The sequence below is a fragment of the Nonomuraea sp. NPDC050783 genome, from assembly GCF_040802095.1.
GTDB lineage: Bacteria > Actinomycetota > Actinomycetes > Streptosporangiales > Streptosporangiaceae > Nonomuraea.
In genome coordinates this window covers 1-55,789 of the sequence record NZ_JBFAHK010000013.1, presented here as the reverse complement: position 1 = coordinate 55,789, position 55,789 = coordinate 1, and the positions used below count along the sequence as shown (strand labels likewise).

The window sequence follows — 55,789 nt, the reverse complement described above, 5'->3', positions numbered from 1 at the left end:
GCCCCGCTCACCGATCCACTCGCCGGTCCGCTCGCCGCTCCGGCCTTCGTGCCGGCCGCCGCGGCGGTCTACCGCCGGCTGATCGGCGCGGGCAACCGGCTGGCCGTGACCGCCGGCACGGACGCGACGATCTGTCCGGCCGAGGCCGGCGACCGGTCGAACCCGCCCGGCTGGGCCCGCGTCTACGCCCGGGTCGAGGGCGAGCTGACCGCCAGGTCGTTCGCGGCGGCGGTGCGCGCGGGCCGGACGTTCGTCACCACGGGGCCGTGGCTGGAGCTGTCGGTGGACGGCCACGGCCCCGGCGAGGTCGTCGAGGCCCGCCGCGGCGACACGATCCGCGTCACCGCCGCCGCCCTCGGCCCCGAGGTCGCCGCGGTCCGCATCCGTACGGCGGACGGGGTGCGGGCGGGCGCCGAGCGGCTGCCGTTCGAGGGCGCGCGGGCGGGGGCGGGGGAGACGCTGGCCGTCACGGCCGAGCTGCGCGTGGACGGGCCGACGTACGTGCTGGCCGAGGTCCTGTGCGACCCGCATCCGCGCACCCTCGCCGCCACCGGGTACGCCATGACCAGCCCCGTTCACGTGGACGTGGACGGCCGCCGGGTGGCCAGGCCGGAGGACGTGCGCTGGTGCCTGGAGTGGCTGGACCTGCTGGAGGAGCTGATCAGGCAGCACGCCCGGCTGGCCGGCCCGTACCGGTTCGGCGAGCACATGTCGCTGCTGGAGCAGGCGCGCGGCATCTACCGGGCCCGGCTGGCGAGAGCCTAAGCTGCCTCGATGGACGTCAAGGCGTTGCTCGGCCGCCACCCCCGCTGGCTCGCGCATCTGGAGGCGCTGGCCCCCGCCGACCTCGACCTGCCCGCCCCCGGCGAGCTGCCGGTGGAGCTGCTGCGGCTGGCCGTCCCGCACGAGGACGTCAACGCCGTCGTCGCCGCCCGGCCCGAGCCGGGCAGCCCGCAGTGGTGGCTGGCCGAGCGGTGCGTCGCCTCGCTGGCGTCCACGATGGGCGATCTGGACGGCCCGCCGCCCTTCCGGCCGATGCCGGAGCTGGGTCCTTACTTCTACGTGTACGTCTTCCTCGCCGCGCTGCCGCACACCCGGCGCTACCACCGCGAACGCGGCATCCCCGAGGAGGTGTCCTGGGCGACGTTCACCGACCTCGGGCGCGTCATGGCCGCGCACCGCAGGCGTCACGGCGGGCCGGGCGTGCACGCGCCGCACTGGCTCATGCTGCACGCCCGCGGCATCCTGTACGACCTGGGCCGCCTCCAGTTCAACCGGGCCCGCCTGGACGGGCCGACGGGCGAGGCGATCCGGGCGGACGGCGGCCCGGCCGGGCCCGGGGACGCGCTGCTGGGCGTGCACGTGCCCGACTTCCGTGGCCCGCTGACTCCCGAGGCGTGTACGGAGTCGTTCGCCCGGGCCCGGCGGTTCTTCCCGCGCCACTTCCCCGAGGAGCGCCCCCGGGTGATGACGTGCGGGTCGTGGCTGCTGGACGAGCAGCTCGCCCGCTACCTGCCGCCCGGCTCCCGCATCCTCGACTTCCAGCGGCGTTTCCGCCCGCTGCACCGCTTCGACGACGCCGACCTGCTCGGCTTCGTCTTCGGCGCCTCCGGCACCGATCCCGCGCGCCTGCCCCGCCGTACCCGGTTGGAGCGGGCGATCGCCGACCACCTGGCCGCGGGCGGCACCTGGCACGGCCGCGTCGGCTGGCTGCCCTTCTGAGACCGGCTGCCCTTCTGGGACCGGCTGCCCTTCTGGGGCGGGCTGCCCTTCTGGGACCCGCGTTCCCGCCACGCCCTGGCCGCATGTGCTAGATTTTGGCCATGCGGTCAGAAAATGAGCCACCCGGCCAGAAACCCCGCTCCTTCATCGAGGACGCCCGCCGAGCCCAGATCGTGGCCGCCGCCATCGAGGTGATCGCCGAGGTCGGTTTCGTCCAGGCGTCGCTGGCGCGCATCGCCAAGCACGCCGGCATCAGCAAGGGCCTGATCTCCTACCACTTCGCCGGCAAGGACGAGCTGATGGTCGAGGTGGTCGAGCGCACCTACGGCGCCATCGTCGAGCACGTCCTCGCCAAGATGCAGAGCGCCGGATCGGCCACGGAGATGCTGCGCACCCACGTGCTGTCCGTCGCCGAGTACATGCGCGGGCACCGCGCCGAGCTGCGCGCGCTGGGAGAGATCTTCGCCAACCTGCGCGACGCCGACGGCAGGCCCCACTACGGCGTCAGGACCAACGAGGAGATCTACCGCGGGCTGGAGGATCTCTACCGCTTCGGCCGGCAGACGGGGGAGTTCCGCGACTTCGACGTCCGCGTCATGGCCGTCACCCACTCAGCGTCCGTGGACGAGATGTTCGCCTACTGGGTCGCGCATCCCGACCACGACCTGGACGCGCACGCGCGCGAGCTGGCCGACCTCCTCGAAAGGGCATGCGTCAGATGAAGACCGAGGCCACCGGAACCGCCGGAACCACCACCACCCCCAGCACCAGGATCGACGCGATCGACAACCTGCGCGTCATGCTCACCGTGCTGGTCGTCGCCCACCACGCCGCCATCACCTACTCCCACATCCCGATGTGGTACTACACCGAGCCCGCCCAGGACCTCACCGGCCTCCCGCTCGACATCTTCGTCGTGAGCAACCAGGCGTTCTTCATGGGGTTCTTCTTCCTCATCTCCGGCTTCTTCACCCCCGGCTCCTACGACCGCAAGGGCGCCCGCCCGTTCCTGCGCGACCGGCTGGTCCGGCTCGGCATCCCGCTGCTGGCCTACGTCCTGCTGCTGCGGCCGCTGGCCGACCTCGGCGGCTACCTCCGGCAGGACGCGCTGCCGTTCTGGCAGTACTACCTCCGCTCCTGGGACCCGGGGCCGATGTGGTTCGTCGAGGTGCTGATCGTCCTGGCGGCGGCGTACGCCGGATGGCGGGCGCTGCGCCCGCCGCTCGACGCGCGCCCGGCCCCGCCACGCCCGCGCTGGATCGTGCTGTTCGTCCTGGGTCTGGCGGTGGCCACGTTCGTGTGGCGCGTCCCGGTGCCGACCGGCAGCTACTGGCCGGTGGCCGGGCTGCCGACGCCCGACTACCTGCCGCAGTACGTGTCCATGTTCGTGCTCGGCTGCGTCGCCCACCGGCGCGGCTGGTTCGGGACGCTGCCGGCGCGGGCGGCCCTGGCCGGCTTCGGCGCGGCGGGGGTGGCCACGGCGGCGCTCATGCCGGTGGCGTACGGCGGCTCGGGGCCGCTGGCGCAGGCCGCGATCTGCCTCTGGCAGTCCGTCTTCGCGGTCGGCATGATCATCGGCTTCACCGTGTGGTTCCGGGAGCGGTGGAACCGGCAGGGGCCGCGCGGCCGGTTCCTGTCGCGGCACGCCTACACGGTCTACATCGTCCATCCGCTCGTGCTGGTCGGTCTCGGCTGGGCGCTGAGCCCGCTGGCCGCGCCCGCCGTGGTCAAGTTCGCGATCATGCTGGTGCTGGCGCTGCCCCTGTGCTGGGGGCTGGCCTTCCTCGTCCGCCGGTTGCCGGGGGCCGGCCGGGTGTTGTGAGCTCGCGGCCCCCGACCGGAGGCAGTGACCTCCGGCCGGGGACCGCGAGCCGTCAGCCGTCGTAGAAGCCGTCCAGCACCTCGCCGTGGCGCTCCTCGACGACCTTGCGGCGGATCTTGAGGCTGGCCGTCAGCTCGCCCGTCTCCACGGTGAAGTCCTCGGCCAGGATCGCGAACTTCTTGACCGTGGCGTAGCTGGCCTCGTCGGCGTTGACCTGGTCGATCGCCTTCTGGATCTCCTCGCGCATGCGCGGGTGCCCGGACAGGGCGGCGGGGTCGTCCGGCAGCGACTGGCTCCGCGCCCACGGGCCGGCCACCTCCATGTCGAGCGTGACCAGGGCGGTGACGTAGTTGCGCCGGTCGCCGTGCACGAACACGTGCGACACGTACGGGCAGGCCGCCTTGATCCGGCCCTCCAGGTGGGTCGGCGCGACGTACTTGCCGCCCGAGGTCTTGATCAGCTCCTTTTTGCGGTCGGTGATGCGCAGCCGCCCGGCCTCGTCCAGCTCGCCGATGTCGCCGGTGTGCAGCCAGCCGTCCTCCAGCGCCGCCGCCGTCTCCTCGGGCAGGCCGTGGTAGCCGCGCATGACGCCGCGCCCGCCGATGAGGATCTCGCCGTCGTCGGCGATGCGTACCTCGGTGCCGGGGAACGGCGGCCCGACGGTGCCGAAGCGCACCGACCCGGGACGGTTGAGGAAGCTGCCCGCCGACGACTCGGTCAGCCCGTAGCCTTCGAGGATGGTCAGGCCGGCCGCGTCGAAGAACTCGGCGATCTCGGTGTTCAGCGGGGCCGCGCCCGAGATGAAGTAGCGGATCCGGCCGCCGAAGCGCTGCCTGAGCTTGGCGAGGACCAGGCGGTCGGCCAGCGCGTACTCGGCGCGCGTGGTGACCGGCAGGCGCAGGCCGCGCCGGCGGGCCCGGGCGGCCCGGATGCCGGTCGCCCGCGCCCACTCGAAGAGGCGCAGCTTGACGCCGCCGTCGTTGCGGACGGTGGCGGCCACGGTGTTGTGGATCTTCTCGAAGATGCGCGGCGCGGCCGCCATGATGGTCGGCCGGACCGCGCCGAGGTTGTCGGCGATCCGGTCGAGCCGCCCGTCGATCACGGTCGGCACGCCGATGCCGATCATCACGACCTCCAGCAGCTTGCCGAACGAGTGCGACAGCGGCAGCCACAGGAAGTGCAGGTCGGCGGGGGAGAGGATGCCGGTGCCGCGGACCGCCTCGACGGTGTACAGCCAGTTGTCGTGGGTGAGCTCCACGCCCTTGGGCCGGCCGGTGGTGCCGGAGGTGTAGATGAGGGTGGCCAGGTCGTCCTGGGCGATGGCGTCCACCAGGGCGTCGTAGTCGCCCTCGGCGGAGGGGACCGAGTCGAACGGGATCACCCAGCCGTCGTCGCTGGGCGTGCCGTCGATGACGATCACCTGCGTGACGTCGGGCAGCTCCTTCTGCACCGACCGCAGCTTGGCCACCTGGTCGTCGTTCTCGGCCACGACGATCGTGCTGCCGGAGTCGGTGATGACGAACGCCGCCTCGGCCGCCGTGTTGGACGGGTAGATCGTGGTCGTGGCCGCGCCGGTCGCCAGCACCGCCAGGTCGGTGAGGATCCACTCCAGCCGGGTCGAGCACAGGATGGACACCCGCCGGCCCGGCCCCGCCCCCAGCCTGGCCAGGCCCAGGGCCAGCCCGCGCGCCCGCTCGCCCACCTCGCGCCAGGTCAGCGACTCCCAGCCGCCGTCGGTGGGCACGCGGTACGCCTCCGCGTCGGGGGTGGCCGCGATCCGATCGCGTAACAGAGCGGGGATGCTCGACATGCCTGGCCTCCTGAAAGGTGTTGTGCCGACTCTAGGGCGCGCGCCGCGCTCAGTCGACGGTCCGGCGGCGCGGCTGGACGGTGATCACCGTTCCCGGGGTGCGTACCTCCCATGCGCCGCAGGCGCAGCGCAAGTAGCAGATCAGGCCGCCGGAGGTCCGGTGGGAGGAGACGACGGTCAGGGCGAGGGGGTCGTGGAGGTGTCCTGAGCACATGATTCCAACCTGAGGTAATGACCTTGTTCACTTCAACCCTTACATCGGCCCTTGCCGTCGCCGTGCCGGCTTGCCGCCGGACGATCGATCGCATAACCTGGCACGGTCTTATCGCCGACCCACGGGGGCAGTTGACGTGAGGATCTGAGGTCGCGGGCACCGCGCCGTTCCGCCCTTCCACGGGCCCGACGCGCGCACACCTGGACCTCCGGCGATTCCTCTTTCCGCCTCCTGCCACGGGCTCGGCCCCGGCTTCCACGTGTCGCACGCGTTCTGCGGTGTTTCCCGCCATGTCACGAAATTTCTGACTTTGTGATGGGAGCCGCCTCATGCCTTTTACCATCGTCGCCGACCGCGTCAGCTTCGCCTGGCCGGACGGCACCCGGGTGCTCGACGAGCTCGACGCCGCCTTCCCCGCCGGCCGCACCGGCCTCATCGGGGTCAACGGAACGGGCAAGTCCACCCTGCTGAAGATCATCGCCGGTGAGCTGGCGCCGCGCTCCGGCTCGGTCACCGTCTCCGGCGAGGTGGGCTACCTGCCCCAGAACGTGCCGCTCGTCGCCACCCGTACCGTCTCCGACCTGCTGGAGATCAGCGGCAAGCGGGCCGCGCTGCACGCCATCGAGAGCGGCGACGTCGCCGAGGAGCACTTCGCCACGATCGGGGACGACTGGGACGTCGAGGAGCGCGCGCGGGCCGAGCTCGACCGGCTCGGCCTCGCCAGGGTCGGCCTCGACCGCACCGTGGGCACGCTGTCCGGCGGCGAGACCGTCATGGTCGCGCTCGCCGCCCAGCTCCTCAAGCGGCCCGAGGTGCTGCTGCTCGACGAGCCCACCAACAACCTCGACCTGGACGCCCGCGAGCGGCTCTGCGCCGCCGTGTCCGCCTGGCCGGGCGTGCTCGTCGTGGTCAGCCACGACCGGGCGCTGCTGGAGCTCGTCGACCAGATCGCCGAGCTGCGCGACGGCGGCGTGCGCTTCTACGGCGGCAACCTGACCGCCTACGAGGAGCAGGTCGCCGCCGAGCGGGAAGCCGCCCTGCGCACGGTCCGCACCGCCGAGGGCGAGGTGCGGCGGCAGCAGCGCGAGCTGGTCGAGGCCCGCGTCAGGATCGACAGGAACGTCCGGGCCGGCAAGAAGGCCGCCGCGAACAACCGGGCGCCGAAGATCGTCGCCAACGGGCTCAAGCGCAAGGCCCAGGTGACGGCGGGCAAGCAGCGTACCCTGCACCAGGAGAAGCTGGAGGAGGCGCGCGAGCGGCTCACCGAGGCCGAGCAGGCCGTGCGGGAGGAGGCGGAGATCCGCATCGAGCTGCCGGGCACCGAGGTCCCGGCCGGCCGCACGGTCCTCGCCCTCCCGCTCGACCCCCCGCCCGCCGCCCCTGCCGGCTCCGCCGCTGTCCCGGAGCCGGACGATCAGGACGCGCCGGAGGAGAGCGTGGTGCCGCTGGAGCGGCTGATCATCCGCGGCCCCGAGCGGATCGCGCTGCTCGGCCCGAACGGCTCCGGCAAGACCACCCTGCTCAAGCGCATCGTCGAGCACGGCGCCCATGTCCCGGTGCGCTACCTGCCGCAGCGGCTCGACCTGCTGGACGACACGCTCAGCATCGTGGACAACGTCCGGGCCGTCGCGCCCTCGGCGTCGGTCAACGAGGTGCGGGCCCGGCTGGCGCGCTTCCTGTTCCGGGGCGAGCGGGCCGGGCAGCTCGTCGGCACGCTGTCGGGCGGGGAGCGCTTCCGCGCCACGCTGGCCGCGCTGCTGTCGGCCGAGCCGCCGCCGCAGCTCCTCCTGCTCGACGAGCCGACCAACAACCTCGACCTGGCCAGCGTCCGCCGGCTCGCCGAGGCCCTGTCGGCCTACCGGGGGGCGCTGATCGTGGCCAGCCACGACCTGCCGTTCCTGGAGACGCTGGGCATCACCCGCTGGTTGCGGCAGGACCGCGAGAGGGGGCTGACGGAAGCATGACGGTGGACGCTTCAATTGACGGTTGGGGAACAACCGGGCGATAGTGTGGCAGGTGGCTTCACCCCGGTTGATCTCGTGTGTTCTCGCTCTGGCGACCCTCACCCTCAGCGCCTGCTCCTCCGCCGCGCCGACTCCCGAGGGCGGTGAGCCGACGGTCTCCGGCGTCGCCGGCGGCAAGGGCGGCATCGGTGGCGCCGGCACGGCCTCGACCGCTCCGGGCGCGAGCGCGCTCACCCCCGAGGCGTACAAGGCCGAGCTGGACGGCAGGCACGAGCCGATGGCCGACGCGATCGCCGCCCTGGCCGGCGCGCGCGGGGTCAAGGCGCTGGACCAGCGGGTCGCCAAGGCCGAGGACACCCTGAGCGGCGCGGCCGAGTCGCTGGCCGCGCTCACCCCGCCCGAGGCCGTACGGGCCCAGCACGAGGCGTACGTCACCAGCCTGCGGGACTTCGTCGCCGCGCTGGGCACCACCGGCGGCAAGGTCGGCGCGCGTGCCCTGTGCAGCTCCTCGGCCGTGCTCGCCGACCTCGGCGGCAAGCTGAAGGCCCTGGACGAGGCGGGGGAGGCGCTCCAGCAGGCCGGCGACTATCCGGCCGACGTGGTGGACGTCAAGGCCGCGAGCAGGCAGAACCGGCGGCTCGACAACGGCTCGTTCGTCCGCAAGGGCGCGCTCGGCGGCCGCAGCTCCCTGGAGATCGACAACGGCGCCGGCCGGGACGCGGTGGTGACCGTGATGCGCGGCAGGAGCAAGGCGTTCAGCGTGTACGTCCGCAGGAAGGCCACGTTCAAGGTGAAGGGCGTGCGGGACGGCACGTACAAGATCTACTTCACGCACGGCGTGGACTGGGACCGCAAGAGCAAGGCGTTCACCCGCGACTGCAGCTTCGAACGCTTCCAGAAGTCGGTCACGTTCAAGACCACGGTGACGGCGACGCAGATCCGCTGGCACGACTGGCGGGTCACCCTGCACGCCATCTCGGGCGGCAACGCCCGCACCGCGGCCGTGGACCCGGACTCCTTCCCGGACTGACCCGGGCTCCTCCCGGACGGCCGGCCCCGGGTGGCGCGAGCCGCGCACCCGTGGCGGGTGCGCGGCCTCGGGCGGACGGCTCAGCTGGAGAACAGCATGCCGACCCAGCTGCGCTGGCGGTAGTGGCCGCCGTGGTGGTAGCCGCCGTGCGGCGGGGCGCCCCAGGCGGGCCCGGGGGCGGGCGGAGGCGGCGGGGGAGCCGCGTGGTACTGCGACTCCATCCTGGTCAGCGTCTCCAGCTCGCCGTAGTCGAGGAAGATCCCCCGGCAGTTGTCGCACTGCTCGATGTGGACGCCGTTGCGCTCATAGGTCCGCATGTTCCCGCGGCACTTGGGGCACTGCATCTAAGTCGCTCTCCTTGGACTTCAGGTCTCAGGATGAAACCTACCGCGCGCAACCTCGTCTACGCTCTGACGATTCTGTTGCACGATTCGACCAACGAATGTTCGACCTCGTCGAGTTCCCGGTTCTCGCGCGCGGCGTTGACCACGGCCACGGCGGCGAGCTGGACGGTCAGCGCCCGGGCCGGGACGTCCAGCCGCGCCCAGGGGTCGTCGCCGCGGCCCAGCGCGGGCCCGCCCGCCGCCAGGTAGGCGCCGAGGAAACGTTCCCAGACGGCCGGGTCGAGCAGCCCGGCGGCGTACCAGGCGGCGGGCCTGGCGAGGTCCCAGGCCGGGTCGCCGACGCCCAGGTCGTCGACGTCGATGAGCAGCCAGCGGTCGCGGCGCACGAGCTGCCCCAGGTGCCAGTCGCCGTGCGTGAGCAGCCCGGGAGCCGGCGGGGCCGCCGGCAGCTCCTCGAACGTCCGCCGGATCAGCTCCTCCACCGGCCCGTCGCCGGGCATCCGCGCCACGGCGCGGGCGGCCCGCGCGGGCCCGCCGGCGGGCGGCAGCGCCGGCAGCAGCGTGAGCGGGACGGCGTGCAGCGCGGCCAGCAGCCTGGCCCCCTCCTCCCAGGGCGCGTCGTCCAGCTCGTCCTGCCCGACGGGCCGCCCGGCCGGCCAGACCGTGACCGCGCGCCCGGCGACCGTCAGCACCTCGGCGTCGAGCGGGGCCAGCATGACGGCGCTCACCGCGGGGGCGGCGGCGGCCCGCAGCCGGATCCGCAGCGCCCCGGCGTCGTCGCCGGCCGAGTGCGCCTTGACCACGACCTCGCCCCTGCGTAACACCACCACGTCGGTGCGCGTCGGGTGCAGCACGGGCTCTCCCGTGCCGCCGTACGCGGCGGCGATCCCCGCCAACTCCTCCTCAAGACCCACGCGTACAGCCTAGGGGGCCAGACTAGGAGGCATGAGAATCGGTTTCGCCGTACCGCAGTCAGGGCCCTGGGCCACGCCGGAGAACATGCGCCGCATCGCCGTCCGGGCGGAGGAGCTGGGCTACCACGACCTCTGGACGTTCCAGCGGGTGCTCTACCCCGTGGGGCACGACATGGGGCCGACCTACCGCAGCGTGCACGACCCCGTGGTGACGCTGGCGCACCTGTCCGGAGTGACCGGCCGCATCGGGCTCGCCGTCGCCGTGATCAACACGTACGTGCAGCCGGTCGTGCTGGCCAAGCAGCTCGCCACGCTGCAGACGGTCTCCGGCGGCCGGCTGATCGCGGGCCTCGGGCTGGGCTGGCTGCCGGAGGAGTTCGAGGCGGCCGGCACGGGCTTCGAGCAGCGCGGGCGCCGGGGCGAGGAGTTCGTCGAGGTGCTGCGCAAGGCGTGGGGCGATGACCCGGTGGAGCACGCGGGCGCCTTCTACCGCGTCCCGCCGTCCCACATCGACCCCAAGCCGCTGCCGGGGCCGCCGCCGATCCTGCTCGGCGGCACCGCCGAGGTCGCGCTGCGCCGGGCCGCGCGGCTGGCCGACGGCTGGGTGAGCTCCAGCAGGGAGGACCTGGCGTCGATCGCCGGGCGGGTGGAGCTGATCAAGGCGGAGCTGGCCGCGTCGGGGCGGGACGCGGCCGGGTTCCGCTTCGTGTGCCGCGGCGTCACGCAGGTCCGCGACGAGGCCGGCGAGCGCCCGCTGACCGGCCCGTACGACAAGATCAGGGCCGATGTCGAGAAGCTGGCCGCGGCCGGGGTGACCGACGTCTTCCACGACCTCAACTTCGACCGCGAGTTCGTCGGCCTGGACGCGAAGGAGGCCCTGCGCCGCGCCGAGGAGGCCCTGGAGGCGCTGGCCCCCTAGTCTGGCCTCCGGCCTTTGCGAGAGAGGGAGCCCCCCATGCCGGATGAGCGCATCCCGCGCGTGCAGGACCTGCTGGACGCCTTCACGATGCACTCGGCCCTGCGGGCCGCCGCCCGCCTGGCGGTGCCCGACCTGCTGGCCGCCCGGCCGCGCACGGTGGGCGAGCTGGCCGCCGCCGTGGCCACGGCGACCGGCCTTGGCCATCCGGACGAGCGGCTGCTGGCCCGCCTGCTGCGGGCCATGCACCACCTGCGCCTGGTCGAGCGGGACGAGGCGGGCCGCTACCTGCTCACCGAGGAGGGCTCCCTGCTCACCACCGGCCGCCCCGACTCGCTGGCCCCGCAGCTGCTGATGTGGGCTGACGACCTGTGGCGCGAGTCGGCGCACCTGCTGCACCGCACGATCGCCACCGGCGAGGCGGCCGCGCTCAAGCAGCTCGGCGTCGACTCGCCCTACGCCTACCTGCAGGCCAGGCCCGAATCCGCCCGGCTGTTCCACCAGCTCATGTCGGCCGTCACGGTCACGGTGGCCCGCGCCCTGGCCGGCGAGGAGGTGCCGGGCAGCGTCACCGACATCGGCGGCGGCACCGGTGTGCTGCTGTCCACCCTGGCCGGCGCGCACCCGGGCCTGCGGGGCGCGCTGCTGGAGCTGCCGGAGGTGGCGGCGCGGGCGCGGGAGGCGCTCGGGCCGGAGTTCACGGTGGTGGCGGGCGACATGTTCACCGACCCGCTGCCCCCGGCCGAGCTGTACGTGCTGAGCAACGTGCTCCACAACTACGACGACGAGCGGGCGGCCGGCCTGCTGGCCCGGGTCGCCGCCGCGATGGCCCCGGACGACCGCCTGTGGATCGTGGACGGCGTGCTGGAGGACGACCCGGCCCGCTCGACGACCGCGAGCGCGGCGCTGGACGTCATGATGCTCACGCTCTTCGCCGGCGGCCAGGAACGCACGCTCGGCGAGCTGGGGGCGCTGCTCGCCGGCGCCGGGCTGGCCGTCCTGCGCTCGCGCCCGCTGCCGCACGGCCGCCACCTCGTGGTGGCGGGCCCGTCAGGGGCGCGAGGGTGAGCGCCGGCCCGTCCCCGCCAGGCGCAGGGCCTCGGCGGCCACCGCCTGGCGCAGCTCGCGGATGCCGCCGCGCCCCCGCACCGGGTGGACGGCGTTGGTCAGCAGCACCACGGTGAGCCGGCGGGCCGGATCCACGACCAGCGAGGTGCCGGTGAAGCCCGAATGCCCGTACGCGCCAGCCAGCAGCCCGGCGACGGCCGGGTCGCCGAGGCGCACGCCGAGCCCGTGCCGGAAGGCGGCGCCGGTGACGCCCTGGTCGCGGGTCATCTCGGCCACGCTCTCCTGCCGCAGCACCGGGCCGCCGCCGCGGCGCAGCGCCTCGCCGAAGGCCAGCAGGTCGGCGGCGGTGGCGAACACCCCGGCGTGCCCCGCCACGCCGCCCAGCGCGTGGGCGGTCTCGTCGTGCACCTCGCCGCGCACGCAGCCGCGCCCCGCCTTGTACTCGGTGGCGGCCACCCGCTCCAGGTCGGGCCGCGGGCGGCCCGGCGGCCGGTAGCCGGTGTCGGGCAGGCCCAGCACGGCCGTGACGCGGTCGCGGACGAGCACGTCGAGCGGCGCGCCGCCGGCCACCTCGGCCAGCCGGCCCGCCAGGATCATGCCGACGTCGCTGTAGAGGTAGGGGCCGCCGACGGGGTGGGCGACCGGCGTGGCCGGCATCGCCGCCATGCGCTCGGCGGCGGAGGCGGCCGGCAGCTCCCGGTCGATGCGACGGGTGGGCGGCAGGCCCGCGGTGTGGGTGAGCAGGCGGCGCGGGGTGATCCGGGGGTCCAGGCCGGGCAGCCGGGCGGCGGCCGGCTCGTCCAGGGAGAGCCGGCCCTCCTCGGCCAGGGACAGCAGCACGACCGTGGTGAACAGCTTGCTGACCGAGGCCAGGTCGAAGATCGAGTCGTGGCGCGCGGGCGGGCGGGCGGCGGCCAGGGCGCCCCCGGCGTCGGCGTAACGGACCAGTTCGCCGGCGGCGGCCGTGGCGGCCACGTCGCCGTCCACGGCGATCATCGCCACCGCGGCCGGGCAGACCCGCGGCACCGCCCCCGCGAGGATCGCCGCGAGCCCGTCCCCGGCGTCCGTCATGTCCTGTTCCAGCACCGCGGGTCCGGTCAGCCGCTCAGCACGTCGCTGAGGCGCTCGCCGTGGGAGGCCAGCAGGGCGCGGGCCGCGTCGGCGTCGATGCCGTGCTGGATCATCACCACCGCGATCTTCGTCTGCCCGCCCGCCGCCTCCAGGGCCGCCTCAGCCGTCTCCTGGTCGGCGCCGGTGATGTCGCGGACCATGCGCAGCGCCCGCCCGGCCAGCTTGGCGTTCATCGCCGACATCTCGACCATCTGGTTGCCGTAGGTCCGGCCGAGCTTGACCATGCTGATCGTCGAGATCATGTTGAGCACGAGCTTCTGGGCCGTGCCCGCCTTCAGGCGCGTCGAGCCGGTCACCACCTCGGGCCCCACGACCACCTCGATGGCGTGCTCGGCGGCGGCCGACAGCGGCGCGCCGTCGTTGCACGACAGGCCCACCGTGAGCGCGCCGCGGCCGGCCGCCTCCGCCAGCGCGCCCAGCACGAAAGGGGCCCGGCCGCTGGCGGACACGCCGACCACCGAGTCCAGCGGGCCGACCTCCAGGTCCTTCATGGCGGCGGCGCCCCCCTCGGCGTCGTCCTCCGCCCCCTCCACGGACCGGGTCAGCGCCTCGGGCCCGCCGGCGATGACGCCCTGCACCAGCGACGGGTCCGTGCCGAACGTGGGCGGGCACTCGCTGGCGTCCAGCACAGCCAGGCGTCCCGACGTGCCGGCGCCGACGTAGAGGAGCCGGCCGCCCTGCGACATGCGGGCGCAGATCGCGTCGATGGCGTCCGAGATGGCCGGGATGACCACCGCGACGGCCGCGGGCACGGCGGCGTCGGCCTGGTTCATCAGCCGGGCGATCTGCTGGGTCGGCAGCCGGTCGATCTGGCTGTAGCGGGGATCGCTCTGCTCGGTGGGCAGGTCGGTGGGCGGCTCGGCGGGCAGCTCGGGTAGCGGATCAATCATGACGCTAATTTCCACCCTTATCTTCTCTCTTGTAAATATCTTTCAGCACAATGGCTGCATGACTCTTGTGCGTACCGGAGCCGAACGGCTCGCCGCGGACCCCGCGCTCGCGGGAGGTACCCGCCTCGGCCTCGTCACGAACCCCACCGGCGTGCTTCCCGACCTGACCCCCACCGCGCACGCGCTGCTGGCCGCCGGCGCGTCCCTGACCGCCCTGTTCGGCCCCGAGCACGGCCTGCGCGGCACCGCCCAGGCCGACGGCGCCGAGCCCGACGCCGTGGACGAGCGGACGGGGCTGCCGGTGCACAACACCTACAAGCTGTCCGGCCCGGCGCTGGACGAGGCGGTGGCCGCCGCGGGCGTGGACACACTGGTCTTCGACATCGCCGACGTGGGCACCCGCTTCTACACCTACATCTGGACCATGTACGACCTGCTCGCCTCGGCCTCCCGGCTGGGCCTGCGGTTCGTGGTGCTGGACCGGCCCAACCCGCTCGGCGGCACGATCGCCGAGGGCCCGCCGCTGGACCCCGCCCACGCCAGCTTCGTGGGCCGCTTCCCCGTCCCCGTGCGCCACGGGCTGACTGTGGGGGAGCTGGCCCTGCTGTTCGGCTTCGACGTGGACCTGACCGTCGTGGAGATGGAGGGCTGGCGGCGCGGCACGCCGTACGAGGCGACCGGCCTGCCCTGGGTGATGCCCTCGGTCAACATGCCGACCCCCGACACCGCCCTCGTCTACCCCGGCACCGGCCTGTTCGAGGGCACGAACTTCTCCGAGGGCCGCGGCATCACCAGGCCCTTCGAGCTGATCGGAGCCCCGTACGCGGACGCCCGCCTCGCCCCGGCGCTCGACGCCCTCGGCCTGCCCGGCGTGCGCTTCCGCGAGGTCTGGTTCACCCCCACCTTCCACAAGCACGCGGGGACCCCCGTGCGCGGCGTCCAGCTCCACGTGCACGACCGCGAGGCGTTCCGGCCGGTGCTGACCGGCCTGTCGATGCTGCACGTGGCCCGCACCCTCTACCCCGGCGACCTGCGCCTGCTGCCGGGCCTGGACCATCTGTGGGGCTCCGGCGAGCTGACCCGGCGGCTGGAGGCCGGCGAGGACCCCCGCGACCTGTGCCCGCCGCCGGGACCCCCCTCGGGACCGCTGCTGTACGGATGACATCACGCCAGATCGCGCCGGTAGAGCCAGAAGACGCGCTCCGCCCGCGCGCCCACGGCACGCGAGTAGAACCGCAACGGCCCCACCCACCCGATCTGGGCGTCGGCCTGCCCGGCGGCCCGCTGCTCGGCCAGGCACCTGCGCAGCAGCACCCGACCCAGCCCGAGCCCCCGGGCGGCCGGCGCGGTGCCCATCGGCCCGAACCAGGACGGCCGCGCCCCCCAGGCGGCGAAGGCCAGCACCTCCCCGTCGCGCTCGGCGTAGTGCAGCCCGGTGGCGTTGGCCGCCTCCCAGGCCCACCGCTCGTTCCAGTGCCGGGCGACGAACGCCGCCACCCGCTCCCGGTCCGCCCCGGCCGCCGCGCGCACGGCCACCCCGCTCGCGTCCAGCCGGGCGAGGTCGTCCTCGACCGACAGGTCGCCGGACAGCCCGGCGGTCATGTTCCAGGCCACGTGGTAGCGCTCGTAGCCGAGGCTCTCGGCCAGGCAGGCGGCGGCGGTGTAGCGCACGTCCACGCCGGGCCAGGCGTAGCAGGGCGGGTTGCCGGCCCAGCGGGCCTCCCGCGCGCCGCGCTCGCGCAGCCACTCCTCGGCCGCCCGCACCAGCGCCCGGCCGCGCCCCTCGCCCCGCGCCGGCGGCTCCACGGCCAGCAGGTCGAGGTGCCCGGCGCCCGGGTCCTTGTCCGACAGGGAGACCATCGCCACGCCGCCGTCCACGGCCAGCGCCGTCCACGTCCGGGTGGCCGGCGGGTTCGACAGCCGCGCCACCAGGGCGGCCCCCTGCCCGGGGTCGAGCGTCAGCGCCGCCTCCGCCACCCTGGCCGCCTCGGCCGGCTCCGCGGGGCGCACCTCGAAGCCCATCACACCTCGCTCAGGGGCCGCGCGATGACGTCGCGGCGCGCCGGGTAGAAGCACGCGTGCTCCTGCGGGATCCCCTCGGTGACCTGCAGCAGCGGACGCTCGCTCGTACACCCCTCGCCCCGGAACGGGCAGCGGCGGGCGAACAGGCAGCCCTCGTCGGCCTGGCTCTCGTCCAGCGACTCCAGCGGCGTCACCGGCTCCTCGCCCGGCCGCTCCAGCCCGTGCAGCACCGGGATGGCCGACAGCAGCGCCTGCGTGTACGGATGCACCGGGTCGGCGATCACGGTGTCCACCGGGCCGCGCTCGACGACCTGGCCCCGGTAGATCACGTACAGCTCGCCGTCGTCGCCGATGTAGCGCGCGGTGGCCACGTCGTGCGTGATGAACAGCACGCTGACGCCCAGCCGCTCGCGCAGGTCCTTCAGCAGCGCCAGGATGCCCAGCCGCAGCGAGACGTCGATCATCGACACGGCCTCGTCGGCCACCAGCATCTCCGGGTCCACCGTCAGCGCCCGCGCGATGACCACCCGCTGCCGCATGCCGCCCGACAACTGGTGCGGGTAGCGCGACAACACCGTGCCCGGGTCCAGCCCGACCAGCGTCAGCACCTCGGCCGCCCGCTCCTCGATCCACGCCTGCGACCGCCCGGTCTGGCGGGCCCGCAGGCTCAGCGGCGCGTGCAGCGTCTGGTGGACGGTCCTGGTCGGGTTCAGCGCCGAGTACGGGTCCTGGTGGATCATCTGGATCCTGCGGAAGTACGGCTGGCGCTGCTTGGGCCGCAGCGGCGACATCGGCACGTCGCCGATGACGATCTCGCCCTCGTCGTAGCTCTCCAGCCCGGCGATGATGCGGCCCAGCGTGGTCTTGCCGCACCCCGACTCGCCGATGAACGAGGCCGCCCCGCCCTTCGGGATGGCGAAGTCCACCCCGCGCAGCGCCCGCACCTCCCGGGCGCCGAGCACCTTGCCGCGCTGCTTGAACGTCTTGACGACGCCGGTCCCGGTGATCACGCGTGCTCCTTCGTCGCGACGTCCTGGCCCGCGGGAGCGGGCGGCTGGGCGGTGACGGCGTGGCAGGCCACCACGCGCGGCCCGTCGGCGACGGCCGCCGGGTCCACGCTCTCGCACACCTCCATGCGCAGCGGGCAGCGCTCCCTGAACACGCAGCCCTCCTTCGGCACGGTCGCCAGCGTCGGCGGCCGGCCCGGCAGCGCCCGCGCCTCGCCGATGTCGCCGGTCAGCCGGGGGATGGCCCGGATGAGGCCCCGCGTGTACGGGTGCCGCGGCGCGCCCAGCACCTCCCGCGTCGGCCCCTGCTCGACCAGGCGCCCGCCGTACATGACGGCCAGCCGGTCGGCCACCTCCGCCACCACGCCGATGTCGTGCGTGATGACCAGCGTCGTCAGCCCGCGCTCGGCGTGCACCTCGCGCACGATCCGCAGGATGGTGGCCTGCGTGATCATGTCGAGCGCGGTCGTCGGCTCGTCCAGCACCACCAGGTGGGCGTTGAGCACCAGCGCCAGCATGATGCCGACGCGCTGGCGCATGCCGCCCGACAGCTCGTGCTGGTGCGAGTCGAGCACCCGGGCGCCGTCCAGCCCCATGCGGCCCAGCAGCTCCCTGGCCTCGCGCACCAGGCCGCGCAGGTCCTCCACGCCGTGCGAGCGGCCCAGGTCGAGCAGCTGCTTGCCGACCGTCTTGAGCGGGTTGAGGGAGTTCTGGGCGGCCTGGAAGACGTAGCCGACGTGCTTGCCGCGGGCCTTGCGCAGCTCCTCGCCGCGCAGCCCGACCACGTCCCCGAGCCCGTCGATCTCGACGCTGCCGGCCGCGATCCGGCCGGGCGGCTGCACCGCGTTCAGCAGCGACAGGGCCAGGGTGGACTTGCCCGAGCCGGACTCGCCGACGATGCCGGTGATCGAGCCGGGCTCCAGCGTCAGCGTCACGTCCCTGACCGCGGGCAGCTCCCCGGCGGGGGTCCTGTAGACGACCGTCAGGCCGTCGATGCGCACTCCCGGCGCTTGCTTGCTCACCCTCACTACTCCTCGCGCAGCCGGGGGTTGAAGATCTCGTCCATCGCGTCCACGACGAGCACGATCGCCAGCGTCAACAGCAGGATCGCCAGCAGCGGGCCCAGCAGGTAGCCGAGCGCGTTGGGGGTGATCATGGCACCCGCCTGGAACACGGCCAGATTGAGCATGACACCCCAGTTGTCCGACTCGTACGGCAGCACGCCCAGGAAGAACAGGCCCACCTGCGAGTAGACCGCACCGGTGACCGAGATGAGCATGTTCATCGCGATGTACGGCGCCATGCTCGGCAGCAGCTCCCTGCCGATGATGTGCGTCGTGGACAGTCCGAGCCCGCGCGCCGCCTCGATGAACCCTCGCTCGCGCAACGACAGCGTCTGCGCGCGCACCGCCCGCGCCACGCCGCCCCAGCCCAGCAGGCCGAGCACCAGGCCCATCTGCCACGGGCTGCCGAAGCGCCACACGGTCGCCAGCACCAGCAGCAGCGGCAGGCCCGGGATGGTGAGCTTCATGTCGGTCAGGCGCATGAGCACGGTGTCCCAGCGCCCCCGCCTGAAGCCGGAGAACAGCCCGATCGCGGTGCCGACGACGACCGTGATGAGCGCGGTGATCGCGGCGGTCAGCAGCACGTAGCGGGAGCCCTTGACGACCAGCGCGATGACGTCCCGGCCCTGTGGGTCGGTGCCCAGCCAGTGCTCCCAGCTCGGCGGCTGCGTGATCGCGCCCGGGTCGTCGGGCAGGTGCTCCGGCAGCAGCATCGGCCCGAGGACCGCCATGAGGACGAACCCCGCCAGGATGACCACGCCGACCATGCGGCTGGGCTTGCGGCGCATCACCCGCCACACGCCGCGCCAGAAGTTGCGGCGCAGCGCCGAGGCGGCCGATCCGGTCTCGGGGATGAGCGTGGCGCTCACGAGGCCTCCTCTCCGCTGCGCACCCGCGGGTCGATGACCGTGTAGAACAGGTCGGCGATGATGTTGGCCAGGATGGTGCCGGCGGTGATGAGCAGGAACGCGCCGCCCATCAGAGCGTAGTCCCGGTCGTTGACGGCGCCGATGAGCAGCCAGCCCAGACCGGGGTAGTTGAAGATCTTCTCGATGAAGACCGCGCCGCCGAGCAGCAGGCCCAGCGACAGGGCGAGCATGGTGAACAGCGGCAGGATCGCGTTGCGGGCGATGTAGCGGAAGACGATCGAGCGCTTCATGCCGCGCAGCTCGGCGGCCAGGATGAAGTCGTCGCCGAGCACGGTCACCACCGACGACTTCATGGCCAGGATCCAGCCGCCGTAGGCCGACAGGGCGTAGGTGAGCACCGGCAGCACGGCGTGCTCGACGAGCGAGCCGAGGTAACCGGCGTTCCAGCCCGGCTCGTAGAGGATGTCCACCGAGCCGTCGGCGGGCAGCAGCCCGGTCAGCGTCGCGAAGATCACCACGAGCAGCATCCCCAGCACGTACTGCGGGATGCCGTGCAGCAGCGAGCCCGAGATGGACAGGGCGTCGCCGAGCTTGCCGGCGCGCTTGACGGCGGCGTACACGCCGAGGACGATCCCGACGAGGAAGCTCAGCAGCGTGCCGGCCAGCACGGGTAGAACGGTCCACTTGGCCGCGTCGGTCAGCACGTCGAGCACCGGGGTGCCGGGCCTGGAGACCGAGACGCCGAGGTCGAGGCGGAACAGGCCGCCGATGAAGTCGGCGTACTGCTGCCACAGCGAGCCGTCGGGCTGGAAGCCGTAGAGCACCTTGACGGCCTGCCGGGCGGCCTCCGGGGCCATGCCCTGCTCGATCAGCTTCTCGTAGCGGGCGGCCATCGGGTCGCCGGGGATGTTGTTGATGATGAAGAAGCTGATCGTCGCCACTACGAGGATCATGACGAACCCGCGGGCCAGGTGGCCCGCGAGTCGCCGTGCGATGAGCGTCATAGGCTACTGCTTCGCCTTGATCAGGCCCTGCTGGATCCACACGCCCGACGGCAGCACGCCGGTGCCCATCCGCAGGATCGAGTCGTCGTGCGGCCAGCCGGTGAAGCGGCTGTTGTTGACGAACTGGGTGTTGACGTAGTCCCAGAGCTGGATGACCGGGAGGTCCTGGTTGGCGGCCTTGGCGAGCTGCGCCATGATCGGCTTGGCGGCCTCCTCGTCGGAGGAGTTCAGCTTGGCGGTCAGCTCACCGGGGTTGATCTTCTGGCCGTCGACCTCGATCTCCTCGGGGCCGCCCATCCAGTTGCCGTTCTTGCCGGGCGCGGAGTGCTCGACCTTGCCGGCCACGTTCGCCCAGCCGTTGGAGGCGCCGTAGAGGCGCTGGAAGATGTCGTACGGCGCGGGGCCGAGCGCCATCAGCCAGAAGCCGACGTCGTACTTGCCGGCGTTCAGCTCCTCCAGGTAGAGCGGGTAGTCGGCGGTCGTGACGACCTCGGCGTCCACGCCGGCCTTGACGAGCTGGCTCTTGATGTTCTCCTGCGCCGACAGCCAGTCGGAGAAGCCGGCGGGCGCGTGCATGGAGACCTTCCACGCCGAGCCGTCGGCCAGCGCCCACTTGCCGTCCTTCTTCTGCAGGCCGGCCTGCTTGAACTCGGCCTCGGCCTTGGCCACGTCCGGCTTGTACGGCTCCAGCGCCGGCAGCGTGTCCGGGATCCAGGCCTGGGCGGCCTTCTGGTGGATGCCGGAGGTGGTGACGGCCGGCGTGCCGCCCTCGGGCGAGGCGACCTTGGTGACCTGGTCGCGGTCGATCAGGTAGGCCAGGCCGCGGCGCACGTGCACGTTGTCGTAGGGCTTCTTGGACTGGTTGAACGCCATGCCCACCGCGACCGGCGAGTAGCCCTTGATGACCTCGTTGCCGGGCGCCTGCTTGATCCGGTTCATCACGTCGGTCGGGGCGGCGGTGAAACCGGCGTGGTCGAGCTTGCCGGCGATGAGGTAGTTCCAGATCTGCTCGTTGCCGGTGTAGTTGAGGAACTTCACCTGCGCCGGGGCGACGTTCGCGGCGTTGTAGAAGTACTTGTTCTTGACCAGCAGCGCCTCGGACGGGTTGACCCGCTCCAGCACGAACGGCCCGGCGGAGACGTCCTTCGGCGGGGCGAAGGCGATGACCTTCTCGCCCAGGCCGGTGATCTCCTCGCGGGACTTCTCGGCGTCGGCGCCGTCACCGCGCGCGGCCTTGAGCTTGTCCCAGAAGTCGGCGGGCAGCACGCTGCTCCACACGTGCGCGGGCAGGACCGTGGTGTCGAGCACGCCGCGGGCGAACTTCGGGCTCGGGTTGGCCATGTCCTGGGTGATCTTCAGGGTCTGCGGGTCGACGACCGTGACCTCGGCCGCCGCACCCGCCGCGCCCGGCGTGATCGAGAACGCCGTGCTGCCCTGCGTGTAGGCGATGCCGATGGACATCTTGACGTCCTCGGCCGTCACCGGCTTGCCGTCGGACCACTTGGCGTTCGGCTGCAGCTTCAGCGTGATGGAGGAGTTGTCGGGCGCGATCTCCCAGCTCGCCGCGATGCCGGGAAGAGCCTGGTTGGGATCGGTCAGGTGGTTCTTGACCCAGCCCAGCTTCATGGAGCTGTAGCCCGGGAAGGAGTTGCCTTTGGGGTTGTACGGGTTGGCCGGGGCGGAGGCCTCCAGTCCCGGCCGGTTCACGTCGATGGTGGTGAACAGCCCGCCACCGCCGCCGCCCGCGCCGCCGCCGGACTTGTTGGTGGAACCACCGCTGCACGCCGCTGTCGCGGCGGCAAGGCCCAGCAACGTCACTACCGCTGCCAGTCGCTTCATTTGCCGCTCCGGGGGATGTCTCAAGGGATTGACCGGGACACTACGATCGCGTCCAGGCAGCGTCAATAATCTCCAGAGACTGTGAGGCTAATGTAACTTTCCTTCATGAGGGTACGCGGTGGCGCCAATCGCCATCAAGTAAAATCTCAGCCGATCAGCAGCACCGCCGCGCCGTTGACCTGGTCGTCCGCCAGGTCCGCCAGCGCCCGGTCGGCGGCCTCCAGCGGATAGGGCGCCGTCGTCACGTGCGGCGGGTGCGCCAGCGCCAGCTCCAGGTACGCCCGCCCGTCGGCCCGCGTGTTCGCGGTCACGCTGCGCAGCGTGCGCTCCTGGAACAGGTGCCGCTCGTAGTTCAGCGCCGGGACGTCGCTCAGGTGGATCCCGGCCACCGCCAGCGTCCCGCCCCGGTCCAGGGCCTCCAGCGCCGGCGGCACCAGGTCGCCCACCGGCGCGAACAGGACGGCCGCGTCCAGCGGCTCCGGCGGACGCTCGCCCGCCGAGGCCGCGCCCAGCTCCAGCGCCAGCCGCCGGGAGGCGGCCGACCTGGTCACCACGTGCACGGTCGCGCCCCGCGCGAGGGCCGCCTGCGCGGTCAGGTGCGCAGAGGCGCCGAACCCGTAGATGCCGAGCCGCCCGCCCGGCGGCAGGTCGCAGCGGGCCAGCGCCCGGTAGCCGATGATCCCCGCGCACAGCAGCGGCGCCAGCCGCTCGGCGGGCACGTCGCCCGGCAGGTCGTAGACGTAGTCCTCGGGCGCCACCAGGTACTCGGCGAAGCCGCCGTCGGCGTCCCAGCCCGTGTAGGCGGACGACGGGCACAGGTTCTCCGTGCCCCTGCGGCAGTAGCGGCACATGCCGCAGGTGGAGCGGAGCCAGGCCACGCCCACCCGCCGGTCGCTGCCCGCCACCCGGCCCACCGCCTGGTGGCCGGGCGTGGTGCGCGGGCGGCGGGGGAGCAGGTCGCCCTCGGCCAGGTGCAGGTCCGTCCGGCACACGCCGCAGGCCTCCACCCGCACCAGCACCTCGCCGGGACCCGGCTCGGGCACGTCCCGCTCGACGAGCTCCAGCGGCCCGGACGCCATCGGCCCCGGCTCGCGCACCGCCCACGCCTTCACGCGGCGGCCAGCCTCGCCTGCGCCAGGGAGGCGTAGAGCGCGGCCCCGTCCGTCAGCACCGCGTCGTCGAACCTCGCCTCGGGGGAGTGGTTGTAGGGGGCGGTGGCCGGGTCCAGGCCGGGCGGGCAGGCGCCCAGGAACACGAACGCCCCCGGCACCTGCTCCAGCACGTACGAGAAGTCCTCCGACCCCATCACCGGCTGCGGCGAGACGAAGTACCGCCCGGGCCCGAACAGCTCGTCGGCCGTGCTGCCGACGAAACCGGCCTCCCCCTGGTCGTTGACCGTCACCGGGTAGCCCATGCCGAACGAGGCCTCGGCCGTCAGCCCGTGCGCCGCCGCGATGCCCTCGACCACCTCCACCAGCCGCCGCATGACCAGCGTCCGGTTGTCCTTGCTGAACGTGCGCACCGTCGCCTCGAAGCTCGCCTCGTCCGGGATCACGTTGTCGGCCGAGCCGCCGTGGAAGCTGCCCACCGTCACCACCACCGGGTCGAACACGTCGAACGTCCTGGTCACCATCGTCTGCAGCGCCGTGACCATCTCGCAGCCGGCCTGGATCGGGTCCAGCGCGCGGTGCGGGCTCGACCCGTGCCCGCCCCGGCCCCGCACCGTCACGCGGAACACGTCGGCCGCGGCCATGATCGGCCCCGGCCGGGAGGCGAACAACCCGTTCGGCAACATCGACGACACCACGTGCATGCCGTACGCCGCCACCGGCCGCGACCCCGCCGCGTCCAGCACGCCCTCCTCGATCATGTACTTGGCGCCCTCGTGGCCCTCCTCGCCCGGCTGGAACATGAAGATCACGTCGCCCGCCAGCTCCTCGCGCCGCGCGCTCAGCAGGTGCGCGGCGCCCGCGAGCATCGCGGTGTGCAGGTCGTGGCCGCAGGCGTGCATCCGGCCGGGGGAGCGGGAGACGTAGGGCAGGTCGTTCTTCTCCGTCACCGGCAGCGCGTCCATGTCGCCCCGCAGCAGCACCGCCGGGCCGCCCGGCCGGCCGCCCCGCAGCACCGCCGTCACCGAGCTCAGCGCCGTGCCGGTGGTGATCTCCAGCGGCAGCCCGTCCAGCGCGGCGAGCACCTTCTCCTGGGTCTGGGGCAGGTGGAGGCCGAGCTCAGGGGTGGTGTGCAAGGAGTGCCTGAGCTGTACGAGTTCGTCCCGCATATCCTGCGCGGATTCCATGAACGCCATGAAGAACATTGTTCACCTACCGGCACGGAAGTCGACAAGCCACGTCGGTACGATGGCCGGGTGACTCAGCGTAAGCGGATCGACTCCTGGTTGTCCGACATGGACGGCGTCCTCGTCCACGAGGGGCGGCCGATCCCCGGGGCGGACGAATTCATCAAGCGGCTCGACGAATCCGGCAGGAAGTTCCGGGTGCTGACCAACAACTCGATCTACACGCAACGGGACCTGTCCGTGCGGCTGGCCGGCGCCGGCCTCACCGTGCCCGCCGAGTCCATCTGGACCTCCGCCCTCGCCACCGCCCAGTTCCTCGACGACCAGCGGCCGGGCGGGTCGGCGTACGTCATCGGCGAGGCCGGGCTCACCACCGCCCTGCACGAGGTCGGCTACGTCCTGACCGACCTCGACCCCGACTACGTCGTGCTCGGCGAGACCCGCACCTACAGCTTCACCCAGATCACCCGCGCCATCCGCCTCATCGAGAACGGCGCCCGCTTCATCGCCACCAACCCCGACCCCATCGGCCCCTCCACCGAGGGCTCCCTGCCGGCCTGCGGCGCCGTGGCCGCCCTCATCACCAAGGCCACCGGCGTCGCCCCCTACTTCGTCGGCAAGCCCAACCCCCGCATGATGCGCAGCGCGCTCAACGACATCGAGGCCCACAGCGAGACCACCGCGATGATCGGCGACCGCATGGACACCGACATCGTCTCCGGCATGGAGGCCGGCCTCTACACGATCCTCGTCCTCACCGGGGTCACCCAGCGCGAGCAGATCGACCGCTACCCCTACCGCCCCTCCCTCGTCGTCGAGTCCGTGGCCGACCTCATCGACCTCATCTGAGACCGGCCTCATCTGAGACCGGCCTCATCGGGAGCGGCCGCGTCCGGAAGCGGGTCCGTGCGAACCTGACGGCTCCTGACAGGTTCCTCCGGCAGGCTGGGCGGCATGACCCGCGTGTACCTGGAGACCGGACCCAAGAAGGTGTTCGCCTGCTCGCTCGACTGGCCCGGCTGGGCCCGCGCCGGCAAGGGCGAGGAGGCGGCCCTGGACCGCCTGATGGATGACGAGGCCCGCTACCGGGTGATCGCCGAGCGGGCCGGCGTGCCGTTCGCGCCCGGGGAGCCGGAGGTGGTGGCCCGCGTGCCGGGCAGTTCGAGCACCGACTTCGGCATCCCCGCCGTCGTCCCCGACCTGGATCTGGAGCCGCTGCCCGCCGCCGACGCCGAGCGCTGCGTCGCGCTGATGCGGGCCGCCTGGGACCTGTTCGAGGAGGTCGCCGGCGCCGCCCCCGAGGGGCTGCGCAAGGGCCCGCGTGGCGGCGGCCGCGACCGCAGCAGGATCGTGGACCACGTGGTGGAGGCCGAACGCTCCTACGCCCGCATGCTCGACATCCGCTACAAGCCGTACAAGTCGGTCGCGGACCGCGACGCCCTGCGTGACGAGCTCGCCCTCACCCTCTCCCGCGCCTGGCACCCTCCCCTGACCACCAAGTGGCCGCCCCGCTATGCCCTGCGCCGCATCACCTGGCACGTCATCGACCACATCTGGGAGATCGAGGACCGTTCATGAGAATTTCTTCACTCAGCGTCGCGACACGCCCACGATCTGCAATCATGTGCGGGCAGAAGAACGGGACCTGGCTAAGCTAAGTAACCAGGTCCCTCACGTCACCGTAGACGATGGAGGGCGCACATGCGCGTACAACACGAGATCGAGCGTCTGAAGGTCCGGATGCGCAATGTCGAGGTGATCGTGGGCTCGGGAGGTGTCGTGTCGGATCACTCCAAGGAGCTGGACTCCCAGGCGGAGCGCCTCTGGCACATCGACGTCCGCACCAAGAAGATGGACGGCGACATCACCGAACTACGCGGCAACGTCACCAGGCTCCAGGGCGACGTGACCAAGCTCCAGAGCGACGTCACCGAGCTACGCGGCGACATGACCAAGCTCCAGGGCGACGTCACCGAGCTACGCGGCGACGTGACCAAGCTCCAGAGCGACGTGACGGTGATGCAGGGCGACATTGCTGAGCTCAAGGGCGATGTCGTCGAGCTCAAGAGCGATGTCGCTCAGCTCAAGGGCGATGTCGTCGAGCTCAAGAGCGATGTCGCTCAGCTCAAGAGTGATGTCGTCGAGCTCAAGAGCGACGTCGCCGGGCTCAAGAGCGACGTTGCTGGGCTCAAGGGTGATGTTGCTGGGCTCAAGGGCGATGTCTCTGAGCTCAAGGGTGATGTCGCCGGGCTCAAGGGTGATGTCGTCGAGCTTCGGCGGGACATGGCCGATCTCCGGGCTCAGGTCGTCGGTCTCGCGCCCAAGGTGACGGGCATCGACTCGAAGGTGGATCTCATCCTGGAGAGGCTCAGCGCGTAGGCGTCCCCGGGGTCCTCGGCCGGTGAGGGTCGGGGGCCCCAGCATGTTGTGCCGGTGGTGGCCCGGCTGGGTAAAGCGGCTCACCTTGGCGGATCGCACTGGCTACGATCGTCACGGAAAGCGACCGGGCGACCACGGAAACAAGGGAGAAGGCGGGCGTGCGTGGACGTACGAGCGGAGATTCTCGACTTGAAGCTCCGTGTTGAGGGCCTGGAGGCCGGCCGCGGCGCCGTAGGGGCCGATGAGGGAGAGGTGGCGGCCCGGCAGGCGGAGCTGCTGCGCGAGCTCAACGACCGCACCCGGCAGCTCCAGCAGGAGATCGCGGCGTTCCGGTGCTGGGTCGGCGAGGTCTGTGCCGAGGTGGGCCAGGACATCGCGGCCCTGCAGACCGAGGTCGAGGGCATCCGCTGGGTGGTCAGTGCCCCGCCGGGGGCGTTCCCCGGCGGGGGCGGCGGGCCGGAGGTGCGGCTGGAGGTGGCCGAGAGCTTCGCCGGGGTGCGGGCGGAGATGGCCCAGGAGTTCGAGTCCGTACGCTCCGAGATGCTCGACCTCGGCATCAAGATCGACCGGCTGCTGCGCCGGCGCGGCGACTGAGTCCGGACGTAGGGGACATAAGTCATATCAAGTCACATACGACTGCCCTCTCGGCCCGCACCTTCTTCGGGTAGCCTAACCTACGGTCCCGTAACCTGAAGGAGAAGATCTTTTATGGCGATGACTCAGACGGAGCTGCTGCACGAACTCGAGCCGGTGGTGGCCGGCGAGCTCGACCGCCACCACAAGATGGCCAAAGAGTGGTTCCCGCACGAGTACATCCCGTGGAGCGAGGGTCGCGACTTCGACGGCATCTACGGAGGCGCGGCGTGGCAGGAGGGCGACTCCAAGATCCCCGAGGCCGCCCGCGTGTCACTCATCGTCAACCTGCTGACCGAGGACAACCTCCCCAGCTACCACCACGAGATCGCCACCACGTTCGGCCGTGACGGCGCGTGGGGCACCTGGGTGCACCGCTGGACGGCGGAGGAGGACCGGCACGGCACCGCCATCCGCGACTACCTCACCGTGACCCGCGCGGTCGATCCCGTCGCTCTGGAACGTGCCCGCATGCACCACATGGAGCAGGGCTACGTCACCGAGTACGGCACCATGCTCCAGCAGCTCGCCTACGTCTCCTTCCAGGAGCTGGCCACCCGCATCGCCCACCGCAACACCGGCAGGGCCTCCGGCGACGAGGGCTGCGAGCGCCTGCTCGCCCGCATCGCCGCCGACGAGAACCTCCACATGCTCTTCTACCGCAACCTGCTCAAGGCGGCCTTCGAGCTGGACCCGGGCCAGACCATGCGCGCGGTGACCGACGTCGTCACGACGTTCCAGATGCCGGGGCAGGGCATGGACGGGTTCGCCCGCAAGGCGATGATCATCGCCAACGAGGGCATCTACGACCTGCGCCTCCACCTCGACGACGTGCTCATGCCGGTGCTGCGGCAGTGGGCGGTGTTCGACAAGACCGGGCTCGGTCCCGAAGGGGAGCAGGCCCGCGAGGAGCTGGCCGCGTTCCTGGCGAAGGCCGAGGTGACGGCGGCCAGGTTCGTCGAGCGCCGCGAGGCGCGCCGGGCCCGCGCCGCCGAGCGCCTGGGCTGAGCCCGCCCCTGAGCGTGTGCCCTTGAGCGTGCGGCCCTGAGCGTGGGTCCCAGGCGCCTGGCCCTGGTCCCGGCCCTGGTCCCGGCGCCTGGCCCCAGGGTGCGCCCATCCCCGGGTGATGGCGGGGCTCCGTCCGTGCCATGATCCTGCCTCATGGACCTGCTCGCCCAGTTGCTCGTCGCGCTGTTCGCCCTCCTGACGATCGCTCTGATGGCGGCGGTGGCGCAACGGCTGCTGGACGTCCGGTTCGGCGTGTTACGCACGTTCGTGGCCGCGCTGGTCGCCTTCGCGCTGGCCGAGCCGCTGCTCACGCCGATCCTGTCGGCGATGGACATCCCGGCCGGCGGGCGGCTGCCGGACGTGGGGGCGCTGGGCGTCCTGCTGCTCGTCGTGATGGCCATGGTGCTCGTCCCGATGATGCTGCTGGTGCTGGCCGAGGCGCTGGTCCCGCCCGGCTCGCTGCCGGGCCCCGTGGAGCTGCTGCGGTCGGTGCGGGGGCGGGTGTCGCGGGCCCGCAGGTACTCCCAGATCACCCGGATCGCGATCAAGCACGGCCTCGGCCCCTACCTGCGGGGCCGGGGCGAGCGGCTGGACGACCGGCGTGGCAAGGTACGCCTGGCCGGCTCCCTGCGGCAGGCCCTGGACGAGGGCGGCGTCACGTTCGTCAAGCTCGGCCAGGTCCTGTCCACCCGGCGTGACCTGCTGCCCGCCGAGTTCGTCGAGGAGCTGGGACGGCTCCAGGACCAGGTCGGCCCGGCCCCGTGGCAGCGGGTCGAGCCGGTGCTCACGGAGGAGCTGGGCGGGCCGGTGGAGGAGGTCTTCGCCGCCTTCGAGCGGACGCCGCTGGCCGCCGCCTCCATCGGGCAGGTCCACGCCGCCCGCCTGCACGGCGGCGAGAGCGTGGTGGTCAAGGTGCGGCGGCCGGACATCGAGGCGGTCGTGGCCAGGGACCTGGACATCGTCCGGCGGCTGGCGGCCACGCTGGAGTCGCGTACGCGCTGGGGGCGCTCGCTGGGGCTGCGCGACCTGGCGGAGGGGTTCGCGGCCGCCGTGCGGGAGGAGCTGGACTTCCGGGTGGAGGCCGCCAACCTGGCCGCCGTCACGGCGGGGAGCGGCGCGGACGGCCCCGGAGGGCGCGTCACCTACCCCGTTCCGGTGCCCGCCCTGTGCACCGAGCGGGTCCTGGTGATGCGGCGGCTGTCGGGCCGGCCGGTCACCGAGGCCGCGCCCGAGGACGGCCCCCGCCTGGCCCGCGACCTGCTCGGCTGCCTGCTCCGCCAGATCCTCGTGGACGGCGTCTTCCACGCCGACCCGCATCCCGGCAACCTCATGCTGCTCGACGACGGCAGTCTCGGCCTGCTCGACTTCGGCTCGGTCGGCCGCCTGGACGCCTCGGTCCGCTCGGCCCTGCAGCGCTTCCTGCTCGCCATGAACCGCCAGGACCCGCTCGGCGTCACCGACGCCCTGCTGGAGGTGGTGCCCCGCCCCGAGGACATCGACGAGGCCGCCCTGGAACGCGCGCTCGGCCAGTTCATGGCCCGGCATCTGGGGCCGGGCATGGACAGCATGCAGATGTTCACCGACCTGTTCCGGATCGTCATGGCGTACGGGCTGTCGATCCCGCCCGAGGTGGCCGCCGTCTTCCGGGCGCTGGCCACGCTGGAGGGCACGCTGGTGCGCCTGTCGCCCGGCTTCGACCTCATCGGCGAGGCCCGCGCGTTCGCCGGGCGGCACCTGGCCGAGCGTGCCGAGCCGGCCGCCGTGAAGGAGACGCTCACGCAGGAGCTGGCCGCGCTGCTGCCGATGCTGCGCCGCCTGCCCCGCCGGGTCGAGCGCATCGCCAGCGCCGCCGAGCACGGCAGGCTGAGCGTGAACGTGCGGCTGCTCGCCGACGAGCGCGACCGCCGCTACGTGACCGGGCTGCTGCACCAGGTGCTGCTGACGGTGCTCGGCGCCACGGCGGGCGTCATGGCCGTCATGCTGCTCGGCACCGGCGGCGGGCCGCAGATCATGGCCGGTACGTCGCTGTTCCACCTCATCGGCTACAACCTGCTGATGATCTCGGCGATCCTGGTGCTGCGCGTGCTGGCGCCAATTTTCCGGCGCAACAGGAAGTTGGAAGATTAACTTTCATCCCTGGGGTAGTGCTGCGGCACGGGAATCACATTTGACCGGGGCATGGTCTTGGACAACCCCGGCATCGGGCAGTTTCCCGGTAACACCGGAACCCCTTGGGAGCAGAGGGTGAAAATCATCGGCATCGCCGCCGGCCTTCACGCCGGATCGTTCGTCAACCGGTTGCTGGAAGCGGCGGGCGGTGAGTTGCCCGAGAGCGTTGGATTCGAGGTGTGGCAGGGGCTGGGGGAGATACCGCCGTACGAGGCCGGGCAGCCGGCCCCGGCCGCGGTACGGGAGCTGGCCGGGCTGATCGCGGCGGCGGACGCGGTGATCCTGACGGCGCCCGAGCACAGCCTGCTGCCGGCCGAGCTGAGCCACACCCTCGACTGGCTGACGGCGCGGGAGGCGTTGTCCGGCAAGCACGTGGCGGTGATGAGCGCGAGCGCGCGGGCGTGCGGGGCCATGTGGGCGCAGGCGGAGCTGTACAAGAGGCTCCAGGGGGCCGGGGCGGTGGTGACGGGCGCTGAGCTGGTGATCCTGCCCGGCTGCCGCCATTTCGACGAGGACGGCCATCTCGCCGACCTCGTCCTGCGCGAGCAGGTACGGGCCGTGATCGGCCCCTTGTGTCCCGCCGAGTTGCTGGAGCCGGCCCTCGCCGCCGAGGCCCTGGAGCCCGCCCCGAGGAGGCGGGAGCCGGCGCTGAAGCTGTGCGAGCCCGTCCTCGACGTGCGCGAGCCCGCCCTGTCCCGCTGAGGACCGGAGACCGGCCCTCAGAGGTCGCGGCGCAGCCGCTTGATGTCGGAACGCTGCTTCTTGGCGGCGATGCGGCGCTCGACCGAGCCCCGGCTGGGCTTGGTCGGGCGCCGTCGCTTTGGTGGCGGGGCGATGGCCTCGCGCAGCCGCTGGGCCAACCGCTGCGCCGCGGCCTCCCGGTTCCTGAGCTGCGAGCGGTGCTCCGAGGCGGCGATCGTGATCGTGTCCGAGCCCAGCCGGCCGAGCGCGCGCTCCTTCAGCGCGGGCGGCAGCGCCGTGCTCGCCGCCACGTCGAAGGTCAGCTCCACCCGGCTGTCGGTGGTGTTGACGCCCTGGCCGCCGGGCCCCGACGAGCGCGAGAAGCGCCAGACGAGCTCGGCGTCGGGGATGACGACCGAGTCGTTGACGACCAGCGGGCCGGGCATGGGCGGAGCTCCTGTCTCGTGGATCGGCGGGGACGGCATGGACGACGCGGACGGCGGGGCGATGCCCGTCGAAGGTTAGTGTCACCGTATCCGGGCGGTACATGCCGTCCGCAACGGCATTTTCAATCACCGTCCCCGCTGCGACTATGAAGGGAACATCGCGCAGGAGGGGCGTATTTCATGCACCCTGTCGTCCAGGCGGGTCTCACGGTGGTGCTGGCCGTCGTCTCCGCCGTCGGGTTCCTGCTGCTGCGGTGCCAGGGCAAGGGGCGGCCGTTCGGGCCCGCGGGGCGGCGGCTGGCCGTTGCCGTGATCCTGCTGACCGGGCTGTCGTCCGCCGGGGTCGCGTTGCTGAGCAAGCTGTTGCTGAGCGACTTCCTGGCCACCGCGATGGCCGCCGCCGCGCCGAGCGGGCTGTGGCTGAGCCAGATGCGGGGCAAGGACGAGGAGCGGCGGTCCCTGGCGCGCGAGGCGGCGACGTTCTGGCTGGTGTCACTGCTGGCCAAGCTGGACCAGGCGATGGCCGAGGACCAGTGGCGGTGGTGCGAGCGGCGGGTGGACGACTCCTGGAACGTCTACGAGCTCAGCCTGGCCGCCAACCGCTACCACGAGCGGATCGCCGAGCGCCTCACCCCCGAGGAACGCCGGCGCGAGCGCGTCCACGCGCGGCTGGACGCCATCGAGCGGCGGCTCGACGTGGCCGCGCTGATCGAGGACGGGGCGGCCCGCGCGAAGGTGGCCACCGCGCTCAGCGGCTCGCGGCACACCAGGGCGGCCCGGTACGAGCGCTACCTCAACGACCTGCGCCGCCTGCACGGCGTGCTCAAGCACGACGCGGAGAGCGAGCTGCTGCGGCTGCTGGCCGCCGGTTACCGGGCCGGCTACCGGGCGCTGCCGGCGTTCACGCCGCCGTCGCGCGTCCGCGCGTCGGAGAACGCCCGGCGGGCCCTGTGAGACGCCCGGTAGCTCGCGGGCGGAGGCGGAGCGGTCAGCCGTCGGTGAACGCAGTCAGCCGTCGGTGAACGACGCCTCGGCCGCGCCCTCGGCGTCGCCGAGCGTGAACTCCAGCCGGGCGCCGAGCGCGTCGACGACCGCCCCCAGCGTGCGGAGCGTGAGGTTCTCGTCGCCGGACAGGATCTGGCTCACCCGGCCTGCGGACACGCCCATCGCCGCGGCCAGGTCGGCACGGGAGATCTTGTGCTCCCGCATGTACCAGGTGATCTCGTCGACGACCTCCTGGGCGAAACCGCCCACTTCATCGCGCGTGCTCCGGCGTGGGGTCATGGGGGTCTCGCTCTCGGGACACCGATGTTGTCGTTTTCAGGTCTCCCCACTTTAGCTCTGCCTAAACGTTTAGGCAAGACTAAACCCCGGACGGCCGTTTGACGGCGGCACGCAAGCGGCGTATGCCAGCATCGCGCGAGCGGCACCGGCAGCGAGGGAGGGCACGGGTGACGGTCATCGTCGGCGTCCACGGCATCGGCAAGTACGGCTACTACCTGGAGGCCGGATCGGCCACCGGCGCGGCGGAGGCCATGCGCGTCAAGTGGGACCGCTACCTGCACGCGGCCCTCGGCGGCGCCGGAGCCGGCGCGTACTTCAGCGAGATCGCCTACTTCTCCCACCACCTGCACGACGGCGGGCCCAGGGCGGCCCGCTCGCTCGCCGGCCTCGACGCCCACGCCCAGCGGGTCCTGCTGGAGTGGGCGCGGAACCGGGGGATGGGCGAGCGGGTGACCGGCACGCTCAAGACGTTCACCGGGTGGCTGCTGACCAGGCTCGACAGCCGGTCGGCGGCCTTCGCCCAGCTGTTCGCGCCGGAGGTGGCCGCCTACCTGACCGACAGCGGCAGGCGCGACCGGTGCCGGCAGGCCGTGGCCGGGGCCATCCGCCGCAACCGGCCGCGGGTGGTCATCGCGCACTCGCTCGGCAGCGTCGTGACGTACGAGACCCTGTGGGCCCACCCCGACCTGCGGGTCGAGCTGCTGATCACCCTCGGCAGCCCGCTCGGCATGCGCAACGTCGTCTTCGAGCGCCTGCTGCCCGCCCCCGTCAACGGCCGCGGCGAGCGGCCGCCGGGCGTGGCCCGCTGGGTGAACATCGCCGACAAGGACGACATCGCCGCCATCCCGCCCGGCCTGGCCGGCTGCTTCACCGGCGTGGACGCCGAAGAGCTGGTCAACCTCGACTGGATCGACTTCCACACGGCCGAGAAGTACCTGGGCTGCCCCGCGCTCAGCCCGCATCTGCGACCATTCCTGGCATGACGTGGATCGTGTTCGACTACGGCGGCGTCCTGTCGCTGCCCCAGGCCGAGTCCGACGCCGAGGAGATGGCCCGGGCGATGGACGCCGAGCCCACGGCGTTCAAGAGCGGCTACTGGCGGCACCGGCTGGACTTCGACCGGGCCGGCCTGACCCCGCACGCCTACTGGTCGGCGGTGCTCGGCCGGTCCGTCACCCACTCCGAGGTCGCCCGCCTGGTCGCCATGGACGTGGCGAGCTGGGCACACCCCAACGAGGGCACCGTCGCGCTGCTCGGCGAGCTGCTGGCCGACGGCTTCCGCGTGGCGCTGCTGTCCAACGCGCCGATCTGCGTCGGCGACGGCCTGGACGAGCTGCCCTGGATCGCGGCCATCGAGCGCCGCTTCTACAGCGGCAGGATGGGCCTGGTGAAGCCGGAGCGGGAGATCTACGCCGAGGTCGTGCGCGCGCTCGGCGCCGCCCCCTCCGACATCGTCTTCATCGACGACCGTGCCGAGAACGTCGAGGGGGCCCGGCGCGTGGGCATGACCGGCGTGCACTTCACCGACGCCACCGCCCTGCGCGCCGTACTGCCCCGTTGACGCGGTTCGCCGAGGACGACCGTTGCTGTTCACCGCGCCTTGACTCGCCGGTCACGGGCGGGTCAGCGCGGGCGGACATACCTGGGACGTGGACCGCAGAGCCTTCCTGACAGCGGCGACAGCCGGCCTCCTCGCCTCCCCGGCCTGGGCCGCGCCCGCCTCGGCAGCCCCCTCCAGAACCCTCAGATCCGACCCGTTCACGCTCGGCGTGGCCTCCGGCGACCCCTCCGCCGACGGCTTCGTGCTGTGGACCCGGCTGGCCGTCGAACCGCTCAGCGGCGACGGCCGCGGCGGCATGCCCTCCCGCGACGTGGAGGTGGACTGGCAGGTCGCGGCCGACGAGCGCTTCACCACGGTCGTCAGGTCCGGCACCGCCACCGCCCGCGCCCGCGACGCCCACAGCGTCCACGTCGAGCTCGGCGGCCTGGAGCCGGGCCGCGACTACTTCTACCGCTTCCGCAGCGAGGGCCGCCTGTCCCCGGCCGGCCGCACCAGGACCACGCCCACCGGCGGGACAACGCCGCTCACGTTCGCCGTGGCCGCGTGCGCGCACTACGAGCACGGCTACTACACCGCCTACCGCCGCCTCGCCGAGCAGGAGCCCGACCTCGTGGTGTTCCTCGGCGACTACATGTACGAGTACGGCCCGAGCGGCTACACCGCCCTGGCCGGCCGCGTCCGCACCCACACGCCCGGCAAGTGCCGCACCCTCGCCGACTACCGCCTCCGCCACGCCCAGTACAAGAGCGACCACGACCTCCAGCGGGCGCACGCCACCGCGCCGTGGCTGGTGGCCTTCGACGACCACGAGATCGAGAACAACTGGGCCGGCTCCACCTCCAGCACCGGCGCCGCCGACTTCGCCGGCCGCCGGGCGCAGGCGTTCCGCGCCTACTACGAGAACATGCCGCTGCGCCGCGGCAGCCTCCAGGGCGCGGTGCTGCGGGTCAACCGCCGCGTCTCCTGGGGCACGCTGGCCCGCTTCCACCTGCTCGACACCCGGCAGTTCCGCGACGACCAGGCCTGCCTGGACGGCGTGCGGGCCGGCTGCGACGAACGGCTCGCCGACGGGCGCACCCTGCTCGGCGCCGGCCAGTGGCGCTGGCTGGAGGACGGCCTGCGCGGCTCCACCGCCCGCTGGAACCTGCTCGGCCAGCAGATCATGGTCGCCCAGCGCGACTACAAGATCGGCCCAGGCCGCGAGGTCAACCTGGACTCCTGGGACGGGTACGCCGCCGAGCGCGGCCGGCTCCTGGACGCGCTGGCCCGCACCCCGAACCCCGTGGTGCTGACCGGCGACGCCCACATGCACCACCTGGCCGAGCTCAAGCGCGACTTCGACGACCCGGACGCGCCCGTCGTGGCCAGGGAGCTGGTGGCCTCGTCGATCGCCAGCGACGGCGACGGCTACCGGGACAGGACCTGGATCGCCGAGGCCCTCCAGGAGAACCCCCACTTCTCCTACATCGACCAGCGCCGCGGCTACCTGATGGGCCGGCTGACCCAGGACGAGCTGTCGGTCGACTTCCGCACGCTCGACTACATCTCCCGGCGCGGCGCCCAGGCCAGGACCTCGCACCGGCTCACCATCCCGGCCGGGGAGGACGCGGCCGCGGCGAGCCGGGCCGCCGCCGCGGCGGCTCCTCCGGCCAGGCCGGTTTCCTGAACGCCCGCTGGGAACACGCTGAAGATCCGCTCAACCGCCGGCCGGGCGAGGGCCGGGCCGTGACCCGGGGGCAGGTCCTCCCCTTTCCCGAGGCCGCGGGGGCGGGGCGGGCCCGGGTCACGACCCGGCGGTTGAGCGGGCCGGACGGGACGCCCGGCCCGGGCTCGTGACGGGGCGGTGGCCCGGGCTCGTGACGGGGCGGTGGCCCGGGCTCGTGGCGGGACGCCCGGCCCGGGCTCGTGGCGGGGCGGGCGGCCCCGGGGTTCTCACCTCTCGCGGTGGGGCCGCCGGTCAGGCGCCCGGCCAGGTGCCGTCGGGGAACTCGCCCGCGGTGCCGCCCGACATCAGCACCTGGTCGCGCTCGCCCAGGCCCGAGGTGACCTCCACGTACTGGTCGCCGCGCACGCCCGTCCGCACGACCGTGGCCACGTCGCGGCCGCCCGACCGGACGGTGACCACCTGGGTGCCGTCCGGCCTGCTGCGGACCGCCGACGCGGGCACGTAGATCGCGTCCGCCGCCTCGTCCGTGGTGATCGTCACCGAGGCCGTCTGGCCCAGCATCAGACCGGCCGGCGGCTCGTCGAAGGCGAGGGTGACCGAGTAGCGGACGAGCTGGCCGTCCCTCGTGGCGGTCGGCGCGATCGCCGTCACCGTGCCCGTGTGGCGCTCGCCGGGGCGCGTGGCCAGCGTGATCCGCGCCTGCTGGCCGAGCTTCAACCGGTTGACGTCGGACTCGGTGACCATCGCCTGGACCTGCAACTCGTCCAGGTCGCCCAGGCTGATGAAGGTGCCGGTGCCGGCCGTGTCGCCGACGCGGCCCGCCACCGACAGGACCGTGCCCGCCACCGGGGCCACGATGCGGGTGGCCCGTACGCCGTCGGCGGCCTGCTCCAGGGTGGCTTCGGCGCGGTCCACGTTCGCGGCGGCCTGCTCCTCGGTCGTGCCCCCGCCGTTGCCGCCGCCGTTGTTGCCGCCGGGCGTGCCGGTTCCGGGCACGGTGGTGGTGCCGTTGCCGCCGGTCGGGGCGCAGGAGCCGGCGCCCTGGCCGGGGCGGGTGGCGCCGGTGCCGGGCCTGGCCGAGGGCTTGCCGGTCGCGGACGGCTTCGTGGTGGACGGCTTCTTCGTGGTGGACGGCTTGGCGGTGGGGGAGCCGGTCGAGGGGTGGTCGCCGGTCTGCTGCGTCCCGCCGTCGCTGGTGCCGCCGTTCGCGGGGGCGGCGGTGACGGTCCTGGTCACCGTGACCGTGGCCGTCACGGTGGCGGTCACGGTGGTGGTCACGGTGACCGTGGCCGTGGGTCGCGGGCCGGGGTCGGTCGGGCGGGAGGTCGGAGTGCGGGTCGGGGTGGGGGTGCGGGTCGGGGTCGGGGTGGGGGTGAAGGTGGGTGCGGGGTGCGGGGTCCGGGTCGGCGTCGGCGTCGGAGTGGGAGTCGAGCTCCCGTGCCGGGCCGCGACGGGAGCCACGGTGGGCGACCCGGCGGGACCGAGCGCTCCACCGCCCGCCGCTCCACCGCCCGCCGCTCCACCGCCCGCCGCTCCACCGCCCGCCGCTCCACCGCGCGTGGCGCCGCCGCCCGGCGTTCCGTTGCCCGTTGTCCCGTTGCCCGTCGTCCGGTCGCCCGTCGTCCTGCGGCCGGCGGGCAGGGTCCCGGTACCGACGTCAAGGGTGCCGCCGATGGTGGTGGCGCTGCTCGGGGCGGGGGAGGGAGGGGCGGCCGGGGTGCCGTTCACCGCGTCGGCGGAGGGGACGCCGGTGGCGGGAGCGCCGGTCGGCGTGGTGCTGCCGGCCGGTCCGCCGGAGGCGGCCCTTCCGCTGGGCGCGGGCGAGGAGCCGCCGCTGCCGGGAGCGCAGGTCGCGCCACCGGCCGCCCGGTTCCCGCCAGAAGCCCCCGTCCCGCCCGTGCTGCCGGTTCCGCCCGTGCTGCCGGTTCCGCCCGTGCTGCCGGTTCCGCCCGTGCTGCCGGTTCCGCCCGAGCTGCCCGTCCCGCCCGAGCTGCCCGTCCCGCCCGAGCTGCCCGTCCCGCCCGAGCTGCCCGTTCCGGGGGAAGCGGCGGGTCCGGTCGAGGTGTTGCCCGCCGTGGTCGTGGCCGGGGTCGAGGAGATCTTGGTCAGGGCTTCCTCGGCTGCTGCCAGGTCGGCCTTGGCCGCCTCGTACGCCTCCCGCGCCGCCCGCCCGTCGATCCGGGCCAGCACCTGGCCCTTGCGTACCTTGGTCCCCGCCTTGACGTACACCTTGGTCACGGTGCCGGAGGAGCCGAAGGCCAGGTCGCGGCGGGAGCCGTCCACGGTGTTGCCGGCGGCGCTCACCACCGCCGTGACCTGCCCGCGCTGCGCGGCGGCGAGCCGTACCTGCACGGCGGGCGGAGCGTCGTCGCGCGACGCGAGCACGGCCACGCCCGCCCCGGCGGCGAGCACGGCCAGGGCGAGCCCGCCCAGCGCGAAAGTCCGTCTCATGGCGGATCATCCTGGCGAAGCAGGTTCGCGGCACGCTGCGAGGAGCCTAAGAGTTTTCTGTGTGCCCCCGGGACGGGGCCGGCTATCAGCGAACGTTCAGCTCGCTCGCGGCTGCGGCGCAGCATTCTGTGCAAGGGTCACCGCTCGTGAAGGTGTCGAACAGGCGCAGACCGCGCAAGAGCCGCGGGGCGCTGATGACCAACGGAGCACTGGCGGTGCTCCTGCTGGGCGGTGCGGCGCTCGCCTACGCCCAGCTCGGTACGGAGGAGGCGGCGGGCGAGAGCGCCGTCAGGACGGTGACGGCGAGCCGCGGCACGGTCGTGGCCTCCGTGTCCGCCACCGGCGCGGTCGAGAGCGCCAGGTCCCGTGCCCTGTCCTTCGGCACGTCGGGCACGGTCGAGAAGATCTACGTCAAGGCCGGCGACAAGGTGAGCAAGGGCGAGATCCTGGCCCGGCTGGACGACGACGCCGCCCAGGAGTCGCTGGCGGCGGCCAAGGCGGCCTACGACAGCGCCGTGTCCGAAGGCACGGACACGGCCCAGCTCTACGCCGCCTCCATCAAGGCCCGCAACACCTACCGCGAGGCCCGGCGCACGGTCGCCGCCACGGTGCTCAAGGCCCCCTTCAGCGGTACGGTCACGGCCGTCAACGGTTCGGTCGGCGGCACGAGCAGCGGCACCGGGAGCACGAGCGGCCAGAGCCAGGCCCAGGGACAGGGCACCGGCCAGGGCGGCCAGTCGCAGAGCACGGGCGGCTCCGGCACCGGCACCGGCTCGGGTTCGAGCTCCGGCTCCGGCTCCGGCTTCGTGGAGCTGGCCGACACCGGCAAGCTGCGGCTCGTCGGCACCTTCACCGAGTCCGACGTCGGCAAGCTCAAGAAGGGGCAGGCGGCCACGATCACGTTCGACGCGCTGCCCGGCGTCAGCGCCGCCGGCGAGGTCACCCAGATCGAGCCGGTCGCCTCCACCAGCAACAACGTCGTGCAGTACCCGGTCACGGTGACGTTCACCGAGGTGCCGGACGAGGTCCGGCTGGGCCAGACCGCCACCGTCGAGGTCGTCACCGGCCGGGCCGAGAACGTCGTCACCGTCCCGTCCACGGCGATCTCCACCAGCGGCGGCCAGACCACGGTCACCCTGCTCAAGGACGGCCGCCAGACCAGGACCCCGGTGGAGGTCGGTGTGCGCGGCACCGTCCTGACCGAGATCAGGTCCGGCGTCTCCGAGGGCGACCGGCTCGTGCCCCCGGCCTCCTCGACCGGCTCCGGCCAGGGCGGCGGCATCCGCTTCGGCGGCGGCGGTGGCTTCCCCGGCGGTGGCGGCATGCCGGGAGGCGGGCGATGAGCGCTCCCGGCCTGCGCGTGGTGGAGCCGGTGCCGGTCCTGCGGGTGCGGAACCTGGTCAAGGAGTACGGCGAGGGCGACGCCAAGGTCCGCGCCCTGCGCGGCGTCAGCCTGGACGTCGAGCGGGGCGACTACGTCGCCATCATGGGCGCCTCCGGCTCCGGCAAGTCCACGCTCATGAACATCCTCGGCTGCCTGGACGTCCCGACCTCCGGCACGTACCTGATCGACGGCGCCGACGTGGGCCGCCTGGACGAGCGGCAGCTCGCGATCCTGCGCAACCGCCGGGTCGGGTTCGTCTTCCAGTCGTTCAACCTGATCCCGCGGATGAGCGCGCTGGCCAACGTCGAGCTGCCGCTCGTGTACGGCGGCGTCGGCCAGGCCGAGAGGCGCTCCCGCGCCCTGGCCGCGCTGGAGCAGGTCGGGCTGAGCGACCGCGTGCACCACGAGCCGAACCAGCTCTCCGGTGGCCAGCAGCAGCGCGTCGCGGTCGCCAGGGCGCTGGTCACCGCGCCCGCCCTGCTGCTGGCCGACGAGCCGACCGGCAACCTGGACACCGCCTCCACGGGCGACGTGCTGCGGATCCTGGACCGGCTCAGCGACTCCGGCCGCACGATCGTGCTCATCACCCACGAGGAGGACGTGGCCGAGCACGCCAAGCGGGTCGTCCGCCTGGTGGACGGCGAGATCGTCGAGGACCGGCGGCAGGCGCCGGTGGACGGCCCGCCCCCGAGGGCGGCCGCGCGATGAACCAGCTGGAGATCCTCCGCTTCGCGCTGCGCGGCCTGCTGGCCAACAAGATGCGCAGCGCGCTGACCACGCTCGGCATCCTCATCGGGGTGGCGGCGGTCATCATGCTGGTCGCGGTCGGCGAGGGCTCCTCGCGCTCGATCCAGCAGAACATCCAGCGCCTCGGCGCCAACACGCTGACCATCTCCCCGTCGTTCTCGGGCGGCGGGGGCGGGGGCGGCGGTTTCCGTGGCGGGCCCGGGGACGGGGGCGGCAACACCGGGCCGCGTACCCAGGCCAGGCAGCTCAGCCTGGCCGACGCCGAGGCCCTGACCGACAGGACGCTGGCGCCGTCGGTCAGGAGCGTCTCGCCGGTGGTGAACGCCTCCTCCCCGACGGCCGCGTACGGCGCCGCCAGCCACACGATCGCCCAGTTCGTCGGCACCTACCCCAGCTACTTCGAGGCCGTGAACAAGCCCGTCGCCCAGGGCACCTACTTCTTCAACGACGACGTGCTGGCCGCCAGGAAGGTCGTGGTGCTCGGCCGGACCGTCGTGACGGAGCTGTTCGGCACGGTTGACCCGATCGGCAAGCAGATCAGCGTGTCCGGGGTGCCGTTCACCGTGGTCGGCGTGCTGAAGGAAACCGGCTCCACCGGCCTGCAGGACGCCGACGACCTCGCCGTCGCGCCGCTGCCGGCCGTGCAGCAGAGCCTGAGCGGGTTCGGCTCGCTCAGCCAGATCGTCGTGCAGGCCACCGGCGCCGGCACCACCACGACGGCGCAGTCCGAGGTCACGGCTATCCTCAACCAACGACACGGCATCACCGACGACAACCCCGACTACCGCGTGCTCAACCAGGCCACGTTGCAGGAGACCGTCAGCGAGGCGACCGGCACCTTCACCGTGCTGCTGGGCGCCGTCGCGGCGATCTCGCTGCTGGTGGGCGGCATCGGCATCACGAACATCATGCTGGTGACCGTCACCGAGCGCACCCGGGAGATCGGCATCCGCAAGGCGATCGGCGCGCCGCGCGGCGCGATCCTCGGCCAGTTCCTGATGGAGGCGACCCTGCTGAGCCTGGTGGGCGGGTTGTCGGGGGTGCTGGTGGCCTTTCTCGGGACCAGGTTCACCATCGCCGGCATCGAACCGGTCCTCGTGCCGTCCTCGGTCGCGCTGGCCCTGGGCGTGTCGGTGGGGATCGGGCTGTTCTTCGGCAGTTATCCCGCCAACCGGGCGGCCAAGCTCCGGCCGATCCAGGCCCTGCGTCACGAGTAAGGCAGAGTAAGGAGAGTCACATGTCGCAGCTCGACTCCTCGCCGTTCCCCGACGACCTGGGAGAGGAACTGGCCGTGCAGCCCAGGCAGGGCATGTCGAAGGTCACGATGGCGCTGGCCGCCGGCGTGGTCCTGGTGGCCGGCGTCCTCATCGGCATCCAGGCCGCCAAGCTCTTCGGCGGCGACGGCGGGCCCGCCGCCGCGGCCGGCGGGCAGCGCCCGGCGGGCGGCGGCTACGGCCAGCAGCAGGGCGGCCCGCCCGGCTACGGCCAGCAGCGCGGCCAGAACGGCGGCTTCGGCCAGCGCGCGGGCGGCATGGGCGGCGGCGGCACGTTCGGCACCGTCGAGAAGGTCGAGGACGGCAAGGTGTACATCAAGACCATGGACGGCAGCACGGTCACCGTCACCACCACCGACCGGACCACGGTCCAAATCGCCCGGCCCGGCAAGGTCACCGACCTGGAGAAGGGCAGCAACGTCACCGTCCGCGGGCAGCAGGGTGGCGACGGCTCGGTGACGGCCACCACCATCACCCAGGGCGACCGGCAGGTCCCGGGAGGAGGCCCGCGATGAGCGCCCAGCCCGAGGCCAGACTGCTGGTGGTCGACGACGAGCCCAACATCAGGGAGCTGTTCTCCGCCAGCCTGCGCATGGCCGGGTTCGAGGTGCTGACCGCGGCCGACGGCAGGCAGGCGCTGCGGGTGGCCGAGGAGAGCTCGCCCGACCTGGTGATGCTCGACGTCATGCTGCCCGACCTGGACGGCCTGACGGTCGCGGGAAGGCTGCGGTCCCGCGGCCGCCGGGTCCCCGTCCTGTTCGTCACCGCCAAGGACACGACCGAGGACCGGCTGGCCGGGCTCGGCCTCGGCGAGGACTACGTCACCAAGCCGTTCAGCCTGGAGGAGGTCATCGCCCGCATCCGGGCCGTGCTGCGCCGCACCCGCAGCGGCACCCCGCCCCCCAACCGGCTGCGCGTCGCCGACCTGGAGCTGGACGAGGAGACCCACGAGGTGTGGCGGGACGGCGTCCCGGTGAAGCTGTCGCCGACGGAGTTCCGGCTGCTGCAGTACTTCATGCTCAACGCCGGCCGGGTGCTGTCCAAGACGCAGATCCTCGACCACGTCTGGAACGGCGACTGGCGCACCGACGTCGGCCTCGTCGAGTCCTACGTCTCCTACCTGCGCCGCAAGGTGGACACCGGGGAGCGCAAGTACCTGCACACCCTGCGGGGCGTCGGCTACATCCTGCGCCCGCCCAGGGGTCTGTGACCGCGATGCCCCGCAGGCTCCGCGCGCTCCGCAAGCATCTGGCCAGGACGCCCCTGTGGCTCCGGCTGGTGTCGGTGACCCTGCTGCTGGTCACCCTGGCGATCACGCTGACCGGGTTGTTCGCCGTGCGGCTGCTGCGCGGCTACCTCGTCGAGCGGGTCGACCAGCAGCTGCGCGCCGCCGCCAGCCCGCGTGACCTGATCCCGCCGCCCGAGCCGCGGCCCACGGGCACCCGCCCGCAGCGTTTCCTCGGCCTGTTCCACGTGGTGATCCTGGACGCGAGAGGCGTCACGATCAGGACGCTCAGCGAGTCCACCGCCGCGCACACGCCCAGCCTGCCCCGGCTGACCGCCGCCGACGTGGCCGCGCTGGCCGGCCGGCCCTTCACCGTGGACTCCCGCGAACCCGGCGGCCCCACCTGGCGGGTGGTCGCCGTGCCGGGACGCGAGGACGAGAGCCGGGTGATCGCCATCAACCTGGGCGACGTGGACGACACGGTCACTCAGCTCGCCCTCATCGTGGCGGTGGGCGGCGGCGGCACGGTGATCGTGCTCGGCTTCGCCTGCCACTGGCTGGTCCGCCGCAGCCTGCGCCCGCTGCAGGAGATCTCCCGCACCGCCAAGGAGATCGCCGGCGGCGACCTGTCGCGCCGCGTCCCCCTCTGGTCGGGCACCACCGAGGTCGGCAAGCTCGGCCGCTCGCTCAACACCATGCTGGCCCGCATCGAGGACGCCGTGCGCGAGCGCGAGGAGGCCGCCGAGTCGGCCCGCCGCTCGGCCACCGCCGCCCGCCGCTCGGAGGAGCTGATGCGCCGCTTCATGGCCGACGCCTCGCACGAGCTGCGCACCCCGCTGACCTCGATCAGGGGCTTCGCCGAGCTGTACCGGCTGGGGGAGGAGAAGGACCTGGACGAGGCCGTGCGGCTGCTGGGCCGCATCGAGGGGCAGGCGGCCCGCATGGGCCTGCTGGTGGAGGACATGCTCCTGCTGGCCCGCCTCGACCAGCGGCGCGCGCTGGCCGCCCGGCCGGTGGACCTGCTCAGCCTGGCCGCCACAGCGGTGATCGACGCCCAGACGCTGGCGCCCGAGCGGCGCATCGAGCTGGTGCGGCTGTTCGGCGGCGACGGCGAGGTGGTGGTGACCGGGGACGAGCCGCGCCTGGCGCAGGTGGTGGGCAACCTCGTCACCAACGCGCTCACCCACACGCCCGACGGCACGCCGTTCCAGGTGCGGGTGGGCGTGGACGGCGACCGGGCCGTGGTGGAGGTGGCCGACGAGGGGCCGGGGTTCCCGCCGGAGGTGGCCGAGCGGGTGTTCGAGCGCTTCTACCGGGCCGATCCCGCGCGCAGCGCGGGCGGGTCGGGGCTCGGGCTGTCGATCGCGGCGACGCTGGTGGAGGCGCACGGCGGGATCGTCGTGGCCGAGAGCGAGCCGGGCAAGGGCGCCCTGTTCCGGGTGATCCTGCCCCTGCGTCAGCCGAAGGCGTAGCCGTACAGGCCGGTGCCCTTGGCGATCTCGCGGACCTTGCCCAGCCGCAGCCCGGAGGTGCGCGTGCCCGGCGCGTACAGGACCAGCCCCTGGTCGGGGGCGGCCACCACGAGCCCGTACAGCGGCCTGCCCCGCTCCAGCGCGTGGTACCGGCCGCCGCCGGGCAGCGCCGCCAGCGCGGCCCCGAAGTCGCGCCCCTCGCCCTTGATCAGCAGGTTGCCCTCGCGAGTCAGCCCGCCGGCCGCCCGGCCGGCCAGGACCTGCACCGCCCGCTCGCCGGGCACGCCGACGGCCAGCTCGTCGCGGCCGTCGCCGTTGAAGTCGCCGGCGGCCAGCGCCGCGCCGAAGCGGTCGTAGTAGCGGGGCCTGCCCTCCAGGGTGTTCTGCGACCACGCCTCGCTCCGGTCGGTACGCAGCCCGCGCCGGGAGCCGTACAGGACGTCCACCGTGCCGTCGCCGTAGTCCATGGCCCGCTGGTTCTCGCTCAGGCCCTCGCCCGGCACGCCGATGGCCAGGTCGGCACGGCCGTCGCCGTTGAAGTCGCCGGTGGCCAGCGCCGCGCCGAAGTTGTCCCACTTCTCGGCGGCGCCCTTGACGCCGGGGCTGCTCTGGGTGAGCAGCCGGGCGTGCCGGCCGCGTACGTCGATCACCGTGACCGAGCCCTGGCCGTCCTGCGTGACGCTGTCGGCGGGCGCGCCGACGGCCAGCTCGTCGCGGCCGTCGCCGTCGAAGTCGCCGGTGGCCAGCGCCGCGCCCCACTGGTCGGTGACGCCGGCGCCCTGCCGCACCCACGGCGTCTTCTGCGTGATCCGGTACGGCTTGCGGCCCTTCATCCAGTACACGGTCACCGCGCCGCCGGAGCGGTGGCCGGGCGCGCCGACGGCCAGCTCGTCCCTGCCGTCGCCGTCCAGGTCGCCGGCGGCCAGCGCGGCGCCGAAGCGGTCGCTGGACGGCTCGGCGAGGGCCAGCTCGTCGCCCCTGACCAGCCCGGCGGGGGAGCCGTGGAAGAGCTGGACGACGCCGTTGCCGTCGGCGCCGGGCACCCGCTCGCCGACGAACTCCTCCGACACCCCGACCGCCAGGTCGGCGCACCGGTCGCCGTCGAAGTCGCCCACGGCCAGCGCCGAGCCGAACGAGTCGCCCCGCTCCGCCCCGTCGCCCTGGGTGAGCGTGACCCGCCTGCCGGAGCCGTACATGACGGTCACCGAGCCGGCGCGGTCGCGGTCGTAGGGGGCGGCGACGGCCAGGTCGGGGCGGCCGTCGCCGTCGAAGTCCAGCGGGTGGCCGCCGCACGGGCGGGCGGCGGGGGCCGTGCCGGCGGCGAGGGGGAGCAGCAGGCAGGCGGCGAGCAGCGCGTTCATACCGCTAGTGATGTCCGCCCGGTGCGAACCCGGTCTTAACGCCGTGGGAACGTGCCAGGATAGTCGGGTGGACATCGACCTCGCGGATCTCGATTTCTGGCGCAAGCCGCTCAAAGAGCGCAACGAGGCGTTCGCCCGGCTCCGGCAGCTGGAGCGGCCGGTGTTCTTCCCGGAGAAGAAGGTGCCCTTCCTGCGCTCGGGCAAGGGCTTCTACGCCCTCGTCCGGCACGCGGACGTGGTCGAGGCCAGCCGCAACGCCAAGGTCTTCTCCAGCGAGCCCGCCGTCACCAACCCCGAGCCGCCCGGCTGGGTGAAGCAGGTGTTCGGCGAGTCGATGGTCAACATGGACGACCCGCGCCACGCCCGCCTGCGCCGCATCGTCACCCGCTCGTTCAGCCCGAAGATGCTGGCCGGGCTGCAGAGCGACATCGAGGCCGCCTGCGCCCGCATCGTCGACGACGTCGTCAAGGACGGCCCGCGCGACTTCGTGTCGCAGGTCGCCGCCCGCCTGCCGATCCACGTCATCTGCGACATGCTCGACATCCCGCACGAGCTGCGGGAGAAGGTCCACCAGCACGTCGACATCTCCACCGCCTACACCGGCGTGCGCCCCAGTCTGGCGCGCAGCGTCCAGATGGCCGGCCAGAACATGCTGGCCCTGCTGGCGTTGCAGCGCATGGTCATCAAGCTCGGCCACGAGCGCGTCGCCAACCCCAAGGGCGACCTGGTCTCGCTGCTGGTCAACGCCAACGTGGACGGCGAGAAGCTGACCGACAAGGAGCTCGGCTCGTTCTTCTCGCTGCTGCTGGTCGCCGGCAACGAGACCGCGCGCAACACCATGGCCCACGGCATCAAGCTGCTCACCGACAACCCGGCGCAGCGCGAGCTGCTGATGAGCGACTTCGAGGCGCACATCGGCAACACCGTCGAGGAGATGGTCCGCTACGTCTCGCCGATCATGCAGTTCCGCCGCACGGTCACCGAGGACTACTCGCTGCGCGGGCTGGAGCTGAAGAAGGGCGACAAGGTGGTGCTCTTCTACGGCTCCGCCAACCGCGACGAGTCGGTCTTCCCGCATCCCGACACGTTCGACATCACCCGAGAGACCAAGCCGCACGTCGGCTTCGGCGGCCCCGGCCCGCACTTCTGCCTGGGCGCCAACCTGGCCCGCCAGGAGATGCGCACCATGTTCCGCGAACTGCTGACCCGGCTGCCCGACATCCGCTCGGTGGGGGAGCCGGAGCTGCTGCTGTCCAACTTCGACAACAGCGTCCGCAGCCAGCCCTTCACGTTCTGACCCGCGCCGGCTCGTCTATTCGGACGCGAGCACGTTCGTCCGTACGGTGAGGAACGTGATCAGCGCCGCCACCGCCATCATCCCGGCGCTGATCAGCATCGCCGCCCGGTACCCCGCGTCGAACACCGACGGGCTCCGGAACGCCTCGCCCACCAGCCCCACCAGGGGCGGCACGGCGGCCACCGCCAGCAGGCCCCCGGTGCGGGCCACCGCGTTGTTGACGCCGCTGGCGGTGCCCGCGTGCCGGTCTTCGGCGGTGGCCAGCACGGTCGCGGTCAGCGGCGCCACCGCCGCCGACAGCCCCAGCCCGAACACGGTCACCGCCGGCAGCACCTGCAACGGGTACGACGCCCCGGGCCCGATCGTGCTCATCGCCACGAACCCGCCGCCCGCCAGCAGGATGCCGATCGTCATCGGCCAGCGCGGGCCGTACCGCTTGGCGACGTCCCCGGCGCGGGCCGACAGCAGCAGCATGAGCAGCGTGACCGGCAGCATCGCCATGCCCGCCGCGATCGGAGAGAACCCCGACACCACCTGCAACTGCACGACCAGCAGGAAGAACGCCACGCTCATGGCGGCGTACATGATCAGCGTCACGACGTTGATCGCCCCGAACATGCGGTTGCGGAACAGCTCCACGGGCACCAGCGCCTCCGGCGAGCGGCGCACCTGGACCGCCACGAACGCCGCCGCCAGCGCCAGCCCGGCGACCAGCGGCAACGGCGCGCCCTTCTGGATCAGCCCGTACGTGATCCCGGCCAGCGCCAGCGCCGCCAGCACCGCGCCCAGCACGTCGAAGCGGCCGGCCGCCTGCTCGTCCCTGCTCTCCGGCACGTGCCGCAGCGCCACCACCACGACGAGCAGCGCGAACGGCAGGTTCACCAGGAACGCCCACCGCCAGCCCACGCTCTGCACCAGCCAGCCGCCCAGCAGCGGCCCCGCCGCGCCGGCCACCCCGCCGAGCCCCGACCACGCCCCGACCGCCCGGGGCCGGTCGGCCCGCGCGAACGACGCCTGGATGATCGCCAGCGAGCCCGGCGTCAGCAGCGCCCCGCCGACGCCCTGCAGCGCGCGGGCGGCGACCAGGAACTCGATGTTCGGCGCCAGCCCGCACAGCGCCGAGGCCACCGCGAACCACACCGTGCCGACGAGGAAGACGTTGCGCCGGCCGTACCGGTCACCGAGCGAGCCGCCCAGCAGGATCAGCCCCGCCAGCGTCAGCGTGTAGGCGTTGACCGTCCACTGCAGCCCGTCCATGCCCGTGTCCAGCTCGCGCCCCAGGAACGGCAGCGCCACGTTGACGACGGTGCTGTCGAGCAGCGCCAGCCCGGAGCCGAGCACGGTCGCGACCAGCACCCACCGGCCGCGCGCGGACGCGAGCTCCAGATGTTCCCCCACCGATTCGGACGTCATGTCCGTAATCCTGCCACTATGTCGGTGGTCCGCGATCACCGCGCGGCGTGACTGCCCAGCGCCCGCAGCACGAACTCGCCCACCAGCGCCGCCGCCTCCTCGACGGTGACGCTCCCGCTGATGAGCGGCACCCGCTCGGCCCCGATGACCGCCAGGATCATCCGCGCCGTGGCCTCGGCGTCCGCCACCCGGAAGTCGCCCGCCGCGCCGCCGCTCTCCAGGATGCCCACCAGCACCCGCTGCATGGGCGCGACGTGCTCGGCGAGCTGCTGGTAGGCGTCGGGCCCGAGCGCCGCGCTCAGGTCGGCCGCGCCGGGGTGCGGATGGGCCAGCAGCCCTTCCAGTTGCAGCCGCACGAACGCCCGCAGCCGGTCCGCCGGCGAGGCGTCGCCGGGCAGGTCGCGCTCGTAGCTGTCGATGAAGTAGCGCGTCACCCGCTCGGTGAACGCCAGCAGCAGCGCCGCCTTGTCGGGAAAGTAGTTGTACAGGACGGTCCGGGTGATGCCGGCCTCGCCCGCCACGTCGGTCATGGAGATCGCGTCGATGCCCTGCGTCCGCGCCAGCCGCGAGACGGCCTGCAGGATGCGGTCACGCGTCTGAGCACGGTGCTCACCGATGGTGGCGGCCGAGATGCGGGGCATACGCCCATGGTAGGCCCGCCACCCCCTCCAGGCATTCCCCGCAGCCGGACGGGTGCCGAGCGCCGGCTCCGGGCCGGCCGGGGTCAGGCGGCGGTTCTGACGGAGCGCAGGAGCTCGGTCAGGACCTCCGTGTTCAGCTGGTAGGCGAGCTTGACCTCGCGGATCATGCGCCGGCGTTCGCGCTCGTCCAGGTCGAGGGCGTCCAGGCGGGAGCGGTACTCGTTCTTGAAGCGGGGGATGCTCTCCAGGGCGTCGAAGAAGTAGAAGTCGACGCCGCCGCCCCTGCCGTAACCGTAGATCTTCTGGAGCTCCATGCGGATGAACTGGCCGCCCGACAGGTCGCCCAGGTAGCGGGTGTAGTGGTGGGCGATGTAGCCGCACGGCCAGTCGGCCACCTGCTGGATGCGGGCGACCAGCGTGCGGGTGGACTTGGACGGGGCGATGCGCTCGCGCCAGGACGGGCCGTAGATCGTCGAAAGGTCGCGCTCCAGGGCCGGCTCGCGGTAAAGCTCCGGGAAGACGAAGTCGCCGGCGACCGGATGGCCGGCCAGGGAGCGGGACACGCCGTCGAGCGCCACGTACGCGAAGTAGTGCTGGGCCACCATCTCGCCGTACTCGTGCTCGGTCAGGCGGCCGGCCATGAGCTCGGACAGGTAACCTTCGGACTCGGCGGACTGGTGGTCTCCCCAGGTGGCGTTCCTCAAGGTCTCGGAGAACGGCGTCGTCACGGTCCACCCTCAATCACACGATGCTTTCATGACGAAGTGTCACAAACCTTGGGAACGCCCGTCAACCCTTTGCTGACACCGTGTCATCAAGTGCCTCCCCTCTCCGGGTAAAATCCCGGCGGCGGGCGGGTCAGCCGCGTGTGTAGCGGTGCTTGGCGCCCGGCGGGAAGTATTCCGGGTCGCCGCTCTCGCGCAGGCGGATGAACGGCATCTGCCGGCCCGCCGGCACGTACGCGGCGAACTCGCTGTTGAGGCGCAGCAGCTGGGCCAGGATCGACTGCCCGACGGCCTGGGCGATCTCGTCGGAGGGCTTCTCGCCCGGCATCAGCTCCACGGTCACCACGAGGTGCCGGTCGCGGCGGGCGTCCTCCGCCGCCTCCACCACGAACTTGCCGGTCACCGCGCCCGCCACCGTCGGCTGCTCCAGGCCGACCGCGATGTTCTCCGGGTACACGTTGGCGCCGTAGTAGGAGACCGTGAAGTGGCTGCGGCCGAAGACGTACACGAAAGGGCGCTCCGGGCCGGGCGCGGACGGCTCGAAACCGTGGTCACGGGCGAAGCCGAGCAGCCGCTCGTACGGCAGCAGGCCGCCCTGGTCGGCGATGTGGTAGCGGACGAGCGGGATGCCGTTGTCGCCGGAGAACAGCAGCGTGCCCTCGTGCTCCTCGAAGAAGCGGGCCCGCGGGTCGTACTGGAGGAGCGTGGGCAGCCGGGACTCGCCGAACAGCTCCCTGGCCACGGCGGGGCGGGCCGCCAGGAAGCGGCGCAGCTCGACCGAGAGCGGGGTCTCGTTGCCGAGGACGCCCGCGTCGGCGGTGCCGTACAGGGAGGCGACGCCGCGCAGCGGGTCGGCGATCCCGGCCCGCTCGCACACCAGCGTGCGCCACTCCTCGCTGAAGACCTCGCCGGCGGTGACCAGCTTGAGGTTCCACTCGTGCCAGGGCAGGTCCTCGGTGTCGATGACGTTCTTCAGGAACGGCGGGTAGCCCAGCAGCACCACCTGGTCGAAGTACGGGGCCAGCTCCGGCAGCACCCGGGCGATCTCCCTGCGGTCGGTGCCGGGGGCGACGACCGTGATCGGGTAGCCGCGCTCGGCGAGGTGACGGCAGCAGCTCACGGTGAACAGGCCGCCCACCCAGGTGCCGAGCGCGAAGCAGACCACGGCCAGGGTGCGCCGGCCGGCGGCGGCGAAGGAGTCGCGGAAGACCTCTTCGAAGCGGGCGGCCACGGCCCGCTCGTCGGAGGCCGAGCGCGGCCAGAACGACGGCACGCCGGTCGAGCCCGACGAGACCGCGATCAGGTCGCCGATCACGCCGCCCCGGCACAGGGCGGGGAGGGGGTGGCGGCGGATGTAGCCGTCCTTCGTGGTCATCGGCAGCCGCTGGAAGTCCTGGAGCGTCCGGACGCGCGCGGGGTCGATGCCGTGCTCGGCGAGGAACGCGCCGTAGGCGGGAACGGTCGCGGCCACCTGGCGGAAGAGCTCAACCGGGTCCATCAGCCGACTGTACGACTCCCACCCCCACCCCGCACCAGCCCGCCACCGCGCACCGCCCTGCTCCCGGGCCGCACCGGCCCGCCGCGCCGCCCTGCTCCCGGGCCGCACCGGCCCGCCGCGCCGCCCTGCTCCCGGGCCGCGCCGGCCCGCCGCGCCGCCCTGCTCCCGGGCCGCGCCGGCCCGCCACCGCGCGCCGCCCTGCTCCCCGGCGCCTGCCCGGCAGACCCTACTCGCCGGGGCGCACCAGGCCGGTCTCGTACGCCCGGACGATCGCCTGGGCCCGGTCGCGAAACCCTAACTTCATCAGCACCCGCCCGACGTGCGTCTTGACCGTCTGCTCGGCCACGACCAGCTTGTCGGCGACCTGGTTGGACAGCGCCCGCGCGACCGGATCACCCGCCGCCCCTTTCCCCGACCGGCAGCCTCGCCGCCACCTCGAACCCGCCGCCCGGCACCGGGCCGGCCTCCAGGACGCCGCCCAGCAGGGCCGCCCGCTCGCGCATGCCCACCAGGCCCTGGCCCGCGCCGGGTGGCCCGCCCGGCCTCGTGCCGGGGCCGCCGGCCACGCGCAGCCGCAGCTCCCCGCCCTCGCGCGCCAGCTCCACCCGCACGGCCGACCCGGGGGCGTGCCGCATCGCGTTGCTCAGCGACTCCTGCACGATCCGGTACGCCGACAGCTCCACGGCCTGCCCCAGCCCCTCCAGCGCCCCGGACCGCACGACCAGCACCGTCAGCCCGGCGGACCGGGCGTTGGCGACCAGCTCGTCCACCCGGTCGAGCCCCGGCTGCGGCGCGGTCTCGGTGCGGCCGTCCTGGTCGCGCAGCACGCCCAGCACCTGCCGCAGCTCCGCGATGGCCTCCAGCGAGAGCTGCCTGATCTCCGCCAGCCCCGTCTCCAGCTGCGCGGGATCGCCCGCCGCCCTGATCGGCACCGCCTCCGCCTGGATCGCGATCACCGACATGTGGTGGGCGACCACGTCGTGCAGCTCGCGGGCGATGCGGGCTCGCTCCTCCAGCACCGCCTGCGCGCCCTCGGCGAGCCGGCTGCGCCGCTTCTCCTCGGCCAGCCGGGAGGTGGCCGTGCGCCGCACCCGTACGTTGTGGCCGAGCAGCACCGCCACGGTCACGACGACCGTCACCATCGGCATCGAGTTGGGCTGGACGATCCACGCGGTCAGCACCGTGAGGATCCACACCGCCAGCGTGACGCGGCGCTCGCAGCGCACGGCGACGGAGTAGAGCACCATCAGGTAGGACAGCGCCGTGGGCATCGTGTAGGGCGGCTCGCCGGCGCCCACCTGGAAGGCCGTCCACAGGGCGACGGGCAGCAGGACGAAGGCCGCCCGCCACGCCGCCAGCGGCCACCGGTCGCGCAGCGCGACCGGGAGCGCGGCCGACGCGGCGGTGAGGAAGGAGAGCCCCGCCGGGACCGGCACCGGCGTCCGCCCGCTCACCGCCGCCTGCACGATCCAGCCGCTCACCATGTTCTGGGTCGTGACGAACAGGACGGCGGCCAGCAGCAGCTCCGCCACCTGCACCAGGCTGACCCGCTCGACCGGCACGAGCACCCGCAGCCAGGACGGCACGGTGACCGACAGCCGCGGCGAGCGCGGTGGCGGGTCGGCGTCGCCCCGGAAGAGCGCCAGTGCGAACGGCCGCACGAGCACCGCCCCCGGCACGCCCCACCGGGCCACCCACGCGTTCCACCCGCCGCTCCACCGGGCCGCCCACGCGCCCCATCCGTCACCCCATCGATCCCACCGGCCCCCGCCGGGCCCGCCGTCCCGAGGCCCGCCGTCCCCAGGCCCGCCGTCCCAGGACCGGGGGGCCCTCGGCGGGCCGGCGCCGGTCTCGGGGGCGCCGGCCGGGCCGGCGTCGGGCGGTGCGGCGAGGGTGCCAGGGCGTCGCCGCCGGAGGGAGATCACGCGGTAAAGGCTACGGTCGCCGGGCCCGTCCGGCGTCACCCCGAGGTCTGATCCTGTTCCTCCACCCTAGGTACCACTTACATGATTACGATCGCCCTGAGCGAACACCTTCAAGGAAGGGAACAACAGGCGGCTCCAATTGATTGAGTCGGTATAACTCAACCCTTGGGAGTTCGCATGAGTGAGAGCTTGACCCTCCCGGTCCTGCCGCTGGACGACGAAGTGGTCCTGCCGGGCATGGTGGTCCCGCTGGACCTGTCCGACTCCGAGGTGCGCGCCGCCATCGACGCGGCCCGTGCATCCGGTGGCAACAAGCCGCGGGTGCTGCTCGTTCCCCGCATCGACGGCCGTTACGGCGCGATCGGCGTCCGCGCGGTGGTGGAGCAGGTCGGGAGGCTGCCCGGCGGCGAGCCCGCCGCGGTCGTGCGCGGCGTGGACCGCGTCCGCGTGGGCAGTGGCACGACCGGGCCCGGCGCCGCCCTGTGGGTGGAGGCGCAGACGATCGACGTCGTCCCCTCCGGCGATCGCGCGCACGAGCTGGCCAAGGAGTACAAGGCCCTGGCCACCACGATCTTGCAGAAGCGCGGCGCCTGGCAGGTGGTCGACCAGGTCAACCAGATCGACGACCCGTCGGTGCTGGCCGACAGCTCCGGCTACACCCCTTGGCTCTCCACGGCGCAGAAGGTCGAGCTGCTGGAGGCGGCCGACCCCGCCGAGCGGCTGACCAGGCTCATCGAGTGGTCGCGCGACCACCTCGCCGAGCTGGACGTCGCCGAGACGATCCGCAAGGACGTCCAGGAGGGCATGGAGAAGCAGCAGCGCGAGTTCCTGCTGCGCCAGCAGCTCGCCGCCGTCCGCAAGGAGCTCAAGGAGCTCAACGGCGACGCCGAGACCGAGGAGGAGGACTACCGCTCCCGCGTCGAGGCCGCCGACCTGCCCGACAAGGTGCGCGAGGCCGCGCTCAAGGAGGTCGACAAGCTCGAGCGCACGCCCGACCAGTCGCCCGAGACCGGCTGGATCCGTACCTGGCTGGACACCGTCCTCGACATGCCGTGGAACGTCCGCACCGAGGACAACTACGACATCACCGGCGCGCGGGACGTGCTCGACGCCGACCACACCGGGCTGAAGGACGTCAAGGACCGCATCATCGAGCACCTGGCCGTGCGCAAGCGCCGCCAGGACCGCGGCCTCGGCGTGGTGGGCGGCCGCCGCAGCGGCGCCGTGCTCGCCCTCGCCGGCCCTCCCGGAGTCGGCAAGACCTCGCTGGGCGAGTCCGTGGCCCGCGCGATGGGCCGCAAGTTCGTCCGCGTCGCGCTCGGCGGCGTCCGTGACGAGGCGGAGATCCGCGGCCACCGGCGCACCTACGTCGGCGCGCTGCCCGGCCGCATCGTCCGCGCCATCCGCGAGGCCGGCTCGATGAACCCGGTCGTCCTGCTCGACGAGGTCGACAAGGTCGGCGCCGACTACCGCGGCGACCCGACGGCCGCGCTGCTGGAGGTGCTCGACCCGGCACAGAACCACACCTTCCGCGACCACTACCTGGAAGTCGAGCTCGACCTGTCCGACGTGCTCTTCCTGGCCACGGCGAACGTCCTGGAGGCCATCCCGGGCCCGCTGCTGGACCGCATGGAGATCGTCACCCTCGACGGCTACACCGAGGACGAGAAGGTCGCCATCGCCCGCGACCACCTGCTGCCGCGGCAGCGGGAGCTGGCCGGGCTGACGGCCGAGGAGGTCGTCGTCGAGGAGGCCGCGCTGCGCAGGCTGGCCGCCGAGTACACCCGCGAGGCGGGCGTGCGCTCGCTGGAGCGGGCGGTCGGCAGGGTGCTGCGCAAGGTGGCCGCCAAGGACGAGCTGCCGGTCACCGTCGGCGAGGCCGACCTGGTCGAATACCTCGGCCGGCCGCGCTTCGTGCCCGAGTCGTCCCTGCCGGAGACCGCCCAGCGCACCTCGGTGCCGGGCGTCGCGACCGGCCTGGCCGTCACCGGCGCCGGAGGCGACGTCCTGTACGTGGAGGCGTCGCTGGCCGACCCGGAGACCGGCGAGACCGGCCTCACGCTCACCGGCCAGCTCGGCGACGTGATGAAGGAGTCGGCCAGGATCGCGCTGTCCTACCTGCGCTCGCACGGCGCGGAGCTGGAGCTGCCGGTCACCGCGCTGAAGGACCGGTCGGTGCACGTGCACTTCCCGGCGGGCGCCGTCCCCAAGGACGGTCCCTCGGCGGGCGTGACGCTGACGACCGCGCTGGCCTCGCTCCTGTCCGGACGCCAGGTCCGCAGCGACGTGGCCATGACCGGCGAGATCTCGCTGACCGGGCGGGTCCTGCCGATCGGCGGCGTCAAGCAGAAGCTGCTGGCCGCGCACCGGGCGGGCATCACCACCGTCCTCATCCCGGCCCGCAACGAGCCGGACCTGGACGACGTGCCCGAGGAGGTCCGCAACGAGCTGACCATCCACGCGGTCAGCGACGTGCGCGAGGTCCTGGACATCGCGCTCACCCCGGCCGAGGTCGCGACCACCGTCGCGGCCTGACCCGGCCACGCCGCGAGGCGCGGCGCGTCGGGGCGGGCCCCCCGCCCGGGGGGGCGGGGGGGGGGCGGGGGGCCCGCGCGGGGCGCGC

General features: G+C 73.1%; 51 protein-coding genes and 1 pseudogene (1 of these 52 cut by a window edge). 28 read left to right on the top strand and 24 right to left on the bottom strand.

Going from position 1 to position 55,789, the window contains the following annotated elements:
- The 4 genes from AB0H75_RS30550 to AB0H75_RS30535 all read left to right on the top strand — a co-directional run.
- Positions 1 to 765: the 3' end of a CehA/McbA family metallohydrolase gene (locus AB0H75_RS30550; RefSeq protein ID WP_367802204.1), read on the top strand. Its footprint begins 2,442 nt before the window's first position; 765 of the gene's 3,207 nt are visible here — the last part of the coding sequence; its start codon lies off the left edge, out of view; its stop codon occupies positions 763 to 765.
- Positions 766 to 774: 9 nt separating this feature from the next.
- Complete coding sequence (locus AB0H75_RS30545; protein WP_367802202.1) at positions 775 to 1,722, top strand: acyltransferase domain-containing protein; 948 nt, start codon at positions 775 to 777, stop codon at positions 1,720 to 1,722.
- A gap of 101 nt (positions 1,723 to 1,823) precedes the next feature.
- On the top strand, positions 1,824 to 2,444 hold the full coding sequence (locus AB0H75_RS30540; protein WP_367802200.1) for a TetR/AcrR family transcriptional regulator: 621 nt from the start codon (positions 1,824 to 1,826) through the stop codon (positions 2,442 to 2,444).
- The gene (locus tag AB0H75_RS30535) at positions 2,441 to 3,544 is read left to right on the top strand and encodes an acyltransferase family protein (protein ID WP_367802198.1); all 1,104 of its coding nucleotides are present in this window, start codon (positions 2,441 to 2,443) and stop codon (positions 3,542 to 3,544) included. Before AB0H75_RS30540 ends, AB0H75_RS30535 begins: the two co-directional genes overlap by 4 nt.
- A 52-nt stretch (positions 3,545 to 3,596) precedes the next feature.
- On the opposite strand, the gene AB0H75_RS30530 is transcribed toward AB0H75_RS30535, so the two are convergent.
- Positions 3,597 to 5,354 (bottom strand): long-chain fatty acid--CoA ligase, encoded by a 1,758-nt coding sequence (locus tag AB0H75_RS30530; RefSeq protein ID WP_367802196.1) that lies wholly within the window; start codon positions 5,352 to 5,354, stop codon positions 3,597 to 3,599.
- A gap of 49 nt (positions 5,355 to 5,403) precedes the next feature.
- On the bottom strand, positions 5,404 to 5,568 hold the full coding sequence (locus AB0H75_RS30525) for a hypothetical protein (RefSeq protein WP_367802194.1): 165 nt from the start codon (positions 5,566 to 5,568) through the stop codon (positions 5,404 to 5,406).
- A gap of 329 nt (positions 5,569 to 5,897) precedes the next feature.
- Between AB0H75_RS30525 and AB0H75_RS30520 the strand changes: the two genes are divergently transcribed.
- Entirely contained in the window at positions 5,898 to 7,532 is a 1,635-nt protein-coding gene (locus AB0H75_RS30520) for an ABC-F family ATP-binding cassette domain-containing protein (RefSeq protein WP_367802192.1), read from the top strand.
- 52 nt (positions 7,533 to 7,584) lie between these two features.
- Entirely contained in the window at positions 7,585 to 8,562 is a 978-nt protein-coding gene (locus tag AB0H75_RS30515) for a hypothetical protein (protein WP_367802147.1), read from the top strand.
- 80 nt (positions 8,563 to 8,642) lie between these two features.
- Here the strand turns inward: AB0H75_RS30515 and AB0H75_RS30510 are convergent, their stop codons facing one another.
- Positions 8,643 to 8,906 (bottom strand): zf-TFIIB domain-containing protein, encoded by a 264-nt coding sequence (locus tag AB0H75_RS30510; RefSeq protein ID WP_367802145.1) that lies wholly within the window; start codon positions 8,904 to 8,906, stop codon positions 8,643 to 8,645.
- A 59-nt stretch (positions 8,907 to 8,965) separates the two neighbouring features.
- A complete protein-coding gene (locus AB0H75_RS30505) occupies positions 8,966 to 9,820 on the bottom strand; it encodes a phosphotransferase family protein (protein ID WP_367802143.1) in 855 nt (284 codons plus the stop codon).
- A 31-nt stretch (positions 9,821 to 9,851) separates the two neighbouring features.
- Between AB0H75_RS30505 and AB0H75_RS30500 the strand changes: the two genes are divergently transcribed.
- Both AB0H75_RS30500 and AB0H75_RS30495 read left to right on the top strand, forming a co-directional pair.
- Positions 9,852 to 10,739, top strand: a complete 888-nt coding sequence (locus AB0H75_RS30500) for a TIGR03619 family F420-dependent LLM class oxidoreductase (protein ID WP_367802141.1) — start codon at positions 9,852 to 9,854, stop codon at positions 10,737 to 10,739.
- A 36-nt stretch (positions 10,740 to 10,775) separates the two neighbouring features.
- Positions 10,776 to 11,804, top strand: coding sequence for a methyltransferase (locus tag AB0H75_RS30495; RefSeq protein ID WP_367802139.1), 1,029 nt, complete (start codon positions 10,776 to 10,778; stop codon positions 11,802 to 11,804).
- Here AB0H75_RS30495 and AB0H75_RS30490 read toward each other — a convergent pair.
- Together AB0H75_RS30490 and murQ are read right to left on the bottom strand one after the other, a co-directional pair.
- A complete protein-coding gene (locus tag AB0H75_RS30490) occupies positions 11,787 to 12,875 on the bottom strand; it encodes a serine hydrolase domain-containing protein (RefSeq protein WP_367802137.1) in 1,089 nt (362 codons plus the stop codon). The two genes, AB0H75_RS30495 and AB0H75_RS30490, sit on opposite strands and share 18 nt — an antisense overlap.
- Before the next feature lie 26 nt (positions 12,876 to 12,901).
- Positions 12,902 to 13,825, bottom strand: coding sequence for an N-acetylmuramic acid 6-phosphate etherase (gene murQ / locus AB0H75_RS30485; RefSeq protein ID WP_367802135.1), 924 nt, complete (start codon positions 13,823 to 13,825; stop codon positions 12,902 to 12,904).
- Positions 13,826 to 13,883: 58 nt separating this feature from the next.
- Between murQ and AB0H75_RS30480 the strand changes: the two genes are divergently transcribed.
- Positions 13,884 to 14,987 carry an exo-beta-N-acetylmuramidase NamZ domain-containing protein gene (locus AB0H75_RS30480; protein WP_367802133.1) on the top strand — a complete coding sequence of 368 codons (1,104 nt, stop codon included), beginning with the start codon at positions 13,884 to 13,886 and terminating at the stop codon, positions 14,985 to 14,987.
- A 2-nt stretch (positions 14,988 to 14,989) separates the two neighbouring features.
- On the opposite strand, the gene AB0H75_RS30475 is transcribed toward AB0H75_RS30480, so the two are convergent.
- From AB0H75_RS30475 to AB0H75_RS30440, 8 genes are all read right to left on the bottom strand, one after another.
- Positions 14,990 to 15,847 (bottom strand): GNAT family N-acetyltransferase, encoded by an 858-nt coding sequence (locus tag AB0H75_RS30475; RefSeq protein ID WP_367802131.1) that lies wholly within the window; start codon positions 15,845 to 15,847, stop codon positions 14,990 to 14,992.
- Complete coding sequence (locus AB0H75_RS30470; RefSeq protein ID WP_367802129.1) at positions 15,847 to 16,857, bottom strand: ABC transporter ATP-binding protein; 1,011 nt, start codon at positions 16,855 to 16,857, stop codon at positions 15,847 to 15,849. Before AB0H75_RS30470 ends, AB0H75_RS30475 begins: the two co-directional genes overlap by 1 nt.
- Positions 16,854 to 17,876: an ABC transporter ATP-binding protein gene (locus AB0H75_RS30465; RefSeq protein WP_367802127.1), complete on the bottom strand. Its 1,023-nt coding sequence runs from the start codon at positions 17,874 to 17,876 to the stop codon at positions 16,854 to 16,856. Before AB0H75_RS30465 ends, AB0H75_RS30470 begins: the two co-directional genes overlap by 4 nt.
- Before the next feature lie 5 nt (positions 17,877 to 17,881).
- Complete coding sequence (locus AB0H75_RS30460) at positions 17,882 to 18,787, bottom strand: ABC transporter permease (RefSeq protein ID WP_367802125.1); 906 nt, start codon at positions 18,785 to 18,787, stop codon at positions 17,882 to 17,884.
- Positions 18,784 to 19,791 (bottom strand): ABC transporter permease, encoded by a 1,008-nt coding sequence (locus AB0H75_RS30455; RefSeq protein ID WP_367802123.1) that lies wholly within the window; start codon positions 19,789 to 19,791, stop codon positions 18,784 to 18,786. The genes AB0H75_RS30460 and AB0H75_RS30455 overlap by 4 nt, the downstream gene beginning before the upstream one ends.
- Before the next feature lie 3 nt (positions 19,792 to 19,794).
- Positions 19,795 to 21,630, bottom strand: coding sequence for an ABC transporter substrate-binding protein (locus tag AB0H75_RS30450; protein WP_367802121.1), 1,836 nt, complete (start codon positions 21,628 to 21,630; stop codon positions 19,795 to 19,797).
- Between the two features lie 146 nt (positions 21,631 to 21,776).
- Positions 21,777 to 22,742, bottom strand: coding sequence for a zinc-dependent alcohol dehydrogenase family protein (locus AB0H75_RS30445; protein WP_367802119.1), 966 nt, complete (start codon positions 22,740 to 22,742; stop codon positions 21,777 to 21,779).
- Complete coding sequence (locus AB0H75_RS30440) at positions 22,739 to 23,935, bottom strand: M20 family metallopeptidase (protein ID WP_367802117.1); 1,197 nt, start codon at positions 23,933 to 23,935, stop codon at positions 22,739 to 22,741. The genes AB0H75_RS30445 and AB0H75_RS30440 overlap by 4 nt, the downstream gene beginning before the upstream one ends.
- A gap of 99 nt (positions 23,936 to 24,034) precedes the next feature.
- Between AB0H75_RS30440 and AB0H75_RS30435 the strand changes: the two genes are divergently transcribed.
- The 7 genes from AB0H75_RS30435 (at position 24,035) to AB0H75_RS30405 (ending at position 30,817) form a co-directional block, all read left to right on the top strand.
- Positions 24,035 to 24,775, top strand: coding sequence for an HAD-IIA family hydrolase (locus tag AB0H75_RS30435; protein ID WP_367802697.1), 741 nt, complete (start codon positions 24,035 to 24,037; stop codon positions 24,773 to 24,775).
- A 105-nt stretch (positions 24,776 to 24,880) separates the two neighbouring features.
- Positions 24,881 to 25,504 carry a hypothetical protein gene (locus tag AB0H75_RS30430; protein WP_367802115.1) on the top strand — a complete coding sequence of 208 codons (624 nt, stop codon included), beginning with the start codon at positions 24,881 to 24,883 and terminating at the stop codon, positions 25,502 to 25,504.
- A gap of 123 nt (positions 25,505 to 25,627) precedes the next feature.
- Positions 25,628 to 26,305, top strand: coding sequence for a hypothetical protein (locus tag AB0H75_RS30425; RefSeq protein ID WP_367802113.1), 678 nt, complete (start codon positions 25,628 to 25,630; stop codon positions 26,303 to 26,305).
- A 189-nt stretch (positions 26,306 to 26,494) separates the two neighbouring features.
- Entirely contained in the window at positions 26,495 to 26,899 is a 405-nt protein-coding gene (locus tag AB0H75_RS30420; protein ID WP_367802111.1) for a hypothetical protein, read from the top strand.
- 114 nt (positions 26,900 to 27,013) lie between these two features.
- A complete protein-coding gene (locus AB0H75_RS30415) occupies positions 27,014 to 27,946 on the top strand; it encodes an acyl-ACP desaturase (RefSeq protein WP_367802109.1) in 933 nt (310 codons plus the stop codon).
- A gap of 153 nt (positions 27,947 to 28,099) precedes the next feature.
- Positions 28,100 to 30,073, top strand: a complete 1,974-nt coding sequence (locus AB0H75_RS30410) for an ABC1 kinase family protein (protein WP_367802107.1) — start codon at positions 28,100 to 28,102, stop codon at positions 30,071 to 30,073.
- 117 nt (positions 30,074 to 30,190) lie between these two features.
- Entirely contained in the window at positions 30,191 to 30,817 is a 627-nt protein-coding gene (locus tag AB0H75_RS30405) for an NADPH-dependent FMN reductase (protein ID WP_367802105.1), read from the top strand.
- A 17-nt stretch (positions 30,818 to 30,834) separates the two neighbouring features.
- Here AB0H75_RS30405 and arfB read toward each other — a convergent pair whose 3' ends face one another.
- Positions 30,835 to 31,242: an alternative ribosome rescue aminoacyl-tRNA hydrolase ArfB gene (arfB, locus tag AB0H75_RS30400; protein ID WP_367802103.1), complete on the bottom strand. Its 408-nt coding sequence runs from the start codon at positions 31,240 to 31,242 to the stop codon at positions 30,835 to 30,837.
- Between the two features lie 180 nt (positions 31,243 to 31,422).
- Here arfB and AB0H75_RS30395 point away from each other — a divergent pair, with 180 nt between their 5' ends.
- The gene (locus tag AB0H75_RS30395; RefSeq protein ID WP_367802101.1) at positions 31,423 to 32,196 is read left to right on the top strand and encodes a hypothetical protein; all 774 of its coding nucleotides are present in this window, start codon (positions 31,423 to 31,425) and stop codon (positions 32,194 to 32,196) included.
- A 54-nt stretch (positions 32,197 to 32,250) separates the two neighbouring features.
- Here the strand turns inward: AB0H75_RS30395 and AB0H75_RS30390 are convergent, their stop codons facing one another.
- Positions 32,251 to 32,526: a helix-turn-helix domain-containing protein gene (locus AB0H75_RS30390; protein WP_367802099.1), complete on the bottom strand. Its 276-nt coding sequence runs from the start codon at positions 32,524 to 32,526 to the stop codon at positions 32,251 to 32,253.
- 167 nt (positions 32,527 to 32,693) lie between these two features.
- Here AB0H75_RS30390 and AB0H75_RS30385 point away from each other — a divergent pair, with 167 nt between their 5' ends.
- From AB0H75_RS30385 to AB0H75_RS30375, 3 genes are all read left to right on the top strand, one after another.
- Positions 32,694 to 33,509 (top strand): hypothetical protein, encoded by an 816-nt coding sequence (locus tag AB0H75_RS30385; RefSeq protein ID WP_367802097.1) that lies wholly within the window; start codon positions 32,694 to 32,696, stop codon positions 33,507 to 33,509.
- Positions 33,506 to 34,087, top strand: coding sequence for an HAD family hydrolase (locus AB0H75_RS30380; protein ID WP_367802095.1), 582 nt, complete (start codon positions 33,506 to 33,508; stop codon positions 34,085 to 34,087). The genes AB0H75_RS30385 and AB0H75_RS30380 overlap by 4 nt, the downstream gene beginning before the upstream one ends.
- Before the next feature lie 88 nt (positions 34,088 to 34,175).
- Positions 34,176 to 35,753, top strand: a complete 1,578-nt coding sequence (locus tag AB0H75_RS30375) for an alkaline phosphatase (RefSeq protein WP_367802093.1) — start codon at positions 34,176 to 34,178, stop codon at positions 35,751 to 35,753.
- 291 nt (positions 35,754 to 36,044) lie between these two features.
- Here the strand turns inward: AB0H75_RS30375 and AB0H75_RS30370 are convergent, their stop codons facing one another.
- Positions 36,045 to 38,204, bottom strand: coding sequence for an efflux RND transporter periplasmic adaptor subunit (locus tag AB0H75_RS30370; RefSeq protein ID WP_367802091.1), 2,160 nt, complete (start codon positions 38,202 to 38,204; stop codon positions 36,045 to 36,047).
- 194 nt (positions 38,205 to 38,398) lie between these two features.
- On the opposite strand from AB0H75_RS30370, the gene AB0H75_RS30365 reads away from it, so the two are divergent.
- From AB0H75_RS30365 to AB0H75_RS30340, 6 genes are read left to right on the top strand one after another with little or no spacing between them, the layout of a single operon-like run.
- Positions 38,399 to 39,547: an efflux RND transporter periplasmic adaptor subunit gene (locus AB0H75_RS30365; protein WP_367802089.1), complete on the top strand. Its 1,149-nt coding sequence runs from the start codon at positions 38,399 to 38,401 to the stop codon at positions 39,545 to 39,547.
- Positions 39,544 to 40,296 carry an ABC transporter ATP-binding protein gene (locus AB0H75_RS30360; RefSeq protein ID WP_367802087.1) on the top strand — a complete coding sequence of 251 codons (753 nt, stop codon included), beginning with the start codon at positions 39,544 to 39,546 and terminating at the stop codon, positions 40,294 to 40,296. Before AB0H75_RS30365 ends, AB0H75_RS30360 begins: the two co-directional genes overlap by 4 nt.
- On the top strand, positions 40,293 to 41,552 hold the full coding sequence (locus tag AB0H75_RS30355) for an ABC transporter permease (protein ID WP_367802085.1): 1,260 nt from the start codon (positions 40,293 to 40,295) through the stop codon (positions 41,550 to 41,552). The genes AB0H75_RS30360 and AB0H75_RS30355 overlap by 4 nt, the downstream gene beginning before the upstream one ends.
- A gap of 20 nt (positions 41,553 to 41,572) precedes the next feature.
- The gene (locus AB0H75_RS30350) at positions 41,573 to 42,124 is read left to right on the top strand and encodes a hypothetical protein (RefSeq protein WP_367802083.1); all 552 of its coding nucleotides are present in this window, start codon (positions 41,573 to 41,575) and stop codon (positions 42,122 to 42,124) included.
- Complete coding sequence (locus AB0H75_RS30345) at positions 42,121 to 42,819, top strand: response regulator transcription factor (RefSeq protein ID WP_367802081.1); 699 nt, start codon at positions 42,121 to 42,123, stop codon at positions 42,817 to 42,819. Before AB0H75_RS30350 ends, AB0H75_RS30345 begins: the two co-directional genes overlap by 4 nt.
- A gap of 5 nt (positions 42,820 to 42,824) precedes the next feature.
- Positions 42,825 to 44,306 (top strand): sensor histidine kinase, encoded by a 1,482-nt coding sequence (locus tag AB0H75_RS30340; protein WP_367802079.1) that lies wholly within the window; start codon positions 42,825 to 42,827, stop codon positions 44,304 to 44,306.
- Here AB0H75_RS30340 and AB0H75_RS30335 read toward each other — a convergent pair.
- Positions 44,291 to 45,667 carry an FG-GAP and VCBS repeat-containing protein gene (locus tag AB0H75_RS30335; protein WP_367802077.1) on the bottom strand — a complete coding sequence of 459 codons (1,377 nt, stop codon included), beginning with the start codon at positions 45,665 to 45,667 and terminating at the stop codon, positions 44,291 to 44,293. The two genes, AB0H75_RS30340 and AB0H75_RS30335, sit on opposite strands and share 16 nt — an antisense overlap.
- A 67-nt stretch (positions 45,668 to 45,734) precedes the next feature.
- Here AB0H75_RS30335 and AB0H75_RS30330 point away from each other — a divergent pair, with 67 nt between their 5' ends.
- Entirely contained in the window at positions 45,735 to 46,964 is a 1,230-nt protein-coding gene (locus AB0H75_RS30330) for a cytochrome P450 (protein WP_367802075.1), read from the top strand.
- 15 nt (positions 46,965 to 46,979) lie between these two features.
- Here AB0H75_RS30330 and AB0H75_RS30325 read toward each other — a convergent pair whose 3' ends face one another.
- The 6 genes and pseudogenes from AB0H75_RS30325 to AB0H75_RS30300 all read right to left on the bottom strand — a co-directional run bounded on the left by AB0H75_RS30325 (position 46,980) and on the right by AB0H75_RS30300 (position 52,935).
- Complete coding sequence (locus AB0H75_RS30325) at positions 46,980 to 48,377, bottom strand: MFS transporter (protein ID WP_367802073.1); 1,398 nt, start codon at positions 48,375 to 48,377, stop codon at positions 46,980 to 46,982.
- 35 nt (positions 48,378 to 48,412) lie between these two features.
- Positions 48,413 to 49,018, bottom strand: coding sequence for a TetR/AcrR family transcriptional regulator (locus AB0H75_RS30320; protein ID WP_367802071.1), 606 nt, complete (start codon positions 49,016 to 49,018; stop codon positions 48,413 to 48,415).
- 83 nt (positions 49,019 to 49,101) lie between these two features.
- Entirely contained in the window at positions 49,102 to 49,746 is a 645-nt protein-coding gene (locus AB0H75_RS30315) for a heme oxygenase (biliverdin-producing) (RefSeq protein ID WP_367802069.1), read from the bottom strand.
- 130 nt (positions 49,747 to 49,876) lie between these two features.
- Positions 49,877 to 51,241, bottom strand: coding sequence for a phenylacetate--CoA ligase family protein (locus AB0H75_RS30310; protein WP_367802067.1), 1,365 nt, complete (start codon positions 51,239 to 51,241; stop codon positions 49,877 to 49,879).
- Between the two features lie 226 nt (positions 51,242 to 51,467).
- A pseudogene (locus AB0H75_RS30305) lies at positions 51,468 to 51,629 on the bottom strand (response regulator transcription factor); the annotation flags it as partial.
- 4 nt (positions 51,630 to 51,633) lie between these two features.
- Positions 51,634 to 52,935, bottom strand: a complete 1,302-nt coding sequence (locus AB0H75_RS30300; RefSeq protein ID WP_367802066.1) for a sensor histidine kinase — start codon at positions 52,933 to 52,935, stop codon at positions 51,634 to 51,636.
- A 408-nt stretch (positions 52,936 to 53,343) separates the two neighbouring features.
- On the opposite strand from AB0H75_RS30300, the gene lon reads away from it, so the two are divergent.
- Positions 53,344 to 55,701 (top strand): endopeptidase La, encoded by a 2,358-nt coding sequence (lon, locus tag AB0H75_RS30295; RefSeq protein ID WP_367802065.1) that lies wholly within the window; start codon positions 53,344 to 53,346, stop codon positions 55,699 to 55,701.
- The last annotated feature ends 88 nt before the right edge of the window (positions 55,702 to 55,789 follow it).

What these genes read in the sequence shown, in the direction of transcription:
- AB0H75_RS30545 (WP_367802202.1), top strand. Translation starts at nt 775, where the DNA reads ATGGACGTCAAGGCGTTGCTCGGCCGCCACCCCCGCTGGCTCGCGCAT.
- AB0H75_RS30540 (WP_367802200.1), top strand. Translation starts at nt 1,824, where the DNA reads ATGCGGTCAGAAAATGAGCCACCCGGCCAGAAACCCCGCTCCTTCATC.
- AB0H75_RS30535 (WP_367802198.1), top strand. Translation starts at nt 2,441, where the DNA reads ATGAAGACCGAGGCCACCGGAACCGCCGGAACCACCACCACCCCCAGC.
- AB0H75_RS30530 (WP_367802196.1), bottom strand. Translation starts at nt 5,354, where the DNA reads ATGTCGAGCATCCCCGCTCTGTTACGCGATCGGATCGCGGCCACCCCC.
- AB0H75_RS30525 (WP_367802194.1), bottom strand. Translation starts at nt 5,568, where the DNA reads ATGTGCTCAGGACACCTCCACGACCCCCTCGCCCTGACCGTCGTCTCC.
- AB0H75_RS30520 (WP_367802192.1), top strand. Translation starts at nt 5,898, where the DNA reads ATGCCTTTTACCATCGTCGCCGACCGCGTCAGCTTCGCCTGGCCGGAC.
- AB0H75_RS30510 (WP_367802145.1), bottom strand. Translation starts at nt 8,906, where the DNA reads ATGCAGTGCCCCAAGTGCCGCGGGAACATGCGGACCTATGAGCGCAAC.
- AB0H75_RS30500 (WP_367802141.1), top strand. Translation starts at nt 9,852, where the DNA reads ATGAGAATCGGTTTCGCCGTACCGCAGTCAGGGCCCTGGGCCACGCCG.
- AB0H75_RS30495 (WP_367802139.1), top strand. Translation starts at nt 10,776, where the DNA reads ATGCCGGATGAGCGCATCCCGCGCGTGCAGGACCTGCTGGACGCCTTC.
- AB0H75_RS30490 (WP_367802137.1), bottom strand. Translation starts at nt 12,875, where the DNA reads ATGACGGACGCCGGGGACGGGCTCGCGGCGATCCTCGCGGGGGCGGTG.
- murQ (WP_367802135.1), bottom strand. Translation starts at nt 13,825, where the DNA reads ATGATTGATCCGCTACCCGAGCTGCCCGCCGAGCCGCCCACCGACCTG.
- AB0H75_RS30480 (WP_367802133.1), top strand. Translation starts at nt 13,884, where the DNA reads ATGACTCTTGTGCGTACCGGAGCCGAACGGCTCGCCGCGGACCCCGCG.
- AB0H75_RS30475 (WP_367802131.1), bottom strand. Translation starts at nt 15,847, where the DNA reads ATGGGCTTCGAGGTGCGCCCCGCGGAGCCGGCCGAGGCGGCCAGGGTG.
- AB0H75_RS30455 (WP_367802123.1), bottom strand. Translation starts at nt 19,791, where the DNA reads ATGACGCTCATCGCACGGCGACTCGCGGGCCACCTGGCCCGCGGGTTC.
- AB0H75_RS30450 (WP_367802121.1), bottom strand. Translation starts at nt 21,630, where the DNA reads ATGAAGCGACTGGCAGCGGTAGTGACGTTGCTGGGCCTTGCCGCCGCG.
- AB0H75_RS30440 (WP_367802117.1), bottom strand. Translation starts at nt 23,935, where the DNA reads ATGGCGTTCATGGAATCCGCGCAGGATATGCGGGACGAACTCGTACAG.
- AB0H75_RS30435 (WP_367802697.1), top strand. Translation starts at nt 24,035, where the DNA reads ATGGACGGCGTCCTCGTCCACGAGGGGCGGCCGATCCCCGGGGCGGAC.
- AB0H75_RS30430 (WP_367802115.1), top strand. Translation starts at nt 24,881, where the DNA reads ATGACCCGCGTGTACCTGGAGACCGGACCCAAGAAGGTGTTCGCCTGC.
- AB0H75_RS30425 (WP_367802113.1), top strand. Translation starts at nt 25,628, where the DNA reads ATGCGCGTACAACACGAGATCGAGCGTCTGAAGGTCCGGATGCGCAAT.
- AB0H75_RS30415 (WP_367802109.1), top strand. Translation starts at nt 27,014, where the DNA reads ATGGCGATGACTCAGACGGAGCTGCTGCACGAACTCGAGCCGGTGGTG.
- AB0H75_RS30410 (WP_367802107.1), top strand. Translation starts at nt 28,100, where the DNA reads ATGGACCTGCTCGCCCAGTTGCTCGTCGCGCTGTTCGCCCTCCTGACG.
- arfB (WP_367802103.1), bottom strand. Translation starts at nt 31,242, where the DNA reads ATGCCCGGCCCGCTGGTCGTCAACGACTCGGTCGTCATCCCCGACGCC.
- AB0H75_RS30395 (WP_367802101.1), top strand. Translation starts at nt 31,423, where the DNA reads ATGCACCCTGTCGTCCAGGCGGGTCTCACGGTGGTGCTGGCCGTCGTC.
- AB0H75_RS30390 (WP_367802099.1), bottom strand. Translation starts at nt 32,526, where the DNA reads ATGACCCCACGCCGGAGCACGCGCGATGAAGTGGGCGGTTTCGCCCAG.
- AB0H75_RS30380 (WP_367802095.1), top strand. Translation starts at nt 33,506, where the DNA reads ATGACGTGGATCGTGTTCGACTACGGCGGCGTCCTGTCGCTGCCCCAG.
- AB0H75_RS30370 (WP_367802091.1), bottom strand. Translation starts at nt 38,204, where the DNA reads ATGAGACGGACTTTCGCGCTGGGCGGGCTCGCCCTGGCCGTGCTCGCC.
- AB0H75_RS30365 (WP_367802089.1), top strand. Translation starts at nt 38,399, where the DNA reads ATGACCAACGGAGCACTGGCGGTGCTCCTGCTGGGCGGTGCGGCGCTC.
- AB0H75_RS30360 (WP_367802087.1), top strand. Translation starts at nt 39,544, where the DNA reads ATGAGCGCTCCCGGCCTGCGCGTGGTGGAGCCGGTGCCGGTCCTGCGG.
- AB0H75_RS30355 (WP_367802085.1), top strand. Translation starts at nt 40,293, where the DNA reads ATGAACCAGCTGGAGATCCTCCGCTTCGCGCTGCGCGGCCTGCTGGCC.
- AB0H75_RS30350 (WP_367802083.1), top strand. Translation starts at nt 41,573, where the DNA reads ATGTCGCAGCTCGACTCCTCGCCGTTCCCCGACGACCTGGGAGAGGAA.
- AB0H75_RS30345 (WP_367802081.1), top strand. Translation starts at nt 42,121, where the DNA reads ATGAGCGCCCAGCCCGAGGCCAGACTGCTGGTGGTCGACGACGAGCCC.
- AB0H75_RS30340 (WP_367802079.1), top strand. Translation starts at nt 42,825, where the DNA reads ATGCCCCGCAGGCTCCGCGCGCTCCGCAAGCATCTGGCCAGGACGCCC.
- AB0H75_RS30335 (WP_367802077.1), bottom strand. Translation starts at nt 45,667, where the DNA reads ATGAACGCGCTGCTCGCCGCCTGCCTGCTGCTCCCCCTCGCCGCCGGC.
- AB0H75_RS30325 (WP_367802073.1), bottom strand. Translation starts at nt 48,377, where the DNA reads ATGACGTCCGAATCGGTGGGGGAACATCTGGAGCTCGCGTCCGCGCGC.
- AB0H75_RS30320 (WP_367802071.1), bottom strand. Translation starts at nt 49,018, where the DNA reads ATGCCCCGCATCTCGGCCGCCACCATCGGTGAGCACCGTGCTCAGACG.
- AB0H75_RS30310 (WP_367802067.1), bottom strand. Translation starts at nt 51,241, where the DNA reads ATGGACCCGGTTGAGCTCTTCCGCCAGGTGGCCGCGACCGTTCCCGCC.
- lon (WP_367802065.1), top strand. Translation starts at nt 53,344, where the DNA reads ATGAGTGAGAGCTTGACCCTCCCGGTCCTGCCGCTGGACGACGAAGTG.